This is a genomic window from Paenibacillus caseinilyticus (assembly GCF_027533645.1).
GTDB lineage: Bacteria > Bacillota > Bacilli > Paenibacillales > NBRC-103111 > Paenibacillus_G > Paenibacillus_G caseinilyticus.
Map to the genome: position 1 here is coordinate 1 of NZ_JAQAGY010000003.1, position 57,671 is coordinate 57,671.

Sequence of the window (57,671 nt, forward strand, 5' to 3'; positions counted from 1 at the left end):
TAACGGATGGGTTCGCAACACCATAGCTTAACGACCTTCCTCACCAGCCGTAAGAATAGTATAGAACGTCTCAGTAAAATTTTCATTATTCTGTGGTGCCCCGGCAGGGGCATGGATGGCTAACAGGCTGCCTTTCCTTTCCTTTTTGTAAATAAGCAGCTTTTTTACATACTTGTACACCTAAACACTACAAGGTAATCTACTCACGCTTCAGAGCCCTTTTACATATCTCTATTAAATCCTTAGTTTGTTCCAGGTCAATTATTAGATCTGGATCTCCTCCATAAGTCAATGAAACAACTAGAACAATATAATCCCTAATTATATTTATGATAACCGTACCTTGTCTTTTAGGTTTGGAATCCGTTAGATAAATTATATCAACCATATGCCTCTCTTGATGAAATACTCCTTCGAAAATCATTTTGTATGCAGTTTCAAAAGCACCAACTAATCTACTGAACTCTGCTGAATTCAACTCGATTTCGGCAATCATTCCATATTTATGACTTTGAGCTACCTTCATTTGATAATAGTTATTCTCACTTTTTGATAATATAATTACCCCAGAACCTTCTTCAAATTCTGATTCAATCTTTATAAATCCAATCTGTTTACATTCATTCACACTTATTTACTCCTTATCGTAAGGGTGCTTTTCAAGAGTTATTCGTAAGAAAGCCGCTATCCCGCAGGACAACGGCTCCCTTACTCTCCTCTTTGCATTAATGTACCTTGGCGATCTCCTGCTGCATCTTTACAACGAGCCCGAAGCCTGCCCTACCCATGCCCCTAACTGCGCCGGGTCAACCGAGTCCCCTTTGCGCAGCTTCAGCGTTTTTCTCTCGGGCGGCCCCTCGAACATGCCTTCCGGAAGTTCCAGCCCGGCGGCGTTGAAGATCGTAAAGCTAACCGCGTCCTTCGAAGTGGAGATCACTGCGGCGTATTTGCCGTTCTTCAAAAAATGGGGCTTCTTGTATTGGATACGCTCCTGCACTTCCGGGATCGCTCCATGGACGACTTCACGCAGGGCAGCGGACAGTTCCCCCTGCCACGGTTCCTTAATAGCTTCAATAAAATCGGTGACTTCCTGACTCATTCCCGAACACTCCTTTTGGAATTATATTCGTTGTAACATGTGGAGTTGATCCTGAAGATCGGCCTCCAACGCTTCGATTCTCGGGTCCCGCCAAGCATCCGTCGGCTCAGCCAGCCTCCGCAGCTCGATCCGCCATTCGGCCCCGCCCCGGCCCATGCCGGCTGGAATCGGCATCCGGAGCGCCCACTGCAGCGCCTCGTCCTCCGTCATCACATCGATCAAGGCGAATCCCGCAAGGAGCCCGGCATCTGCCGGAAAAGGGCCGGCCTGCACCTCAGGCTCTCCGTCATACGGCCGAACCCGTATCCGGATCCCTGCCGAGCTCGGCAGCAGCTCCTCTGCCGCAAGAAGCACACCCGCCTGGGCCAAAGACTGCCAGTACGCAGCCACTGCAGCGTCGTATTCCCGGCCGTGCTGTACTCCAGCTTCCGAATACCCTGTCCCCTTGACCATCAACATGTACCGCATAACCGCTTCCCTCCTGGTGGGAAGAAGATTTATAGGCGCTGCCAGCCCGCCTTACTGCTTCCCCTGCTATAACGACGAAGGGGAGACCCGGTAATCGACATGCCGCCGAAAAAAAATCATTCGGAGGCTCCGGTGATACATTCCGCGGCCCGGTTCAGCAAAAGCGCCCTCTCCCGTTCATTGCGGGTCAAGCCTGCAGCACGTTCAAATTCCGTACGCGCATCACTGTACCGCCCCAGCTTCACCAGGAGATCGCCGCGGACGCTCGGCAGCAGGTGATAGCCCTGCAATGAAGGCTCCGCCTTCAGCTCGTCGATCATCTGCAGGCCGAAGGAGGGGCCGAACGCCATCGAGATGGCAACCGCCCGATTCAATTCGACGATCGGCGATGGCGACACTCTCGACAGCGCTTCGTATAGAGCGGCGATGCGGATCCAGTCCGTCTCCGCCGCCGTCGGCGCCTGCGCATGACAGGCCGCAATGGAAGCCTGCAGCGCATAGGGCCCGAGGGCCCGCCCCAGCTTCCGGCTGCGCTCCAGAGCCGCCAAGCCGCGGCGGATCAGCAGACGGTCCCACTGCGCCCGGTTCTGATCCAGGAGCAGAACGGGCTCCCCTCTGGAGTTCACCCGCGTCTTGAGCCGCGAAGATTGAATCTCCATCAGGGCCGCCAGGCCATGAACCTCCGGTTCCCCGGGCGCGGTCTCAGCAAGCACGCGGCCGAGCCGCAGCGCCTCCTGACACAGCAGCGGGCGGACCCAGTCATCCCCGGATGTGGCCGAATATCCCTCATTGAACATGAGATACACCACCTCAAGTACCGCAGACAGGCGGCCTTCGAGTTCCTCCTCCGACGGAAGTTCGAAGGGAACCTTCTTGGTGCTCAGGGTACGCTTCGCCCGGACGATGCGCTGGGCGATCGTGGATTCGGCCGCGAGGAAGGAGCGTGCGATCTCATCCGTAGTCAGCCCGCATAGCAAGCGGAGCGTCAGGGCGACTCTGGCCTCCTGCGATAATACAGGATGGCAGGTCATGAAGATGAGACGAAGAAGATCGTCGCCGATCTCCCCGTCCACCGCCTTGTCGATGTCGTCCTCCGTATATAGATCCGTACGGCGAGCGAGTTCGGCATACTTCTGCTCCCGCAGCTTGGACCGGCGGAGCAGGTCGATCGCGCGCTGCTTCGCCGCCGTCATCAGCCAGGCCCCCGGATTGTCGGGGATACCGGTCTCCGGCCACCGTTCCAGGGCAATGACCAGAGAGTCATGAGCCAGATCCTCTGCGAGACCCACGTCCCGCACCATTCTTGTTAATCCCGCGATCAGCTTGGCCGACTCGATCCGCCACACCGCATCTATGGTTCGATGGGCAACAGAGCGGCTCAAGCTCTTTTCTGCTCCTCTACTTGTTGGCGGAGCGCCGCTTCTCTTGCCAGCGTCTCGGAATTCTCCATGAGGTCCTCCGCCTCGAACACCTGCCTGAGCTCAATCTCGCCCTGTCCGAATCCATGGGGATCCGGCATACGCATCGCCCATTCCACCGCTTCCTCCCGGGACTTCACTTCAATTAACGTATACCCGGCGATCATTTCTTTGGCCTCCGTGAACGGGCCGTCCACCACCTTCGGTTGGCCTCCCGGTTCCGGATACGAGATGCGGATCCCGCCCGAGCTGGGCTGCAGCCCATCGGCAGCGAGCAGCACACCGGCCTTCACCAGTTCCTCATTGTACTTCTGCATGGCCTCGATGAGCTCCTGGCTGGGCATGACCCCGGCCTCCGAATCGGTTGTAGCTTTCACAATCATCATGAATCTCATTTTTATACACCTCCCATAATATGGTCAAAATTCAGATGGCCGCAGCCCAATCTCAAACTACGCCGTAGATGTTCTTGTATTTATAAGGTCATGACGTTACTTCGAGCGGTATCGCTAAGAAAGAATGCCGCAAGCTCCGGAGCAATACGCCTGGTATCGAGCTTCTTCGTATGACCAAGCCCCTTCCGGCTCAGCAGCTGCGCATTCGGCAGCACCCTGGCCAGCGCCTGGGCGCTATGCCGCAGTACGGCCGGGCTCTCCGTACCTTCGAGTACCAGCACGGGCATCGTAACGGCACTCCACCGTTTGGCGGGAAGCGGCTTCCCCTCCATATAGCCGTGGAGCAGGGCCGCATCGTACGGAAGCGTGTGCGCCACATCCATGAGCTTCGACCACACGCCGGGCATGATGCGCATCATGCCGACAATGAGAGAAGGCGCCCCCATGCCCTGGGTCATAAAATACTTGATGGCGTCAGCCCGGCAGTTCGCGGCAATCAGCGCCGTCACATGCGCCAGGAAATCGTCCGGCGCCCTGCGATCTGCAGCATCGACCACAAAGGGAGGCTCATGCAGGGCCAGCTTCGTGATGCCGGCTCCCGCCGCCGCCGCTTGGAGGGCAAGAACCGCTCCGGAGGAGAGTCCCCACACATAGGCCGAACCGCCGGCGGCCTCTATCACGGCCTGAAGATCTTCGATCTCGCGCTCGATGGCATACGGCTGTGTATCCCCGCTGTCCCCGCGGCCGCGGCGGTCGTAATTGTAGACCGTGAAGCGGTCTGCGAGCAGATCCGCCAGCTGCACCAGGCCCGGGAATTTGCGGTAGCTGAACGCTCCCCCTATCAGGACGAGCGCCGGCCCTTTACCGACTTTGTCATAAGCGATCTTCGTGCCGTCTTTGGAAGTTACGGTGTACATAGGAATGCCCCCTTGGGTTGTTGTTATTAAGACGACGAACCGCCGGCGGATAAATCGACACACCCCCCAAAATATTTTTAAAAAAAATCGGAAGCGTACCCACCACTAAGAACAACCCCTGATCTAACCGGGCAAACTGAGAATCCGGCCATCCCCATCGTGAGACTGGCACCACTCTCAAATATGGCATAGTATCCCATATCTATCATCTATCGGAAGTATATCATAATTCACAATCGGCCAGGTTAAGATCCTTAAGCTTCAGGGCATCCGTGCTTCTGGGCATGCGCACAAAAAAACAAGGGGCTGCCGCGACAGCTCCTTGTTTCCCATCGAGGATAAGATCCTCGGTTTCTCTTCATACTGTTAATCTATTTAAGATGCTCAACTGCCGCTCTCTCGATAGCCAGTCCGCTCTTGTACCGCCCCATGAATACTTCAAAGCCTTCGACATCCTTAGGATCCGGCGACAGGGTTACACCCGTTTCTCCTGCGAACACTTTCTGGCTCAGATACGCCTCCAGCGTTTCATTCTCCGACTTGTTGATCATATAGGAGGCCAGCAGGGCAATGCCCCAGGCTCCGCCTTCCCCAGCCGTTTCCATAACCGAGACCGGTACGTTGAGGGCACCAGCCATGATCTGCTGTCCTACCCCCTTGGTCTTGAACAAGCCGCCGTGGCCTAAGATTTCATCCAGCTGGACAGCCTCTTGCTTGAGAAGGATGTCCATGCCGATCTTCAGGGCGCCGAGGGCCGTGAACAAATGGACACGCATGAAGTTAGCCAGGTTGAAGTTGCTGTCGGAGGAGCGCACGAACAGCGGACGCCCTTCTTCGAAGTGGGTCATATGTTCACCGGAGAGATATCCATAAGCCAATAAGCCGCCGCAATCCGGATCCCCCTGCAGGGCAAGGTTATACAACGTGCCATACAGCTTATTCATATCCGATTCCAGACCCATGACCCTGCCGAATTCTTCGAACAAACCAACCCACGCATTGAGGTCGGAAGAACAGTTATTGGAATGAGCCATGGCGACCAGGTTACCGGTTGGCGTGGTCACGAGATCGATCTCGCCGTAAGCCTTGGATAACTCTTTCTCCAGGACAACCATAGCGAATACGGAGGTCCCGGCCGATACATTACCGGTGCGCTTCGCTACGCTGTTGGTTGCGACCATTCCCGTCCCGGCATCCCCTTCCGGCGGACACAGCGGAATGCCGGCCTGCAGCTCTCCGGTAACGTCCAGCAGCCTTACGCCTTCTTCCGTAAGAATGCCAGCGTTTTCACCTGCAGTCAGCACCTTCGGCAGGATCTCCTCAAGCTTCCAAGGAAGGTTGCGGGATGCTGTCAATTCGTTGAACTGATTCATCATGACAGCGTTATAGTTTTTTGTGGCGATATCGATAGGGAATACACCGGAAGCCTCGCCAACGCCCAGAACCTTCTGTCCGGTCAGTTTCCAGTGGATGTATCCGGCCAGGGTCGTCTGGAAGCCGATACGGGCTACATGCTCTTCCTGATTCAAGATCGCTTGATACAAATGGGCGATGCTCCAGCGCTGCGGGATGTGAAAGTTGAACAATTCGGTCAGCGTCTCGGAAGCTTGTCCGGTGATATTATTCCTCCATGTGCGGAAAGGAACCAAGAGCTCTCCCGCTTGGTCGAAAGCCATGTAGCCATGCATCATGCCGCTGAACCCGATCGCTCCGATGGTTTGCAGCGTGACTCCATACTGCCGCTTCACATCGCCAGCCATCGCTTGATAGCTGTTCTGAATGCCCTTCCAAATCTCCTCTATGCTGTAAGTCCAGACATTATTCACATAGCTGTTCTCCCAGTCATGGCTGCCGGATGCGATAGCCTTATGATCTTCGCCAATGAGAACTGCTTTAATCCGGGTTGAACCAAGCTCGATACCAAGTACTGTTTTGCCGTTCTGGATGGCATGTTTCACATCAAAACTCATGAATGTTCCTCCATCATACAATGTAATAGTATTCAATGCAGTGAACTAATTTATATAAAAATAAAACAAACTATAGCCCCTACTATACCATAGAATAAAAGACAGGAGTATTTAAAAATATACGATTTACTTGTATTATTTTACGGTCGCCACATTATCCCTTAGCGAAGGCGCGTCAGGGCGCGCACGTCCCGGTTTATCGATCCTGAGGAGCGGTGAAGCCGCGTCCGGCACGGTGGTCATCGTTCGCCTCCTTTACTACCTGCCCGCCGCCCGCTTTCATAAACTCCTCCACGAAAACATCAAAATAATCGAGGGGCATGTCCCCCGTAATGATGGAAATATAGGCCTTGTTCCGAAGCTTAATCAGTTCCGGGCTGTTTTGTATTAAGGAGGGGAAGGCAACCTTCAAAGCATTGTAAACGCCGTGCTCGTCAAGCCCCAGGGTGGCCGCCCACTTGTCCCTCCGGTCTGCAGGCGTACCTGGGACGGCCATGCCAATATTAGCGCCAATACGATTGGTATAATTCACCTGCTTATCAAACGGCGGCAGGATGACGACATCCTCCTTCGCATTGCCCGCCCATGCCCAGTGCTTTCCTTGTACCCCGTATTTCATCTTCATATGTTCTTCCAGATCCGGGTTCGCGCTGACATAATCGAGAATCTCCAGAATTTTGGCCAGTTTTCCCGGCTCTTTGGCTGCATGGGCACCTATCGCGGTATAACTCATCAGCATATCATAGGCCTTGGAGCCGCTCTTTCCGCCTGGTCCGGTAACGGGGGGGCCGAACACGATCCTTGCCTCGCTGTTCTTGCGGGATAGCTCCAGCGCATTGAATGACGCTTCTACCGGAACCTCTTCGCCTAGTTCGTTGAACACCTGGTAATCGCCGGCTTGAATCCAGTGATAGTAGTTGCCCATCGAGGTCATGCCGATCCTGCCTTGAATGAAGGCATGGGACAGGTGCTTATAGCCGCCCTTGTTCTCCCCGGTCACGAACTCCGGATCGATCACTCCGTCCTTATACCACTTCTGCAAATACCGGAGCGCTTCCTTCATCTCCGGCTCCAGCGCCCCGATGACCAGACGGTGATCCTTCTCCGCAAAATAAAGCTGTTCGGTGAAGACCATCTGACCGAATGCACCGAATATGACATTCATTCCTTCGCTGGAGAGACCATACGTATCATTCTTGCCGTTGCGGTCCGGGTCATTGCGGGTGAACGCATAGATCACCTTCTCGAACTCCTCGAGCGTTGCGGGGGGCTGGAGACCCAGCGTATGAAGCCAGTCCTCCCTGTACACGACCGGAACCCGGTACCTGTTCATCGGATTGACTACAGGGATGCCATATTGGCTGCCTTCAATCTGTCCATATTCCATGTACCCTGGCGCGTTCGCTTGGATTAAGCGGGTCAGGTTCGGCGCTTGGGCAGCCAGCATCCCCTCCGGGATCTCGGCAAGCACGTGCTGGTTCCGGTACTTCAAGAGATCTTGCGGCTGCCGGATCCGGAACAGGTCGGGGATCTCACCCTGCGCAAGCCTCAGATTCAGAAGCGCTTCGTAATTGTTGTTCTCGAGATTCCAAATATCCAGATCCACATGAAATTTGTCCTCCAGATAACGGATCATCTCCGCATCCCCCGGAACGGCCTCGTTCAGGTGCATCGTCCAGGAAATGGTATACCGCTGGTCTTGGGAGAGTGCCTTGGAATCCGGAGAGGCTTCCGCACCCCCAGCCTGGTCGGTTGGTGCCCCGCAAGCGCCCAGGGCGAGGAGCACCGGAAGAAGGAGAAGCAAGAGCAGGCGGCTCCGATAACGTTCCATTCGCATGACCTTCCTCCGTACATGGATGTCTATCCCTGTTTCAGCTGGCTCCGGACATAATTCTTCGGCGTGCAGCCATGGAGTTCCTTGAACTTTTTGATAAAGTAAGCGGGTGTTCCATAGCCAACGGCGCCGGAGATCTGTTCTATGGTCATGCTGTGATTCTGCATGAGCTCTAATGCGTGTTCCATCCGCTTCTGCGTTACATATTCGGTATAACCGATTCCCGTTTCTTCCTTGAACATCCTGCTAAGGTATTTCGGGCTCAAGAACACTTTCGCCGCAAGGGCATCCAGCGAAAGATCTTCCGACAGGTGCGAGCCAATATGGGCTTTGACGGCTTCAATGCTTTCCATGGCCCGTTCGTCACTGCGCTTCTCCATATGGCCGTAGCACTCGGCAATGGACTGAACCAGCCATTCCCTGAACCGGTGGATGTCACTGATGGCATGGTACTGCTTGTGGAGATCGATCCGGAATTGGCCGGATGGCTTGAACCTCACGTTTTTTAGAAAATCGGAGTACATCGAGATCATATTCATGAGGATAAACCGGCAGTAATCCGCCGCATACGGGCCTTCCTTCATCTCGCTCAAGAGGTTGTCGATGGCCGCGGTCACCCCATCCAGGCTCCTTGCTTGGAGCTTCTCCTTATACTTCAACAGCAAGGATTGCGGGATTTCCTGATGGCTTTGTTCCCGGTTCAGCAGGCTGAAATCCTGAATCATCGCGGTTTCGGGGTAGAAATAGCCGTATTTGATCAGCGTCTCCGCCGCCGCAAAGCTCTTATGAACTTCGATGCATCCATTCACCCATAAGCCTACGGAAATGGTAAGCTCCAGGCCAAACTGAGTTCGCACTTCGGACAAAACCAGATCGCCTATATACGCCAGCAAGGCATCGTCCGGATGGTGGGTGAGCACCATGACGACAATCTTGTGATCCGGCAGTTCTTCCGCAATCACGTAGGCGTCTTCGAAGACGGCTGCCTCCAACTGATTGATCAGCTTGTAAATGACATACTGGCTCGTCTTGGAGCCCAGCGCCTTGAAGTCTTGGTTCACCGGGTCGATCACCATGCAGCAGCTCTGGGAGAAGTCCAACGGAATGTCAAGCGACAGCAGCTGCTCTTCCAGCTCGTCAGCTTGGCAGCTGTTCCGGAGCATCGTAAGCACCACATTGTGCTTGATCACCGGTTTATTGGCCTGGAGCGTCTCCTCCAAGCTGTTCACCTTGCTCGTCAGCTGATGGATGGCCGTATCGATCAGCTTGTACTCATTGTGCCTGGCCTCGGCGGGAGAGTCGAACAGACCCTTAATCTTGTTCATTAACCGCTTAATCGGATGATAGCTGACAACCGTGAATATACCGGAGAGCACCAGTCCTACCAGGAGAGTGCACACGCAGATCGCCAGGATCACCTGCTGCAGCACAATCGACTTCTGATAGAAGGTATGTTCCTGAATCCGATTGTAGAGGGTCCAGCCGCTCGATGAGAGCTTCCGGCCGGATACGACATAGGAGGTATGTTGGAGAGTCTCGATGAAGCTTTGCGCTTCCGCCGGAGATGCGAGCCATCTCTCGATATCGTCCGTTTGAGGGGGCTTGCTCCCCAGCATGGTTTTATCCGCTGCCGAGATGATGATTCCGTTCGAATCCATGAGGTAGGTGCTGCTATAGTCAGAGGGCATCATTTGCCCGATGAGGGCAGAGATCGCGGATTCTTTGAGATCTATGCCAATAATAAGGCTGCTTGCTTCGCCGGTCGAACCGAAAGGATAGCTGTGGGCATAGGTAATGAGCGGCTGCGCCGGGTTATTGCCGGATACGCCCGCATAGATATCTTTGGGCACCATGCGCGCAGCGGTCCACAGGAAGGGGGTATCGCTATGCCGCATCCTGTCGATCCAGTCCATCGTCTGGAGTGCTTCATCGCGAACATCCACATCGTAGTTCAGTCCGTAGAGGGATGAGATCATCACGCCCGGCCCCGGATAGAACAAATGAATGGCGTGAACGAGATCCGAATGCTGGATTACCTCCTGCTTTAGCAGGTCTTGCATATCGATAATTGTACTGCTGCGTCCCTCCAAGGAACCCCTCGTATTCAAATCGGCAATCGCCGTTTTCTCCAGCGTCAGGTCCAAGTAGATCTGATTGACCCGATCGACAACGTCCGATTCAATGGCATGGGCCGTATTCTCCAGTATCATCCCATTCTTGCTCCGGATTTCTTCATTATAATTCCGTGGCAATACCCTATAGAAAATGGAGCACAGCAAAAGAACGATAACGACGACTATCGTTACATAAGAAATCGCCAGGTTGGCAAAAACAGAGTTCAGCCTTCTCATCGTTCTCCCCCCTCCTTCCAATTCCACATTATACAACATAGGCCGCGGCTGTTTTCGCCTTAACCGAAACTTAACACTCCACATGAACGGCGTCGGAATACAGCCGATTCCTCTCGTTTCTTACCTGCCGGCTTGGCCTGATGCGCCCCAAAACCCGCCCGCTCCAATCCGCGTGCGTCTCCATAGACCGTACGATTGTGATATCAAGCGGAAATTGTTCTATTGAGGCGAAGAGGCCCGGATGCTAGATTGATGTCGTAGTCAAAAATGGCATGCAGAAGGGTGATGGAAGAGAATGCGGAAACGAAGTAGAATGATGGTCTTTACGCTGGCTGTTACGCTCCTGGCTCCCCTGGGGATAACGGGCGGCTACCAACCGGCGAGCGCGGCAGCGGGCAGCTTCGACGTCCTATCCTATAACGTAGGAGGGCTGCCGTCGGTCCTATCGAGCAGCGCGGACCCCGAAACCTACACGCCCTTGATCGGCGCTAAGCTTGCGCCTTACGAATTGGTGAATGTGCAGGAGGATTTCAATTACCATGCCTCGCTTTATGCCAGCGATACCCATCCTTACCGCACGCCGACCTCTGGCGGCGCCGGCATTGGCAGCGGCCTGAACACGCTGTCCCAATACCCGGTGAACGATCTGCTTAGAGTGACCTGGAACAAAAGGTACGGACTCTTCGATAACGGCTCGGATGAACTCACGCCCAAAGGGTTCACTTATACGCAAGTCAAGATTGCCGGCGGGACTTATGTCGACGTCTATAACCTCCATGCCGACGCGAACACCGACACGCTGTCGAATGAGGCCAGACGCGATAACTTGAGCCAGTTGGCCGCCTACATCGAGGCGAACTCGCAGGGCCACGCGGTGCTCGTATTCGGCGACACCAACTGCAGGTACACAAGGTCGGAGGACAACCTGAAGGCACTGTTCGTAGACAGGCTGGGACTGAAAGACGCATGGATCGAAAAGATCCGGGGCGGCAGCTACCCGAAAATGGGGGATGCCGCATTGCTGGGCACACCGGGAGAGACCGGCCCGAGCAACGAGGTGGTGGACAAAATCTTCTATAGAAGCGGCGCCGCCGTATCGCTGCAAGCGAACGCCTACAAGGTGGAAGATACCTATTTTACCGATTCAACCGGCCACCAGCTTTCCGACCACTTTGCCATCAGCACGAATTTCTCCTTCTCGACTAGTGCAGACGTGTCCTACAGCGACCTGGTCGGCGGAGACGGAGGAACGGCCTTCAACTTCCTAAGAAGCGCAGCGCCGGCGGCAAGCAAGCCTGTCTCAGTCACCTTAAGAGGCGCAAGCCGATTGGACGCGGTGTCGATATCCTATGCCGACGGATCTACGCTGACCAACGGCGGAGCCGGCGGCAGCACGGCCTCACTTACGCTCGGCAGCGGTGAATATTTCACCAAGGCGCTCCTGTACCAGAATACGTATAACGGAAGCAGCCGGGTGTTCTATCTGGAGTTGACCACGAATCAAGGCCGCACCATCGCTGCCGGAACGAAGAGCGGAACCCCGTACACGTTAACCGCCCCTGCTGGCAGCTCCATCGCAGGCTTTATCGGACGTGCCGGCGATAACATAGACAAGCTGGGGCTGATCTACCGGACCTTGCAGCCTGCAAAGTAGACACAAACCGAGACAACAATCAGAACTACAATCAGAGAGGAAGACATCCGAACATGAATGTTAGAAGAAACTTTACAACCGCCACAGGCGTGCTCCTTCTGCTGAATACGATGCTCGGAAGTTATGCCAGTGCAAGTGCGCCATCCATCCCATCCACTGAAACCCTGCCTGCAGGCTCACCAGCCGCAGATCTGCCATCAGCGCCGGCTTGGGGACACTTCGTAGACCAATACAAAGGCAACACGTCCGTGAATCTGGCTGTTTATTCCAATCCTTCGATCGGAGTGCTCTCCCAATTCCTCGAACTCTGGACACCCGGAAGCTCCTGGGATAACGGGACCCCACTGAACAGCTCCGTGCTCGATGCCAACATTCAGAAGGTCGTTGACATCGCGGCCCGCCGTACGGCCGCTGAAGCCGATGCCGCCTACCTCGACGATCGCCGCAAGCAGAGCTACTCCGTCATCGACGGCCTGGGTCCGCTGACCGATGTGTACCGGACGAACGCGGGCGCCACGACGACCATTAACGAGGTCCCGGCCGATGCCACGACCAAAAAATACGATGACGGGGGAACCGATGCCGGCGACCCGAACTCGGAACTCGGGCGGATCGTCACCCTGGTCAAAACCCTGCGCGGCAATTATTCGTCCACGAATCCGGCGAAGATCTTCTACAGCTACAAACGCCCGTTCCGCTGGGCCGACACGTCGGTCATCGTCCCTGCGCTGGTTCCTGCCATGAGTACGACGCCGGCCACCGATGGCGGATTCCCGAGCGGACACACCAACGCCTCGTATCTCAGCGCGCTGGCTATGGCCTATGCCATTCCCGAGCGGTTCCAGGAGCTGCTGACGCGGGGGTCGGAGCTGGGGCATAACCGGGTGGTAGCCGGGATGCACTCCCCTATGGATGTCATGGGCGGAAGGGTCATGGCGACGGCGCTGTCGGCTGCGATCCTCGCGGATCCGGACAATACCACCGTGAAGCAGGCGGCTTATGAGGAAGCGCATGCGAAGCTGCTTACGCAAACCGGTACAGCGGAAGACCGGTTCAGCGACTATGAGAAGAATAAAGCCCAATTTACCGAGCGTCTGACCTACGGGTTCAGCCAGATGAATTCCACTGCAGAACCCATGGTGGTTCCGAAGGGGGCTGAGGTGCTGCTCGAAACCCGGCTGCCTTACCTGGATGCCACGCAGCGCCGCGAGGTTCTCGCCACAACCGGCCTTCCTTCCGGCTATCCGCTGCTCGATGACCCCGAGGGCTGGGGACGGCTGAATCTCTTTGCCGCCGCGGACGGATACGGCGCATTCGACCATGACGTTACCGTGACCATGGATGCGTACCAAGGCGGCTTCCATGCGCTGGATCGCTGGCGGAACGAGATCTCCGGCACAGGCAAGCTGACCAAAGAAGGATCGGGTACGCTCACGCTGCAGGGCAGCAATACGTATTCCGGCGGCACACAGATCCATGGCGGCACACTCAAGGGCGAGTCGGCGACAGCACTAGGCAGCGGCGGTGTTACAGTGAACGGAGGCACCTTGGTTGAACAGGTTGCCGGCAAAATGACCATCGGCGGGAATTATGCGCAGGAAGCTGGCGGTACGCTGGAGCTGAACCTTGGCGGTACGAATGATCTGCTGGAGATCAAGGGTGCGGTCCATGCAGACGGTACACTGCGTCTGAACTTCACGGACTCCTATATGCCGGGCAGCAGCGTCATCACCCTCATGACCCATGGCAAGGATCAACGCACCGGACAATTCAGTTCCGTCGAAACGACAGGCTTACCCAGCCAGTACGACGTGAATGTCCTCTATCAATCCGATCGGATCGAGCTGGCGGTGAATCGCACTTCGTCGGACTCGTCGTCATCCGGCCATTCCTCTTCCGGTGCAGGTACACCTGCTGTGAATACGCCTGCAGCAGACAAGCCAGCTCCAGCGAAGGACGCTGAACCGGCCGCGGGCAACCAGCACAAACAGAGCATCTCGGTCACGGCGGCGGTTGACGCAAGCGGCAGGGCAGCCGCAGAAATAACAGACAGCCAGTTAAGTGATCTGCTGAGCAAGGTTAACGCCTTGGCGGGAGACAGCATGGTGGCGGAGCTGAAAGTAGAAACCGCCCAGCAGGCGAAGGCTGTAGGGCTCACGCTTACCAGAGCTGCGATGGGCAAGCTGTCAGACAGCAAAGCGAAGGAAGTGGAGATCACAACCCCATTGGGCAGCATGACGCTCGATAAGGCCGTATTGAAGTCCTTGACGGGCTCTGCGGGAGAGCAGATCCGTATGGGGATGGCCGCAGCCGATACAGCCGCTTTCGATTCCGAAGCCAAGCGCCTGACCGGCACGAGGCCTGCAGTGGAATACACAATCCAATCCGGAGATTCTGAGGTAACGAGCTTGGGCGGAGGCAGCCTCAAGGTCCGCATCCCTTACCAACCGGAGCAGGTGGAAGACATCCATGCGCTGGTTATCAGCGGCATCGACCGGAACGGCAAGCCTCATCTTCTGCCGCAATCGGGATTCAGACAGCGTGACGGACAGATGTCCTTCCGGACTGACCATCTGGGCACTTATGCCATAAGCTATAACCAAGTCAGCTTCAGCGACACATCCGCCCATTGGGCCGGCAGCCCTATCACCTTCTTGGCTGCACATGGGATCGTATCCGGCTCCGGCGGCGGCCTATTCTCCCCCGATGCGGACATTACGCGGGCCGAATTCGCCAAATTGCTGGCGGGCCTCGCCCCTGCCGATGGTTCCCAATATCCGCTCCCCGCGTTTACGGACGTCCAAGCAGGCGAATGGTATACGCCTTATGCCGCATGGGCCGCGGAGAAGCATATTGTCCAAGGGAACGAGTATAGGCAGTTCCGGCCGAATGACCGGATCAGCCGCGAGGAAATGTGCGTCATGCTCAAGAGGTTTGCCGAGGTGACAGGCTACTCCTTGCCTGCCCATACCGAAGCCGCAAGCTTCGCCGACCAGCGCCTCATCAGCGCATGGGCGGCCGATGCAGTCAGCGCCCTGTATCAAGCGGGCTTCCTTGCCGGCAAAGGCAATGGGCAGTTCGACCCGCAGGGCAGTGCCACGAGAGCGGAAGCCGCGAAGCTGCTGACGGTACTCCTTCAGGACATGATGGAGTAGCCCCCCTCTTCGAGCTTCAACGAATAAGATCGGAAGGATAGGACATTCGCCAGGCAGGCCACCCTGCCCGCCGGATGTCCTTCTTCCTGCTGCCGTATGTCCTTGTTCTTGTCGCCAAGCGCCCGGCCTCAGTCCAATTCGTTGTCGAACGGGAATAGCAGCTTCTGGTTCTCCTTCGAAAACATGCTGCTTCGGGTAATGCTTACGGCGCCCGTATCGATCCATGGGGCGACAGCCGCTCCGGAAGAAGCTTCGACGGCCGTCTTGACGGCCAAATACCCCATGTTGAACGGCTTCTGCACGACGATGGCCTGCAGGACGCCTTCCTCCAGGAAGGCGACTTCCCTCATCGAACTGTCGAACCCGACCATCGGCACCCTCGTGCCTTCCGGCTGCCCTTCCTTCAAGGCTCTTGCGGCCCCGACGGTTGAGGGCTCGTTCAGACCGATGAAGCCGTCCAGTGTCTTGGCATCCGGACGCTGCAGCAGCTCCGCGGTCATCCGGTAGGCGAGCTCCTCCTCGGCGTTCGTATAGATGAGTTGCGCAATGGTCATGCCCCTCTCCTCCAAGCTGTCCCTCACTCCTCTCTCCCGCTCCACCGCAGGGGTGGAGCCCTTCACGAAGCTGACCACCACCTTGGCCCCCGGCTTCAGCAGAGCCCGCATGGCATCGCCGACCTGCCTCCCGGCGGCATAATTGTCCGTGGTGATTAAGCTTGCAGCCGCCGTTCCATTCACTCCCGAGTCGACCGAGATAAGCGGAATGCCGGCTTCCTTAATCCTTCTGCTCACGGGAGCCAGCCGGTTATAATCCGTAGCAGCCAGGATGATGGCTCTGGGCTTGCGCAGGATCGCCTCCTCCAGCAGACGGATCTGCTCTTCGACCTCGGTCTCCGCTGCCGTACCGGCCATCTGCACCTCCACACCATACTCCTTGGCGGCTGCCGCAGCCCCTTGGTTCATCGCCTGCCAGAAGGAGATCCCGGGATCCGTAGTCTTCGGAATAAACAGAATCGGCCTGCTCCCCGCATCGGGGCCTGGCATCCGGCCGTAATACCCCAGTGCGGCAGAGAGCAGCAGCATGGCGGCCAGCACCACTCTCCATCCTTTATTCAACCGCCTGCCCTCCCTTGTCCACCAGCTCCGGTATCCGTATCGTCACGACGGTCCCTTCCTCCAGTTCGCTCTGAAATTGAAGGCCATAGCCGGAACCGAAAGCAAGCCGGATCCGTTGATTCACGTTATGGACGCCTACGCCGGAGCCCGCGGAAGCATCCGCAGTCCGCTGAAGCCCGCCCAGCATCGTCTTCATCTTGCCCTCAGGCATGCCGGCCCCATCGTCCGACACCGTCAGCTCGATCCCGCTGCCCTCCCGCCGGCCAGAGATCCCGATATGACCCGGTTCGGCCTTATGCTTGATGCCGTGATAGATGGCGTTCTCCACGATCGGCTGCAGAACAAGCTTTAATATTTTGCAGGAGAGCAGTTCCTCCGGCACTTCAATGGAGTAGGTGAACTTGCGTCGGTACCGGATCTGCTGGATCGTCAGATAATGACGGATCTGCTCGAGCTCTACGGCAAGGGAGACCAGCTCCTCCCCTTTGTTGATGCTGGAGCGGAGCAGCTTGGCGAGTGCGGAGGTCATGCTGACGACCTCGTCCATTTTCCTTGTTTCGGCCATCCAGATGATCGAGTCGAGGGTATTGTATAGAAAGTGGGGCTTGATTTGGGCCTGAAGCGCTTTCAATTCACTAATCCGCTTTTTCTCCTGCTCCTGAACAATCTGCTCCATCAGATCTTGAATCCGGCCGATCATCACATTGAAGCTTCTCGCCAGCTTGCCGATCTCATTGGTGCTCTCGATATCGACACGCTGCCCGAAGCTTCCCTTCTCCGCCAGCTTCATGTGGGCTTCCAGCGCCTTGAGCGGCCTCGTCAGCGTGAAGGACAGGATCACCGATATCGATAAGGCAATGGCAAGACAGAGGCTTCCCCAGAAGGCGGCGGACCACTGCATGGCATGCTTGTTCCGGGTGAGATCCTCCGGGAAGACGACGCCCACGATCTTCCAGCCGAACCGGGTTGTCGATACGGTGTAGATCTTCGAGTCCGTCCCGGTTCCGAAGGTCATCGTCCCGTCCTTGGACTCCAGGATCTCCGATATTCGCTCCGTCTTCAGCTGTGTATTCAAGATCTGCTGCTGCGGATGATATACAAGGTCGCCTGAAGGAGCCAGAATATATACATACCCCCGCTTACCGAGCTGAATCTGCTTGCACAGATTGTCGATCACGCTGTAATTCAGATCCACCAGCAGCACGCCCCCGTCCGCTCCTTCTCCCGAAGACTTCGCTTGGGTGGAAGGTATCGTTGTGCTGATCGAAACGACCCACCGGTACTCTCCCCTGAATAAGTTCTGAACATGCGAGGAAGTGATCGCCGTACCTCCCTCCAGCCGCCGCGCACTCCCATACCACTCTTGCTCCTGCACTTCGGAATAAGGCTTGAGGCTCCCCCCGATCCGGTCCGAGACCATCCCCCCCTGCCCGCCGACGAAGAGAATGGAAGCAATGTCCTTACGGGAGGCAAGGATCGTACGAAAATAGGCGCTGAGGTTCCGTCCCAGCTCCTCCCCTTCCGCGCTGTCGTGGCGCGGCCAGGAAGCGTACCGCTTCAATTCCCCGCTGCTGAGCGCAAGGGACGCGATGCTCTCCATGTTGTAGATGTAGGTCTCGACATTGGTATGCACCTGCTTGACCAATTCCTTCGTATATTCGAGCGAGGTGCCGGTTACCGCATCCGCGGAGAGCCGGTAAGCGGTAAAGCTGAGGATCGCCGTGGTGCAGAGGATGAGGGCGGAGAAAGCCAGCGCGATCTGCGTGTGGATGCTCTGGACTTGGAAGAGCCGGACTCCTCTCATACCGTCTCCCCGGCTGCAGCGCGGCTGCGGAATTCCTTGGGTGTCCTTCCGGTATGCCGTTTGAAGATGACACTGAAATACTGCGGGTCGGGGTATCCCACACGGGATGCGATGTCGTATGCCTTCAGACCTGTAGCCGCCAGAAGCTCCTTCGCCTTATCGATCCGCAGCCGGGTCAAATATTCCACGAAGGTCAGTCCGGTATGCTGTTTGAAGCATACGCTGAAATAACTGGTGCTCATATAAATGTGATCGCACACGTGCTGGAGAGCCAGGTTCTCGTCGACATAATGCTCTTTGATATAGGCTTCGGCAAGGCGCATTTGAGACTGGGTCTCGATACTCCGCTTCTCTCCCAGATAACAGACCACCCGGTGACATAGCCCTTCGAGCCACAGCTTCAGCTGATCCAATGTCCGGACCGCTCTCATCTCCTTGAACGGATCTCCGCCGAACACCTCCGCTTCCTCGCAGCCGGTCTCCGCCACCCAGTTCATGAGAGCCACCAGAAACTTATACAGCATGCTGTAACATTTCTCCACCGGAAGGCCCGCCGACCTCCATTCCTCGAGCCAGGCGGAGAGGACGCTGCTGACCTGATTCCCCTTGCCCATCTTCAGCGCCGACAGCAGCTTCTTCTCCCATTCCAGGTATTCCATGGAATGGATGCTCGTCCCCTGCTCCACATCGCTGATGCACAGAATGCGGTTGCTCCCAAGCAGCAGCCGGTACTCCAGCGCCGAGCAGGCTTCCCGGAACGACTGGGGAATCTGCGCCGGGGCCGAACAGGCCCGCCCGATGCCAATGGACAAGGTAAGTTTAAGATACTTCTCGACGCTGTAAGCGGTATGGCTCGCCAGCGCCTGGGCCAGCGGCCCGACTTCTTCCGGAGTGCCGCAGAGCAGAACGCCGATCCGGTCGTCCCTTGTCCGGAAGACCGCCCCGCCGCTCTCCTTCTCGAAGATCTCCTGAAAAATATTAAACACGGCGAAATGCAGCAGCTCGATATCCGAGCCTGCGGCGTCCACCGCCCCCGCGGGCTGGGCGGTCTGCCAAGAGTCGATATCCGCGGCCATCGACAGGAAGGCCGGTCCGGGCAGCGGCAGTTGAAAATAGTCCAGCTTCCGGCTCATCTCTTCCTTCTTCAGGACCGAGGTCGACAACCGTTCCAGGAAACGCTCCTTGAGGAGGGGCAGGCTCTGGTTCAGCTGCTGCCGGATGACACTGAGGTTCTCCCTCGCCGCCCTCTGTTCATCCAACTCCGTCTTCAGCCTGCCCAGGAACTCCATGAATTCCCTGGAGTTGATCGGCTTCAGCAGATACTCATTCACCTTCAGCTTGATCGCCTCTTTGGCATAGTCGAATTCTTCATAGCCGGTGATGATCACGATCTTCGTATCCCGGCACTGTTCTGCCGCATAACGGCTGAGCTCCAGCCCATCCATGAAGGGCATGCAGATGTCGGTAATGAGCACATCGGGGCGGAGCCACTCCAGCGCTTCGGCCGCGTCCCTGCCGTTATCGTAAGCTCCGAGCAGCCGGAAGCCGCAGGCGGCCCAGTCGGTCTTCTCCATGATGCCTTCCCTGACCTCATCTTCGTCATCTACCAGCAGGAGTGAATACATTCGGGTCCACCTCTCCGATTTCCAGAATGAAAGACCGCCATTTCCAGATGAACCGCCGCAGTCATGTAACCGCTTTATTCATTGTACATCGAATGCCCAAAGAGACAACCCCTTGCGGGACTGCCTCTGCCGGTTTTCGCTGCCCGGCCCTAATTATAGAGCAGCGGCTTGATCGTATCGGAATCCATATTGCTCTTATCGTACCAGTGGAACCCCGTATCGATAGTCTTCGGCACGCTCTCGCCTTTGACCGCCATGGCCGCCGCCTTGACGGACCAATAGCCGATCCCGATCGGATCCTGCGTGATGGCTCCCGCCATCCTGCCGCTTCGGATCGCCTCGATCTGCTGCTTGCCGGAGTCGAAGCCGATGATCACGAGCTTCTCCTTCTTAAGCTCGGCAGCCGCGTTGAGCACGCCGATCGCGGAGCCTTCATTGGCGCCGAAGAAGCCCTTTACACCTGGATGCGCCTGAAGGATCGCCTTGGCCAGGTCCGTCGACTTCAGATGGTCGCCTCCGCCGTATTGAACGTCCACGATGCTGATCTTCGGATACTTCTCCTTGATCCGGTTCACGAAGCCGTCGCGGCGGTCGACGCCCGTGCGGCTGGTCTGATCATGGACGATCAGCGCAATCTCGCCCTCCTGACCGATCAGCTCCGCCATCTTGTCGGCAGCCAGAGCGGCGGCCGCCTTGTTATCCGTCGCTGCCGTGGTGACCGGCACGTCGCTTTCGACGCCGGAGTCGAAGCCGACGACCGGAATGTTCTGGGCTTTGGCCTTCTGCAGCAGCGGAGCCACGGCTTTGCTGTCCAACGCGGCGAGGGCGACCGCCTGCGGCTTCTTGCCGAGCGCGGCCTGCAGCATCTCGATCTGCTTATCCACCTGCGTCTCGGACTCCGGGCCTTCGAATGTAATCTCGACTTGGAACTCCTTCGCCGCTTTCTCGGCCCCCTGCTTGACGGCCTGCCAGAACTGATGCTGGAAGCCCTTCGAGATCACGGGAATATACACTTTGCCAGCGGCTGCCTTCGCGTCTTCCGACTTTGGCGCTTCGGCGGCTGCAGGCGCATTCGCCTGCTGCGATCCGCCCCCGTTTCCTCCGCAAGCGCCCAGCATGACCGCCGCCATCACCGTTACTCCCGCAAGCGCAAACCAAGATTTCCTTTGTGCCATCGTCGTCTCCCCCTTGTTTCCTACTGATCGATTCCCACAGATCCATTCCCGCTACTCCACTGATCCATTCCACTGAGCTATGCTCACTCCAGCCCGGAGGCCCTGCCCGCTTCCCTTCAGCTCGCTTACTTCTTCTTGCGCCGCAGAATATCCGCGTATACCGCCAGGATAACGACGAGCCCGACGATCACCGTCTGCCATTCCTGCGGAACGGACAGGATGCGCAGTCCATTCGTTAGGACGCTCATGATCAATGCGCCGATCACGGTGCCGAGGATCGAGCCCTGCCCTCCGCTCAGCGAAGTGCCGCCGATGACGACCGCTGCGATGGCTTCGAGCTCATAACCCGCTCCCAGTGCAGGCTGCGCGGAGTTGAGGCGGGATGCCATCATGATGCCGGCGATCCCGCTGAACGCCCCGGTGATCGTGTAGATGATGATTTTCCACTGATCCACATTGACGCCGGACAATCTCGTCGCTTCCTCATTGCTGCCGAGCGCGAAGGTGAAGCGCCCGATGATCGTCTTGGAGAGGATGATGCTGGCGATGACCGCAAGTCCGAAGAAGATCAGCACCGCGTTCGGAATGTCAAAGCCCGGCAGGATGGCGCCGAGCACAGAGCCCATGGAGATATCCATAAACTGAGGCGTATCGTTGAAGTAGATCGGCTTCGTTCCCGAAATGACCAGCGACAGTCCCTTCGTGACCATCATCATCGCCAAGGTCGCGATAAAGGGCGGGATCTTCATCTTGGCCACGGCCAGCCCGCTGATCAGACCGCATACGGCCCCTGTAAGGATGCCGCCGAAGATACCGAGCGGCATAGGAAGCTGCCAGGTGGCGATGATCACCCCGGTCATCACGGAGGAGAACGTCATGACCGTGCCCACCGATAGATCGATGCCGGAAGTGATAATCACAAAGGTGGAGCCCAGCGCCAAGACACCGATGACGGCCGTGGATAAGATGATCGCGACCAGGTTGTCGAAGCGGAAGAAGTTGCTCGAAGCCAAAGAAAAGACCACGACCAGCAGGATTAAACTCGCGAAGGCAAGCACTTTCTGCATCGCCCCGGTTCGGATCGAAGGCTGGCGGTTTAGTGAAGCGACTTTCATGGGTACATCCTCCTTACGTTCGCATCGTTGCCAATCTCATGATTTGTTCCTGTGTCGCATCCTTGCTGTGCAGCTCGCCGGTAATCCGCCCCTCGCACATCACCAGAATCCGGTGGCTCAGCCGCAGAATTTCGGGCAGCTCCGAGGAAATCATGATGATCGATTTCCCATCGCCGGCCAGCTGCTCCAGCAGCGCGTAGATCTCGCTTTTGGCTCCCACATCGATCCCCCGGGTCGGCTCGTCGAAGATCAGAATATCGCAATCCCGCGTGAGCCATTTGCCCATGACGACCTTCTGCTGGTTGCCTCCGGACAGGAACTTGACGAGCTGCCCGGTGCCCGGGGTCTTGATCTTGAGCGATTCGACATACCGCTCCGCCGTCTCGGCGATCCCCCTGTCATCCATCCAACCCCATCGTCTATAGCTGGCATAGCTGGCCACCGCGATATTCGTCTTCACGTCCATCTCGGTCAGAAGCCCGAACTGCTTGCGGTCCTCCGACAAATAGCCGAGGCCTTGGGCTACCGCATCATGAGGCTGCCGGATCCGCACCGGCTTGCCATGAATACGGATCTCCCCCTGGTCGATCGGGTCCGCGCCGAAGATGGCCCTTGCCACCTCGGTGCGCCCGGCCCCCATCAGCCCCGCGAACCCTAGGATTTCACCCCGGCGCAGGTGGAAGCTGATATCCTTCAGCTGCGATCCGCGGCTTAGGCCCTCCACCGCCAGTACGACCGGACTCCGGTTCTCCGCTACGGCGGGCTTCGAGATATGCTGGATCTGCCGGCCCACCATCATCGCAATAATCTGATCGATGGTGATGGACTCCGTCCGCACGGTATCGATATAGCTCCCGTCCCGCATGACCGTAATCCGGTCTGTGATGCGCTTCAGCTCCTCCATCCGGTGGGAGATATAAACGATGCCGACGCCCTGGCTGCGCAGCTGCCCGATGATCCGGAACAGCTCCTCGATCTCCGATTGGGTGAGCGCGGCGGTCGGCTCGTCCATGATCAGCACCTTGGATTCGAAAGAGAGCGCTTTCGCAATCTCCACCATTTGCTGCTTCGCTACCGTCAGCCCGGAGACCGGGCTGCCCGGGTCAAGCTCGAGATGGAGCCGTTCGAACAGCTCCTCCGTCCTGCTGTGCAGTGCCTTCTCATCGAGAAACCATCCCCTGCGCGGCTCGCGTCCGATGAAGATGTTCTGGGCCACCGTCAAATGCGGCATCATGTTCAGCTCCTGGTGGATGATGCTGATGCCCATCTCCTGTGCCGCTTTCGTATTCGGGATCTCGACCTCCTGTCCTTCGTACCGAATCCGGCCCTCGTCCTTGGCGTATACTCCGGTCAGGATCTTCATCATGGTCGATTTGCCGGCGCCGTTCTCCCCTACCAGAGCATGCACCTCGCCGGACTGCAGTTCGAAGCGGCACCCATCCAGTGCAAGCACGCCGGGGAACCGCTTCACGATTCCCTCCATGGATACCAAGGGTCCACGCATGGCCTTCCCCCATTCCTGTCTGTGATTTGCTGCCTGTGTGTTTCATTGTAGAGCCTGCCCCGGCATAGGGGAGTCGAGGAATCTATGGAAAAAGTTTCATTTTTATACGAAGGCAGGTTAAGATCCTTCCCCAGAGATCACGTATTAAGGTATAAGGAAAACCGTCCGGATGCCCGGACGGTCCTTCCGCGTGCTTGCCCATACGAGCGATGGGTATGGGATTCCAGTCGCTGTTAAAGTCCTGTGGACTTCCACCCCATCCCCATTCCATCTCTACTCTCTTCTTGGCTCCTACCTTACCCAGAACCAAACAAGGCGGACAACAAGCTCCACCCCGAAATTTTAATTCTACAGATAAAAACCAGGCGTCCCTGATGGGCAACGCCTGGTATGGGGAATGCCTAGTCATGTCTAAGTCTCCAGCCTCGTGCCGATCTGCCGGGAAGGACTTTCCTCCCCGCTCATTCACCTAGCATCTTCCACTGGCCCATGAAGATCCTCCCGTGCCGTCACGACCCGGAACCGGTCTCCCGTGTCCTTCATGTCATACAGCTTGCACCGGGAATCCGGCATTTGGAACGGTTGATGGAGGATGAGCATCGGGGCCCCCTCGAAGGTGCGGAACAGCATGCCGTGCCCGCTGTCTCCCCGGACGAGTGGCTCCAGCTGCTCCCAGGGCCCTTCCAGCCGGCCGGATACGGAACGGGCCTGGGTCTGCACATACTGCCCTTGATCATAGCTGGACCACAGCATTACGAGGTGGCCGTCCCGGGTCCGATAGAGCTGGCAGCCGTCCGTAACATAGATGCTCCCCTCTACGCCGGGTGTCTGTTCCGCCGTATCCCAGGGCGCTTCCGACGCGCTGAAGAGGTGGACCGGCTCCCCGGCCGCCCGAGACAGATCCTCTTCGAGGGGAACCGCTTCGACCGTGCCGTCCCTCACCTGGATCCACTCGTGACAGTAGACCATCCACGGGCTGCCGTCCGTCTCATCGATATACAGCGTCCCATCGAGTGTCATGAGCGAGGACGGTACGGTTGGCCCTTCCGATTGGAGCAGTTCGAACGGCCCTTCGAGCGAGGAGCTCACCGCCACCGCCGTTCCGCGCCAATGATTCGGCATGGGGATCAGCGGGGAATCCTCGAGCTTCCTGTCGTTGTTGTGCAGCGTAACAAAAAGGTAGTACCTTCCCTTATATGCATGAACCTCCGGCGCCCAGGTTCCGTGCTGGGGATTCGCCCAGATTCCGTCCGGCACCGTGAAGACGACATAGGGCCCCTCCCAGTGCCGAAGATCCGCACTCCGGTAGGTCACCACCCCGTATCTCTCCATCCCGTGGATCTGCGGTCCGCCGCTCGTGTACAAATAATACATGCCGCTCTCCTCATCCGCCACCACGAAGGGATCGTGGGCCGGGATGTCGGACAGCCGCAGGCCCGGCTTCGGTTGGGCGGCGTCAGAAGCTTCGTTAAATATGCTCATAAACCATCCTCCTGCTTAACGGGAGCATACAGCTCCTTTAAAAATCAGTCTTCCATGTAAACCCCCGAAGCTCCGCATCTTCACCTATGCCTTCTACGAGCAGGGACAGCCGGTTGTCTCCCGCTTGGTACCAAGGCTCCGGCAAATAGATCACATCCTGCCCGCCCCCGGTCATATGCGGCCGTACGCCGCCGCCCTCTAGCCACAGCCTCCCCACCAAATGTCCGTTAAAAAAGGCGGTCAGCTTCACATCTCTGCCCTCACACCGCACCTTGCGGCACTTCGCAGCCAAATCCGCCGGCAGGTCGGTCTGCAGCCAGGCCAATTCCCCGGGCAATAACTGCACGGGCAGCTCGCTCACTGCTGCTCTGCCGGCGGCATCCTCCGACGCCTGCCAGAGCTGCTCCTCCTGGCAGCCTGCGACACGCCACTGTACGGCATCGCTGCCTTCGTACAGCATCACCCTGCCTGCCGTCTGGTGGTAGCTACGCTGCATATAGAGGGCCATTTCCGCTTCCTCTCCGGGTTCCACATATGGGGTCAAATCGACAAACGGCAGGCCTGGCACAACCTCACCTGCATACTGCCGGTTGACATACACCCGAACCACACACTCGGCCCCCGGCACGTGAAGCATCCATCGGTCCGCGTCTGCGGAGGCCGTGAAGCTCTTCCAGTAGATTCCCGACTCGGGCAGGCGCGTCGTCATCCAGCCGCCCCAGCTTTGGATCGAGCAGGACTCGCTATCCAGGTCTCCGGCGGAAAGAGGCTCCCCATCCTGCTTGGGAGCGCAGGTCTGAAAGTTCCAATGGGACGCCAGGCTGAGCTGCCTCGTGACGGTGACAGCGTGCCTTAAGCCCTTAAGGGAGTTCAGTCTCAGCCCCGGCAGCACACTGTCGTCGAAGTTGGTATGGCCCCATATTTCGGCGCGGATCAGCAAATCCGAGACCTCGGCCGGTTGTTCCAGCGGGAGGTACGCATGGCCTCCGCCGGGAATGACGGTGCCGGCGTATGTCCCTTCCGCATACACGCTCAGAATATCGCCTGCATCCTGGAGCAGGACCCCGAGGATCGGCTTCGATACCGAATCGGCACGCTTGGCTTCGTACCACGCCATCCCCCTGTAGATGCCTGCTTCCTCCAGAGGCTTGGCCTGATCCCCAAGCTCCAGCCACTGCTGCGGGAGACCGGCGCCTCCCGAGGGAAGCCCCGCCTTCTTCCAGCTCAGGCTCAGGGGCACCGGCTCTGAGGCCGGCCCGGCTTCCTCACCTTGGCCAGCCGCAGCCGCTTCCGTTTCGGCCCCCGCTTCGAACAGCAGCTCCCCGTCTGACGTGATTTCCAGAAGCCTCGACGCCCGGTGTCTATCCAGCACATGGATTGCAAGGATACTTCCGTCCTGGCAGCGAATAACAGCTGCGCCCTGCACTCCTTGCCTATAGCACAGCACGAGCTCCTGTCCATTCCCATACACCTCAGCACCGCCTTCGACCACCTCAGCCGCATCCGGCACGGTCCATGCGATCTCCGACTCGGAATCCCTCTCCGCCGTGAAGACGAGGGTCAGCTTCCGCTCCGTCGACCGGACGGCCGTCACCTCAGCGGTTGAATAGCGGATGCTTCCCTTGCCGCCCCACTGCGCCAAGGGGAAGTCATAGAGCAGCAGCGGGCAGCGGTCGGCAGCCAGCTTCAACTCGGTATGCTGCGGAATCACCTGCTCACCGTGATGAAGCCTTATGCTCCCGTCCCTTTGATCCACGTTCGGCAGGGCGATCACGTACCCTCCCCCATCCAGCTCCAACACATAGCGCATCCCGCTGCTCACCGTCAGCTCCGTCTCCACACGGAAGAAGCTTGGGACAGGTGCAGCCTTGGCCAGACTGCTCCCCATGGAGCGCAGAAGGCCTCCGAGCAGCCTGCCTTCATAGAACTCCTCGCGTCTTCCCCCCTCAGGGGTGATCATGCCGTGAAAATCATAGTCGGAGGTCAGGAAAGCGAGCGGCTTCCCCCAATTGTTAATCGCGTTCGTGAAGCCGAAGTCCGTACCCGACGTCTGGAGGTAGGGGCCTAACAGCTTGGCTCCGCCCGAGAGCAGACGGCGCAGCAGGAAGTGGGAACGGTTCGTCTCCGTTACACACAGGGGATAGCCCCGGCCTCGGAGCACTCCGGCATAGCGGACCACCTTATCTTCGAATTCCGGATCTCTGTCGTTCGGATAGAAATTGCAGGTAGGCATGACGCCCTCCGCATGACCGCTTGCCTTATACAGATCTCCTTGGCCCGCGCAGGCAAAGAGCGGAACGTTCACCCCGTAAGTCAAGGCCATATCACGCAGCGCGGATATATAGCCCGCGGGATCCTCGCAGTCATAGAAGTCGAGCTCATTGTCCAGCTGTACGGCGATCACCGTCCCCTCCTTCCCCAGCTCGAAGCGGCTCAGGATGGGCATCATCCGGCCGAACCAGCGGTTCACTTCCTGCAGGAAGCCCGGGTCATTGTCCCGCAGCCGCATCTGCCGGTCCGTGAACAGATGGGCGGGCAGGGCGCCGCCATCCCACTCCGAGCAGATATAAGGTCCAGGACGGGCGACCACCCATAGGCCCTCTTCAGCCGCCAGCTTCAGGAAAGCTTCGACATCCCGCTCGCCGCTGAAATCCCATACCCCTGGCTCCCTCTCATGGTGATTCCACGGGAAGTACACATCGATGGCGTTATAGCCCGCTTCCTTCACCTTCCGCAGCCGGTCCCTCCATAAGCCCCTTGGGATTCGAAAGTAGAAGACGGAGCTGCACAGCAGGATGACCGGCGTGCCCTCGATATAGACCGCATCTCCGTCAAAGCGGACCTTCGATTCCAGGGTCCCCTTCGGTCCTGCCTCACGGGCCGTATTCCATTCATTCACCGCATTCGTCTCATTCATCGGTTTCATCCCAGCCCCCTGTTTCTGTTCTATTCCTGTTTCTATTCCTATATCTCTTCCTGCTTCCATACAAGAAGGGCCGTCCCCCAACAGCAAGACCAGCCCTTCTCCTCCGGCAATCTATCCGGTTATTTGCTTTCGACCAGCTTCTTGTATTCGTCGAGCTGTCTCTGTACCTCAGCCATTACCTTATCGTACCCCGCTGCTTTGAGCTTGCTGCGGAGCTCCTCCACCGCCTTCACCGGATCTCCCGCTTTGCCGTAGGCAATGGCCGGACCCATCTGGGAAGTAACCTGCGACATCGCCGTCAGCTGCGAGTCAATCTTCGACTTGTCGAGCACGAACCGGCCGTACGGGTAAGGCTTCTTGATCCCGTCATATTTCTTGTAGACCTCTGTGATGCCGGACCAGGTCGTCGCGCTCGGAATCTCGAAGCGGTCCACCCGGCCGCCCCAGAAGTTCGACGAGAAACTGTCACGCGTCGCATCGTAGCCTTCCGGCTGGGCACGCTTGCCGTCCTTAATGACGTACTGCACCCCTTCGATGCCGTAGTTCATCAGGTAATACACTTCCTTGTTCTGGCGGATGAGCTCATAGGCCATCAGGGCGCGTTCCGGATGCTTGCTCTTCGCCCCGACCGCGGTAGCGCCGTGAGTAATCGGCTGCGAAATCAGGTTATTGCGCGTATCGGACCAGGCGAACATCTGCAGCTCGGAGCCCGGCTGCTTCGTATCCATCTCCACGCGCAGCCCGCTGAACGTCTGGGTGTGGTGCTGGTCCGCGCCCGTTTGGCCGGCCTTCAGCTCATCCCTCACGTTGCCCTTGTAGTTCAGCACGTCCTCCCGCCAGTAGCCCCGGTCCGCCCAATCTTTCATCATCTTCGCGTAGTCCACGAAGGTATCGTCGAAGATCGGGCTGTGCGCGGTGTATCTTTCGTCGTACGATTTGCCCCATACCACAGGGAAATAGCCTGTCGGCACCGCCAATTCGATCGCATCCGTCTTGGATTGAATGAAGCCTTTGGCATGCTCGCCGTTCGTTCCGTTGGAATCCCATGGAATGACATCCGGCTTTTTGTCCTTGATGCCCTGGAAATACTTGCCCAAGGTTTCAAAATCTTTGATCGGCTCCGTAATCCCGAACTCCTTGGCCCAATCCCCACGGTAGAAGAACCCGTGATTGACCCACTGGGTATAACTGTTCTCCGGGATCATATAGATCTTATCCTTGTACTTCGTTTGATCCCATTCCTCCGGTTTGATTTCCTTCCATGTCTCCGGCGCATACTTGGGCAGCAGCTGATCGAGCGGCAGGAAGGCGCCCTTCTGCGCGTTCGGCCAAGCATCCAGCCAGTCTGTAGCCGTCGTGATCAGATCCACGGGCTCGCCGGAAGCCAGCAGGAGATTGTATTTGGTCTGCCAGTCGGCCCACTCTACCCATTTGAGCTCCAGCTTGGCATTGATCTTGTCCTTCATGATGGCATTGATCTTCTCCAGCACCTTCTCGACCTGGCCGTTCTTCGGTTTATCGCCAAGCATGACGTAGGTAATCGTCTCGAACTTCGAGGTGTCGGACCCGTTATCCGCTGCCCCCCCGGTGCCCGGTGCCGCCTTGCCGGAATCGGAGCCGCCGCCTCCGGAACAAGCCGTCAGGCTGACTGCCATCACTGCCGCAAGCAGAGTTTTGCCGATGGTTCTAGTTACCATGTTATTGCCTCCCCTTTGATATCGAGCTTGTGGATACAGGTGCTTGGCGAAACCGCTGCCCTCCCGGATGGGACCAGGACATGCGGATCGTTTATGTTTCAGCAGGCGCGGATATTCTTTTATCCTTTTACCGCCCCTACCGTGATGCCCTGGATGAAATACCGCTGAACGAACGGGTAGAACAGGATCACCGGCCCCGTAGCGACTACGGCCGTAGCCATCTTCATGGACTCCAGAGGCACATCCCGGAGAGGCACGTTGGAAGCAGCGGCGGAATTGCGTATGAAGTCCGCCGAGGTGACCACATTGTACAGGAACAGCTGCAGCGGCCTGTACTTCATATCCGGGGATAAGAACAGCATGGAGTTATACCATTCGTTCCAATACCCCAGGGCGATGAACAATCCGATCGTAGCGAGAGCCGGAGTCGACATCGGCAGAATCAAGCGCGTGAAGATGGTAAAATCGCCGGCCCCGTCGATCTTCGCCGATTCCGTAATCGCATGGGGGATCGATTGGGTGAAGCTCTTCATCATGATGATCAGGAAAGGGCTCAGCAGTCCCGGCAGCAGGACGGCAAGGTAATTGTCCTTGAGGTGCATATACTGGGTGATGAGCAGATAGAAAGGAACGATGCCCCCGGAGAACAGGGTCGTGAAGTAGATGAAGAAGGAGATCTTGTTCCGGAAGTGAAAGTCGGGCCTCTGCAGCGCATACCCTGTCATCGCGACCAGGAACAAACCTGCCGCCGTTCCGACCACCGTAATGCCCAGGGTGACGATATACGATCCGATGATGAGGTCCGGATTCTCGAAGACGATCTTATAAGCGTAGGTGCTGAATTCATTGGGCCACAGATTGAATCCGTTCTTGATGATGGAGGCTTCCGAGGTAAGCGAGGTGGCCACGATCAGCACGAAGGGGAGCAGACAGCATACCGCCAGCAGGGCGATAAGCACATAGGAGATGACCCGGATGATCAGGGATGAACGGTCCGTATGCCTGACATTCATGGAAGCTTGCACGGCTGAACCTCCTTTTAGAATAAGGAATTATCGGGCGAGAACTTCTTCACCAGCCAGTTGGCGGTCAGCACGAAGGCGAAGCCGAACAAGGACTGGTACAAGCTTACGGCACTGCCCATGGAGAAGTTGAAATTGTTCATCAAGGAGCGGAAGACGAAGGTCTCGATAATATCCGTCGTGCTGTACAGCATGGTGTTATTGGCCCCGACGAGGTTATAGAACAAGCCGAAGTTGCCTCTAAGCACTCCGCCCAGGGAGAACAGCAGCAGGATAATGAAGGTCGGCTTCAGCCACGGGAGAATGATGTACCGGATCCGCTGAAAGCCGTTCGCCCCGTCGATCTCCGCCGCTTCCACGATCTCGGAGTCGAGTCCCATGATGGCGGCAAAATACACGATGGAACCGTATCCTGTGGACTGCCACAGATAGGTAAGAATGATGATGTAAGGCCAAATGCCCGGGTTCGAGTAGGTCTTGAGCGGTTCCATCCCGACCGACTTCAGCATGCTGTTGAGCAGACCGTAGTCATAGCTCAATATGTTATAAGCGATCAGACCGATCAGGACCGCCGAAATAAAATGAGGAAGAAACATAAGGGTCTGGGAAACCTTCTTGAAATATTTGTTCCGCAGCTCATTAAGCATGATGGCCACGAAGATCTGAAGGCCGTTCCCGAGCAGGATAAAGGCGAGATTGTAGGCCACGGTATTGAAGGTTAGCCTCCACAGGTCCCCCGACGAAACCAGAAACTTGAAATTGTCGAGGCCGATGAATTCACTGCCGAAGATGCCTTCGGAATAATTGTAGTTAATGAATGCCAGATACAGGCCCGGCATCGGCAGATAGGAGAACAGAATGAAGAACAGGATGGCCGGTACGCACATGATGAGCAGCGTCCGGTTATTCCGCAGCTTCCTCCAAAATGAGAATTGATTCTGTCTGGTCAGAGCGGGCGGCACCGACTGCTCCGCAAACGCACGATTCATTAGGTTTCCCCCTTCGACATAATTTTTGAAACCGATTTCATGAAATGGGTTTCATAATCCATAAAAAAAGAGATGGTCTATCGTTATGGGCACGAAATTCCGCTGCTATCACCGCCTGCATCAAAAGGTATCGGAAAACTGCGACTGCGTTGGAACCAGTCCATCTGAAATACGGACCTATAATGAAAGGGGTTTCATTGGAGTAAATTTTACCCTCGCCCCCCTCATATTGTCAAGAGGCTTATTGAAACCGCTTTTATGAAAATTTAAAGGGACCCACGCAGCAGCTTGGCCTGCTCTACCATCGATTACTACGAACTATTCTATAGGATCAACTGCCTCTCGGCCCATCCTTGGGAACAGAAAAGAAGACAGGCGCACGCTGTCCGGGACGCCTGCCTGCCTCTCACCGTTATCGATTGGTCAACCTCAGGATGCAGCCTCATCCGCGCACGCTTCACGATCCTTGACCCGGGACCGCTCCGGATTCCGAAGCTGCTTGATTTCGTTGTACGCCATGAGCAGCGGCGCCACGCCGTGGCCGTTATTGTCCACGATCTTCTCGCCATGAAGATAATAATCCACGCTGCCGTCCCGGACGACTCCAGTATCGGGATGGGTGCCGAGCCCCGCGCTCCGGCAGATCCCGCCGAGCAGCACTTCACCCTCCTCCTCCCGCAAGTAACGGCTGACCGTACCGTCGAATGCCTTCTTCCCCTGCACGCCGTATTCACCCGGCAAACAACCGAGGCGCACCCCTTTGAGGATCGCGTAAGCCATCATCAGCGTGCCGCTGCTCTCGAGATAGTTATCCGGGTGATCGGCCCGGTCGACCACCTGATACCACATCCCTTCGCTGTGCTGATGCGGCAGCATGCCGTCTACGGTTTCCTGCAGGAGCTGCTGCAGGAATCGGGCGTCGGCCTCCTCGCCCTCCAGCAGCTCCAGCACGTCCACGAGGGCCATCACATACCAGCCGACCGCACGCCCCCATACATTCGGAGACTGGCCGGTGTCCGGGTCGCTCCAGAACATCTGCCTGCTCTCATCGTAGGCATGGCTGTACAGCTTCTTCTTGTCGTTATAAATATTCTTCCGGACGCCCCTGAACTGGGCGAGCGTGTCGGAGTAATCTTTACTCTCGGCATATTGCTTCGTATATTGAACATAGAACGGCTGCCCCATATACAGCCCGTCTAACCATACTTGATACGGGTAATTGGACTTGTGCCAGAATGCCCTCGAGTCCGTTCTGGGATATTCCGACAGTTGCCGGTACAGCAGGTCCATCACCCGCTTATATTTGGGATCCCGCTCCCGCTCGTATAAGGGGAACAGAACGCAAGCCATTCGAAGCTGATCGATATTGTAATAACCGGGATCAATAGCGGGAATATTCCCCTGCTCATCATACAGCCCATCGATGAATTCCTTGGCGAACCGATAGTCGTCTTCACTGCCGGTCTGCGCCCAGCTGTCCAGATACGCCTTCAGAATGCAGCTTTCGATATAGTGCCACCGGACGGAATACCACTTCGGCTGCGCCCTGTACTGCATCTTCAACTTTTCCACCCTAGGGTATGCCACTGCCACTGGATATTCGCTTCCCTTCCGCTTGTATTCACTTGTGTATGCTGACGACGTGTGCTCGCTCAGGTTATCCGTTCGGGCGGCTGTCCCGGTACTGCCCTGGGGTCATGCCGGTCAGCTTTCGGAATGTGCGGATAAAGCCCGTCGAATTCGTATAATTGAGACGCCCGGCGATTTCGGTAATCTTGAGGTCCGTGTTCTCCAGCCACGACTTCGCCATCTTCATCCGGTAGTCCGTCAGATAGTCGATGAACGTGACACCGATCTCCTTCTTGAACACGCGGCTTACATAAACAGGGTGGTACTGGAGCCGCTCGGCGCATGCTTCCAGCGTAATGTCCCGGTCGTACTCTTCGTGGATGAGCTGAACCATCTCATGGGCGATGTTGATATATTGGTTATCAACGCGTTCCTTCATATAAGCAAGCGTTGGCGGCAGAAACTCCTGCTTGAACCAGTCCCTGATCTCCGCCACGGTGTGCAGCTTGACGAACCGGTTCAGAATCGATTGGTTGCGCACGAGACTGTGCACCGAACCCTCCTGCTCGTTCACCAGCCGGCCTACCCGGTTGATGAGCTGAAGCATGACCAGCTGAAAATCATTGAAGCCGATTTCTTTCTCCATGAGCATCTCGATATAACGGTCCAATTGGGTTTCCGTAGAGACGGTATCGCCGGTTTTCATCGCGTGAATGACAGCATCCTCAAAATGCTCCAAGGGCACAAACGCGTTATCCCGCTGTCCAGAGCCCAGTTTCATATCCTCATAATGCAGGATGATGTCGTTACCGAGACGGATTCTTCGTTTCAACGCCTCCAAGGCCTCCATGTACGCATGGTTCGCGCCTGTATACCGGGTGAAGCTCCGGCTGATGCCGATGCTGACTTTCAGTTGCAGCAGTTCGAATACTTTTATTTTGATCAAAGCGGCGGTCTCATAAAAGAGGGCTTTGCACGCATCCGGGTCATCGGAATCGCTGATCAAGATCGAGATCTGGGACTGGTCCAGGAGCAGGTGGCCCAGCATTCGCGAAGAAGGAATGAGCTCGCCAACCATGTTATGGATGGCGAACAGCAGGAGCTCCTTATCGTTCTCCGTAAACCGGGTTTCATGAAGCGAGTCGATTTGCAGGGTCAGCACCCCCATCGATTTTCCTTTTTCCGCGAATCCGTACGATTCACTCTTGTAGGTAAATTCACTTTCAGTCATCTGCCCCATGAGCAGCTTTAGCAGAAAAAACTCCTTCATCTGCCCCCGCTGGCCCTGAAGCTGGCTCTGCAGCTGCTTGCGCGTACTAAAGAGCGAATTGAACCGGTCTTCGATATAGGCGAACTCATCCTGCTTCCGGGGTCCCCCCGCCTCGCCGCTGTATCGTTCCATCATGATCAGCAGACGGCGGAACGGAGAGTACATCCGCCTGGATCCATAGTAAGCGCCGGCCGCAATAATAACAAAAATGACCAGGCAGGCGTTGAGCGTAATGACGGCAATTTTCCTCGATTCCTTCGTTATCGATTCGATCGAGTTGATGGATGTATACGTCCACTGGTTATAAGGAGATACCCGGTAATTCACCGCCATGCCATCCATTTCGAAATAACCTCCGGTATCCGTAAGCGTTTTCAAGTGCAGTAAAGCCTTGTCCGTCAGATTCACCGAGCCCGGATTCGTCAGGAACGGCAGCCCTTCGCGGTTCAGCACAACCATGTTGCCCCACTGCTCGTTCGGCGTCATATCGCTCTCCAGCTTCTGAACATCCATGTCGATGATGAGCAGCGCTCTCGGTTGGCTCGAGGGCGCGATCATGGGCAGCTTGACGACCATACGGACGGATTCCCGTTCAGGAACTCCCTCCTCCATGCTCCCGCCCTTCCTCCCGGTGCCGCCGGCCAGCCAATACAGATTTGGGGGATTATTGCTGTACTTCCTCAGCACCTCCGGGTCCAGATAATCCCGCACCCCCGTGAAGCCGAGATTGCTGATCATCCAGTCATGCTCCAGGTTCACCAGGTGCGTATCCGCTACACCGGACAGCGAGTGGAGATTATACAAGCCCTTGGCCAGACTTGTGATCGTAACGAAATCGTCAGGCGTCAACTCATCATACAAATGATCGGTGACCAGAGAGGAATTCAAATATTGGACGGCACCCATCTCCACATTCTTCAATACTTGCTCGATTCTCATCTGATTCTGAAGCAGCATATGCGTATTGCCTTCGTTAACCTTCTTCTCGGTATCCTTGGAGGCGATATAGTAAGAAATCATCCCAATGGAAATGACCGGTGCAGCGACTAACAATAAGGTGAACACGACCAATCGATACAAGTATCTGGGCAATGGATAACCTCCTCCCCTCTGACTTCATGCGGATCATCGAATGCGGATCATCCAAACAAAGGAACCGGGAAGGACCGAAACAGGGGCTCCCCGGTTATCATTATATCAAATCGTTCGAAAGATTACGCTTTCGTTTGGGCCGTACGATCCTGAAGCTGATGCACCGAAATCGTCCCCCAGCTGAGATCATCCACCTGGTACTTCCCGATCCGCTCCCAGTCGAGCTCCACGCCCAATCCCGATTGGCCGCGGCCCGGCACAAGCAGGTATCCGTCCTGATACTGAACCGGGTGCTTCACGATATCCCCGACATATAATTCCGGTCCGGTCGGATCCGAGGTGTAGTTCAGGTTAACCAGCGTGCTGCCCAGATGTGCCATGGAGGCCGTCCCGACCGACAGCTCCTGCGTCGTTCCGATCAGGCAGGATTTCCCCGCGATCTCCGCAGCCGCCGCGGCCTTCCTCGCGCTGGTCAACCCTCCGATGAAGATCGGCGAAATGTTGAAGATGTCGACGGAGTCCTGCCGGATCATCTCGTACTGCTGCCGGAAGCTCCACACATGCTCGCTGACCGGATGATCGGCCTTCAACCGGAAATGGCAGAGCCCTTCGAAGTCGTTCTGGACGGCCGGACTCTCGATGAGCTGAAAATCGTACTGGCGAAACCGCTTGGCGGCCTGCAGCGCCAGCTTCCATTCGAGCAGATGGCTGAAATCCAGCGATTTGATCGTAACCCGGCTGCCGAACTCCGTCCGTACCCGGTCCATGAACGCCTCATCGGCATCCAGATTCTTGCCGACATACAGCCGGAACGTATCGAAGCCCTGCGCCAGCCGGCTGCGGACGACAGCCACATTCTCCTCGACCTCTTCCATGAAGCGGTGCCGGAAGATCGGGAAGCAGACCTTGATCTTCTCCCGGATTCGGCCGCCCAGCAGCTCGGACACCGAGATGCCGAGCGCTTTGGCGCAGAGGTCATGAAGCGCGGTATCGATCCCGTTCCGGATGAAGTTGCCCTTCTCGTAATAAAACATCGCCTCAGGGTAATAGCTCCCGAGCACTTTGTTGCTAAGCGAAATATCAAACGGACTCGTCCCGAGCAGGGCGGACTTCAGTACCGTAAGCAGGTCATGGATATCAAGCGAGTAATAAGGCAGATGGGAGAAATCGGACATCTCTCCGATCCCGGTCAATCCGTTATCGGCGTCGATCTCGACGATCACGTGCTTGCTCACAAATCCGGTATGCCGGGGCATGCCGACTACCGTCAGCCTAATGTCTGTGATTTTCATTGAACAGCCTCCTCTTGTGCCTTCAGCAGTCCCCACTGCGCCAGCAGGGCCGTGACTTCCTTCTTATCCGATTCGCTGAGCGGATCGACAGGCTCGCGCGTGACCCCCGCCCGCAGCCCCAGCTGCTCCATCGCTTCCTTGACGATCACCACGTTGTTCCCGGCGTTGTACTTGGCCCGCAGGTTCTCGAAGGGCAGAATATCCTCCCACAGCCGCCATACGGTCGTCCAGTCGTCCTCCCGCAGCGCTTTCAGCATGGCATGGGACTTGCCCGGAACGACATTGACAAGACCGGAGGTGAAACCCTTGGCTCCGGCATTGAAGAAATAAGGCGCCCACTTCTCCGCTGTGCCGCAGATCCAGGCGATCCCGTACTCCTCCGGTATGCGCCGAACCGTATGCGTAAAGCGGGGCAGATCGTTAATCGCATACTTCACGCCGACACACTCAGGGAGCGCAGCCAAGGTGAGCAGAATTTCGTCGGAGACCGCAGCATCCTTCAGATACAGCGTCGACGGGATGTCGAGGCTCTCCATAATCTTCCGAAAGTAAGAGACCGCCCCATCCGTCGTAATATAGGGATGAATGGGCTGATGGATCATGACGCAATCGGCCCCGGCCTGCTGGGCATGCCTGCCGAGCTCAATAGCGGTGTCCGCCGAGTAACCGATCCCGGCCATGACGATCGCCCGCCCCTTCACCTGCGCGACGACCCGCTCTGTTACTTCCTTCGCCTCCTCCAGCGTCAGCGCGTAGAATTCGCCTGTATTGCCGCATGTCACAATGACCTCGGAGCCGCTGGCGAGCAGAAATTCGATGTTGGCCTCCAGGCCTTTCCAATCGATCTCACCGGTAACTTCGTCGAACGGTGTGATATGAATGGCTGAGATCGTTTCCAAGCGTTTGCTGAAATCACCATAGTTCATTCCCCATCCCTGCCCTTCTCCAGAATTCTGCCGGCATATCCTTAAGGTGTCACAACCACGGTCTTGACCTGCGTAAAAAATTCAATGGCCGCTCTTCCCTGCTCCCGGGAATAGGAGCTCGACAGCTTCATGCCGCCGAACGGCGCCTGCGGCTCCACACCCGCTGTCTCCCCGTTGATCTTGATCAAGCCCGCTTCGATCCCGTTCACAAAGCGGTGGATGCTCTTCTGGCTCTGGGTGAATAGAGCCGCTGCGAGGCCGTACCGGACCTGGTTGGCGAGCCCGATCGCATGCTCCAGATCGTCCGCTTCCAGAATGACCAGCACCGGGCCGAAGATTTCCTCCTGTGCGAGCAGGCTGTCCGGGTCCACTCCATCCAAGATCGTCGGCTCGATATAATAGCCCTTCCCGAAGTCTCCTTCCGTTCTCGCACTGCCCCCGGCCAGCAGCCTTGCCCCTTCCCGGATCCCCTGCTGCACCATGCCAAGGATGCTGTCATACTGGCGCTTCGAGATCACCGGGCCGAGATAGCAATCGCCCTCCCGCGGATCGGACAGCTTGATGCGCTGGGCACGTTCGACAAGCAGGGCCGTAAGCTCCGCCTTGACCGATTTCTCCACGATCACGCGGCTGGTGGCCGTGCACTTCTGGCCTGCCGAGCGCATGGCCGCGCTGATGATCGTGTCCGCCGCCCTGCCGAGATCCGCATCGGCCAGCACAACGCTGGCATTCTTCCCGCCCATCTCCAGCTGAACCTTGGCGTGGCGGGCCGAAGCCGCCTGTGCCACCGTCTTCCCTACCGCGTCCGAGCCGGTGAAGGAGATGCCGGTAATGCCCGGATGCTCCAGCATGCGCTGCCCGACGACGGAGCCCGAACCGCTCACCAGCTGCACGGTCCCGCTCGGCAGCCCGCTTTCTTCGAGCAGCTTCATCAGATACGATGCGGTGATCGTTGCATGCTCCGCCGGCTTCCAGATCACGGTGTTGCCGAAGATGAGCGCCGGCGCCATCTTCCAGACCGGGATGGCTGCCGGGAAGTTCCACGGTGTAATCAGACCGACAACCCCTAGCGGCACACGGGTGGTATACAGATGGGATACGCCGTCGGTCGCCGGCAGCACTTCCCCGATGCTGCGGAGCCCTTCTCCCGCATAGTAACGCAGCAGCACCACCGCCCGGTTGACTTCGCCTCGGGCCTCGCCGATCGGCTTCCCCATCTCCAGGGTCAGCAGATCCGCAAGCGCCTCCGCATGCTCTTCGACCTTCTGCGCAGCCTTGAACAGATACGCCCCCCTCTCCGCGCCCGAAAGGCCGGCCCATCCGGGAAGCGCGCGCCCCGCGGCCTGAACCGCCAGGTCGACATCCGCCGCGGTCAGCTGCAAGCTGCGTCCTACGAGAATCCCGCTGTCCAGCGGACTGTAATGCTCCTTCAATACACGGCCCTCGGGGTCTACCCAGCCCCCATCCACAAATGCGGTTCGTTCGATCATCGTTGTCATTCGATTCATCCTCCTATTTTTTCAGCTTCGCGTATTCTGCCGTGAACTCTTCGATGACCTTGTCTCCGCCCATGTTCCTCCACGCCTCGAGCTCTGCCTGGAAGCCGGCCTCGTCGAGTTTGCCCATAATGTATTTGGTCTGGGCGTCGCGAATGTGCGTGTCCAGCTCGGAGCCATTCTCCACGTAGGTCTTGGAGTTTAGCGTGAGCGCCACATTCGGAACGGCATTCTTCAGGTTGTCCGAGACGACCTTCCAGCCTTTCTCCTGCAGTTCATCCAGCTTCAGAGGCAGCCCTTTGCCCGTCACCTCGAACGACGGCAGGCTGTCGCGGAACGGCTTCACCTCCAAGTTGAAGAGATTCAGATCGAGGAACTGCGCTTTCCCGTCGTCCGTTTTCTTGAAATGCTTGCCTTCCATTCCGCGGGTGAGCAGCGTAGACATCTCCGGCTCCAGCAGCTTGTCGAAGAAGGCCAGCAGACGCTTCAGCTCCTCCTCCGACTTCACGCTCGATTTGGGGAAGACGAAGAACCCGTTGTTCCCCGGCTCCGCCGGTACCCGGTTGCCGCCAGGGCCTGCGAACGGAACAATGTCCACTACCGCATCCGGCACAGCCTTCTTCAGGTTATTGGCGGATGTAGCCGCGGCGGAGGCCACGGTATTGACCCGAATCGCCACTTTGCCGGCATTCCACTTGTTGTCGGCATCCGCCGCTTGGACGACGGAGAAGTCCTGGTTGATGAGCTTCTCCGCATATAACCGCCTCAGCAGGTTAAGCGAGTCCTGGTAAGGCCCCGTCATGAACTCCGGGATGACCTTGCCGTCCACTACCCCCCATTTGTTCGGAGCTCCTTGAGCGACCGCGAACCGGGTAAGGAACGCGCTGCTGGACACCGGGTCATTATACGATTTGTCGAGAAACATCCCGTACGTGTCGGCTTGGCCGTTCTTATCGGGATCCTTTTCCGCGACGGTTTTCATCATGCTGTACCATTCGTCGATCGTCACCGGAGTCTTCAGCCCCAGCCCGTCGAACCAGTCTTTGCGGTGCGTCAGGCCGGCCCTCCCGATGTCCCGGTACAGCGGGAGTCCGTAGAGCTTGCCATCCACCTTGATGTTGTCGTAATGCATCGGGTTCGGCTCGGCCAGATTCTTGTAATCCTTCAGATACGGACCGATCTCCCAGAACAAGCCGGATTGGATCGCGCTGAGCGTGGTCGCATTGAAGGTCAGCTTGAACGCTTTGGGCATATCGCCGGAGGCGATCATGACGTTCTTTTTGTCCTCGAACGCCGCGGTCGGAATCCATTGAATCTCTAGTTTGGTGTTCGTGTATTTCTCGATGGCCCGTTCCACTTCGCTATCCGCTTTGGGTGCCTCGCCGACCTGCGGCGTCCCGATCGTAATCTCCAGCGGCCCCTCGCCTGCTTCCCCCTTGGACAGGCTGCCCGAATCTTTAGCTGCCGTCTGATCGCTGCTGCAGCCGGCGAGTGATCCTGCGGCCAGCGCCACGGAAAGAACCAGAGCTGCGCCATGGCCATAACGTTTTCTCTCCATATCAAACCTCTCCTTCTCCCTTTGATTGTAACGAATGAGAGCCGGTACCGGCTAACCTTTGACCGATCCCAGCATAACGCCCTTCGCAAAGTGCTTCTGGAGAAACGGATACACGAGCAAGATCGGCACCGTCGCAATGACGATCGAAGCCATCCGTATCGTCTGCGGCAAATAATCCTCTGGATCCTGCTGCGTGGTGGAGTCCCCGATCTGATCCTGTGAGAGCAGCACAATCTGCCGGAGGACAATCTGAACCGGAAATTTCACGGAATCGTTGATGTACATGACGGCGTTGAAGTACGTGTTCCAGTGACCCACCGCATAGAACAAGCCGAAAGTCGCCATAGCCGGCAGGGATAAGGGCAGTACGATACGAAACAGGATCCCGAGATCGCTGCAGCCGTCGATTCTCGCCGCGTCCTCCAGCCCATCCGGAATCTGCTGGAAGAAGTTCTTCAGTACGATCAGATTGAAGGCGCTGATCGCCGTGGGGATCATCAGCGACCAATACGTATTGATCATGCCGAACGCCTTCACGACAAAGTAAGTCGGAATCATCCCCCCGCTGAACAGCATCGTGATCAGAACCAGTAGCAGGATCGTGCGCCTGCCCTTCAGGGTGCTGCGTGCCAGCGGGTATGCCGTGATCGAGGTGAAGAACAGATTGATGGCTGTTCCGAACACCGTAATGTATACCGAAATCAGGATCGCTCTCAGCATCGTATCCGTCGAGAAAATATATCGATAGGCAGCCAGTGTGAACTCCTTCGGGAACAGCATCAAGCCTCCCTTGACCACCTCCGCCGGAGAGGTCAGCGATACGGCAAGGATGTACAGGAACGGAATGACCGTAATCAGCGAAAAGAGCAGCAGCAGGGAGGTATTGACCGCCTGAAACACCTTGCTGCCCATCGTCCGGTTCTCTATTGACACTTCATTCTCCCCCTCTCGTTAGTAGACGCCCTCTTCACCGAATTTCTTAGCAAGCCAATTGGCGCCGAGTACCAGGACAAGACCCACCGCCGATTTGAACAATCCTACCGCCGCACTGTAGCTGTACTGCGCTTGCGTTAACCCTTTGAGGTAGACGTAGGTATCGAATACTTCCCCGACTTCCCTGTTCACGGAATTCAGCATGAGGAAGATATGCTCGAAGCCGGTATCCAGGAAGCTGCCCAGACGCAGAATGAACAGGATGACGATCGTGCTCCGGATCGCGGGAAGCGTCACGTGCCAGAGCTGCCGCCAGCGGCCTGCCCCATCGATGCGTGCCGCCTCGTAGAGCTGCAGATCGACGCCGGACAGAGCCGCCAGGAAAATGATCGTTCCCCATCCGGCTTCCTTCCAGATGGATTGGCTGATGATCATCGTCCGGAACCATTCCTCGCTGAGCAGGAAGGGAATCTTCTCCATGCCAAGCCGGGCGATGATCTCGTTGACGATGCCTCCTTCGGTCGTAAGCAGCACATAGAAAATCCCGACGGCGACCACCCACGAAACGAAATGCGGCAGGTACAGCATTGTCTGAACGAAGCCCTTGAACCTTTCCCTGCGCACCTCATTCAACATCAAGGCCAGGATGATCGGCAGCGGAAAGAAGAACACCAGGTTATACATCGCAAGAACAAACGTATTCCGGAACAGCATCCAGAACTGCGGCTCGGTGAAGAACCGTTCGAAATGCTTCAACCCTACCCAGGGACTGTCCAAAAAGCCGATATGCGGCTTGTAGTCCTGGAAGGCAATGGCTAATCCGAACATGGGCACGTACTTGAATAATAGAAAGTACAGCATGCCCGGGACCAGAAGGATATACAACCATTTGTCTCTTAGGATCTGTCGTCCCGCCGGGAAGCGTTTTGTCTTTATGGCAGAAACCGCAGCCAGCTGAACATCATAATGCCGCTTCATCCATTCCCCTCCTTTTGTTGTTGTTCGCCGCACCCGGGATAGCGCTTACAAAATCGATCATAAAAGACAAGGGCCTGACAGGCAATAGTACGCGCGCAACCAATCGCACAGCATCGCCGAGGCCTGATGCCATGGGCTTTCTCCGCCAGGATGATCATCTTTTGCATCGGCATCGTACTCGTTTAACCTCGGCAAGCTGCCCCTTGGATGGGGTCTTCGTCTACTATAGGTGCAGCTATCCCGTACCTGAAGGCGGTTATGGGAGAATCCCGTTCCAGACAAAAAAGACCGCCTAAAGACTAGGCGCTCCGTATGCTGTACGTTCACTGACTTGACCCCAACAAATAGTAAAAAAAAGCCGCGATTTACGCGGCCGTTCATGGCAAGAACTTGATGATTTCCTATCAGCGGCATGTTGCTTCAAAATATGCTATCGGGAACGTAATAAATCTTCTGCGTATTTTGTTTATTTACCGGGTCTGTAACGATCGTAAAATAAACGTTATCGTCTTTCGTCTGTACTCCCTCGATTTCATGAGTTCCCACATTTGTAATTTTCACCAGCGTTTTGTAGGCTCCTGTGCTTGTCATCTTAGCAATCTGCGGAACTTGGCCTTCCGCACCGCCTGACGTATAGATGTCCGTTTTACCAAGCAGATCAAGCCCCTGGAAAGATCCGTTCGGTCTAATGATATCACTGCCTGACTGTGTAAAGCTGGTAACGGCTGCGTTGACCGCCGCCGCGCTGTCCAGTCGTACCTGATCATTGCTGTCGAGAAGTTTATTTAATGCCACCGTGTCGTAAATGGTCCAGGTTACCGATCCTTCTGCGGTCTGTACGCGAAATAGAGTATAGGTACTGTTGCCGCCGCCATCCACACGGTAGGTTTCACCTAATCTTGTACCGCCCGTATTGGCGTAATTCATATAAGTGAGCCGATGCAGGTCGGTATAATCAACCGTCTTGCCTGGAGAATATTGAAGTCTTGCTACCTGAAGCGACCAACGATAGGTGGTTGAAGGGTCCGCCTTGGAACTAAAATAAAAATAATTGATTCCATTGTAAGTATACATGTCGAGGGTTTGGCAATGTCCTGTATTGGTGAGGGTCATTTCATCCACGTACGTTGCGTTATTTCCGTTTATGAGCAATCGGGATAGATAGCATGTTCCCCCAGACCGCTGCGTAACATAAACATACTTCGAAGCGATGTAAGCTTTCTGGACCGCCACGTTGTGTTTAAGTCCTTTGAGATTGAAGGCGAGTGTTGCTGCAGCGTTTACCGTTTTTGCAGGAGCTGCGGCGGATGCAGGCATAACAGACATGCCAAGCATAAGAATCGCAAGCGCAAAAGATGTAAGGAGTTTGAGCCTCCTTTGAATAAGGCTCAAAGCTTGAATTTTGAACATACGGGTACCTCCCTTGTTGGGTGTTATAGATTTATCAGCATGCGTACAACCTGCGCGTACAGATCACTACTCCACATCCTTCCTTTATAATATGTTCTCATGTTATCTTTCCCTTGCCCGGAGCGTCAAGGTCAGCACGGCTATGGGTCTGACGATCGGCAAGTTGTCCGACAACAGCAAACAATAAAACCTCCTTTAAATTCCCTGCTCGATAATCAGGGTTATTAAAGAAGGTTCTGTTCTTTAGCATGCATCATCCCAGTACAGTCTGTAACCTAATCCCCCTTACCGCTTCGCCTTATAAAATTCGTGATACAGCTTCATCAGCGCCCGCTTCTCGATCCGCGACACATAGCTCCGCGAAATCCCGAGCTCCTTGGCGATCTCCCGCTGCGTCCTCTCTTCCCCGCCCGCTTCGAGGCCGAAGCGGCCGACGACCACTTCCCGCTCCCGCTCGTCAAGGATGTCGAGGTTTTTGTAGATCTTGCTCTTCTCGATCTTGAGCTGCACCTTCTCCAGGACATCGTCATGATCCGAGCCGAGGATATCGATCAGCGTGATCTCGTTGCCTTCCTTATCCGTCCCGATCGGATCATGCAGCGACACGTCCTTGCGCGTCTTCTTCAGCGAGCGCAGATGCATCAGAATTTCGTTCTCGATACAGCGCGCCGCGAAGGTAGCAAGCTTCGTGCCTTTGTCCGGGGAGAACGATTCGATCGCCTTGATCAGTCCGATGGTGCCGATGGATATGAGATCCTCCAGGTCCTCTCCAGTGTTGTCGAATTTCTTCACGATATGCGCGACCAGCCGAAGGTTGTGTTCGATAAGCAGGTTGCGGGAATGCTGATTGCCCTGGGCCATGAGCCGCAGGTGCTTTTCCTCATCATCCTCCGCCAGGGGCTGGGGGAAAGCATTGTTTTTGACATAGGAGACGAGCAGCATCAATTCTTTGATGAACAAAGCAACAGCAGTAAAAAATCCAGGCACTTCAGGCACCCCCTCAAGGTTTTGCAAGCACTGCGGGGCAAAACGGATGCGGCAGCCTCCGCTAGAGATTAGTACCATTTTATGTGGGTGAATGCCCAGAAGTGCCTGTACGCCGGCAGCCTCCTCTTATTTTTCTTCATTATGCGACGCGGGCGGCCGTCCCGCTGGGTAAGCAAGCAGAGCAGAAGAAGGCGGTATAGGAATACGAAAAAGCGCCAAACCAGATGAAGGGTTTCATCCAGTTTGGCGCTTGCAGAGAGGGGAAAGCGGGGCGTCCGGCATCTTATCGCAGCCCTTCCGATCCGCTGCCGTACACGGCGGGAGAGCCCTCTGGAAGGTCGGCCGGCGGAACCTGCTCCGCATGGGAAGGATCTTCCATAGCCCGAAGTTCCCCTGCCGTCAAGGCACCGCCCGGTGCAGCCATCTCCGGTATGCTGTAAGTCCGCACGGACTTTGCCGGCTCGCTATTGATCTTGCTTTTAAAATAACTGATAATCAGGGAAGCGAGCGCAATGGATCCGATAGAATACACCGCCTTCGTTAATCCCACAGCCGACAGGGAGATGAGGACGACCATCCCGTCGAACAAGAAATTGACGAGGCCCGGATCCCAGTTATACTTCCGGCGGAGATAGAAGGCCAGAATATTCGCCCCCCCGAGCGACGAGTTGTTCGCGAACAGAATGCTGACCCCGAGGCCAATGCCCATCCCCCCCATGATCGCTCCGGTCAGATTCGACGGCTCGAAAGCCGGAAGAAGCGTATCGAAGCCCGTAAACAAGGTAAGGATGAGAACCGAACCGATCGAAGACAGGGTGAACGAACGGCCCATCGTCAGAGCCGAGAAGAGAAAGAAGGGAATATTGATCGCGAGGAACAAAGAGGTAAAGGAAACCCCCGTCAAGTAAGTCAGATTGAGCGACAGCCCTGCTGTCCCTCCGGTTACGGCATGCGTATGTTTGAGGAATAACAAGCCCATAGCCGTCACCATGCAACCGAACACAATATAGGCAAATCTACGCATAGGCTTCTCACTCCACCAGGATTTTTAGCGACACGTTATCTTTCCTTACATGATATACTAAGCGTAAAGCTTGTTATATAAAGAAACGAACCCTTTTGGTGGAGCTTACCGAAACATTGAAGGATTTTCATGAAAATAAACTTCACATTGAAAGTTGGTTGTATAGAGTGGATGCCATCGATATCGCCCTGCTCAAATGGCTGCAGGAAGACGGGCGGATGACGGTAAGCGAGCTGTCCAAAAAGCTGGCGCTCAGCCGTCCCAGCATCTCCGAACGCCTGCTCCGCCTCCAGGAAAAAGGGGTTATTCAGGGATTCAGCGCCAAAGTGTCGCCCGCCGCGGTCGGCAGGAACACCATGCTCATGATCCAAATGAGCGAACTGAAGCTGTCCTACCATGATTTTGAACAAAAAATGAAGGCAGACCCCGACATCATCGAATGCCACCGCGTCACGGGAACGGTGGATTATATCATGAAGGCCGCGGTCGGCGGCGTAGATGGCTTGAGTCTGCTCGTCGAGCGGCTTATGCTGTACGGCAGCCCGCATACGTCGGTCATCATCGGCTCCCCTGTCGCCGGACGGCCGATCCTGCCGCCGGAGCACAGGTAGCCCCGGTACCTGGAGCCCGGCCCGGCCGTACATAACATAGAGCAAGCCCAGCCCGCCTGCCGTAATGCAGGCGGGCTGGCTTTTGTGCTGCCGCGGCCAAGCCGGCGCATGGCAGATTCTTTGCGCTGCGCGGCTGCGGGCAGGCTGCTGGGAGCAACGCGAATTCACACCGGGTTGCCATGCCGCGGCCAAACCAGCGCCATGGCAGATTCTTTGCGCTGCGGGCTGCGGGCAGGCTGCTGGAGCGTTTCGCGCAGGGGTGCCCTGCATCAGACCGCCGCCAGCGATGCTCCACACTCGCACACGCGGTTTTTCGCGCAGCCGGTAACCCGCCACCGCCGCCGCGCGCCTGGTCCCTCACATTCGTCGCCTTTGGGCACCTGTATTGCACACGCTTAGGGCTTGCGTGTCCCTTGCCTCCTCCGCAACGGCCTCTCTTTCTCGCTCCCTCCTATGTCGGCAGCCCCCTCCACGCTTCGCCTCTCTTCTCTCTTTTTTTCTGACCACTGGCGAAATATGGGGTTCCCGTTCCATCTTTTTCCTTTATAATAGAAAGAGATTTAGCCCAGCAGCTTCATGGTTTTGTGGACTTCACAGGACAAGGGAGGATGACATGAGCGACATACCAAGAGAAGATAAACGTCCACAGGAGGGGGCCCCTCCAGACCATTCCGAATGGCCCGTCTGGGCCATGGAGTCCGTGACCCTTACGGAACCCGATCCGCTCTGGCTTGTCCAAGGCGAACAGCTGCGGCAGGAGCTCGCTTCCCTGCTGCTTCCCTTCGGCATTGCGGAGATCGAACATATCGGCTCCACCTCGGTCCCGGGCCTGCCCGCCAAGCCCATCCTTGACCTGATGGCGGCGGTGCGCGGCTGGGAGGATATACCCGATATCGCCCGCGTGCTTGCTCCGCACCACTGGCACTTCGTACCGCCGGAGCTCGACGAACGGCCATGGCGCCGCTTCTTCGTACAGGCTCCGCAAGAGCGCCGGACCGCCCACCTTCACCTGCTGCTGGAGGATGATCCCCACGGGGATGACCTGATTCGTTTCCGGAACCGCCTTCGGTCTGACCCTGCTCTTCGGGACGCTTATGCCCGGCTGAAGCAACAGCTGGCCGCACAATTCCGCGAGGACCGGGAGGCCTATACGGCAGCGAAGTCCGGCTTTATCCGCAGTGCACTTGAGACCTAATTCGCAATACCATTTGATCCCGCCCTGCATCCGCCCACGGGTCTATCGTAACGAGTTTCATCCGTATTTTCACGGATTCCACGCTTGCGTCACCCTTTTTTCACGGATCCCCACGCTTGTTTCACTATTTTTCATAAAAGTCCAGATTCTCTTTACATTCCTTTAACAAGCCCCGAACACAGAACTGATAAGATGCTTCATGAGTCGACAAATTTTTCATGAGACGCGGCTCCATCATACGGGAGGTAGAGACATGAAACATCAAGCTTTCAAACTGGCGCTGGCCGTGCTGCTCACCGGCAGCACCCTTGCACCATCGGCATCGTATGCGTCTTCCGATACATACCGTATCCCCGCTGCGGACAGCGATACGGCAGCGGTACTCTCGTCCGTATACGCACAGGACGGCAGCGGCGGTTCCGAGTCTACGGTACAGCAGGCCGCCTACGGGCCTGTATCCGTACAGCTTCTCGCTATCAACGACCTGCACGGTAAGGTGGATCAGACTTATCCCGTAGATCTCAACGGAGATAAGGTGAACGAGAACCTCGGCCGCATGGATTACGTGGCGGCCTATCTCAAGCAGCGCGAAGCGGGGAACCCGAACACTCTGATCCTGCATGCCGGCGATACGATCGGCGGCAGCTCGCCTGTAACCGCCCTGCTGCAGGACGAGCCTACAGTCGAAATGCTCGAGTCCATCGGCTTTGACGGCGGAACCGTGGGCAACCACGAGTTCGACGAAGGCACCGCCGAGATGCTCCGCATGGTGAAGGGCGGTACGCACCCATCGGGCACGGAGAACTACGACGGCATGAACTTCCCGGTCGTGGCGGCGAATGTCGAATACAAAGCCGACGGCAGCCCTGTGCTTCCTCCTTACTTCATCCGCGAAATCGGCGGCGTGAAGATCGGCTTCATCGGCGTCGTGACCCAGTCGACCGCTTCCATCGTGATGCCCGGCGGCATCGCCGACATCCGGTTCACCGACGAGACGGCAGCCGTGAACAAAGCCGCAGCCGAGCTGAAGGCCCAAGGCATCCGGTCTATCGTGGTGCTCTCGCACATGGATGCCGTGCAGAGCGGCACATCGGTCACCGGCGCAGCAGCGGACCTGGCGGGCAGCGTCGACGACGAGGTGGATGTGATTTTTGCGGCGCATAATCATACGGTCGTGAACGGCACTGTCGACAACAAGCTGATCGTCCAGGCATGGGAGTACGGCAAAGCCTTCTCTGATGTGGACCTGCAGATCGACCCGGCTACCGGGGACATCGTGCAGAAGAGCGCGGAGATCGTCTACGTGAATCAGGCCGGGATTACGCCGGACCCGGCCGTAGGCGCCATTCTCCAGAAGTATGTGGACCGCGTCGCCCCTACGATCAATGAAGTGGTCGGCGTCACCTCCTCCGAGATGACCGGCGGCTACGGCGTCCGCGGACCGGTAGGCGACAACGCGCTCGGCAACTTCATTGCGGACGGCATGCGCTATGCGATGCAGAGCGACTTCGCCCTCATGAACGGCGGCGGCATCCGCGATAACCTGAACCAGGGCGAGGTCACCTGGGGCGAGCTCTACAACATTCAGCCGTTCAACAACCAGCTCGTGAAGGTGGAGATCACCGGAGCGGATCTGGAGACGATCCTGAACGCCCAGCTCTCTTCGCTCTATGGGCCGGACTACAGCATCGGCGGCTTCTCTTACACATGGAACGGCAGCACGAACAAGGTCATCGACATCTTCCTGCCGGACGGCTCGAAGATCGACAAGACGAAGACGTACTCCGTCACCGTGAACAACTTCATGCAGACAGCCACCTCTTCGAAGTACAAGCCGATTGGGACGCTCGGCAAGAATCCGGTCTACGGTCCGGAAGATCTCGAAGCTTCCGTTGCGTTCACGCGCAGCTTCGGCGCAGCGCCGATCAGCTACAAGGCCGAAGGCCGGATCAAGGAAGTATCCGGCGTGCCGACCGATCCCGCGCTCTTGACCGTTGCCCAGTTCCGTGCGCTGGCCGACGGCACGGCAGGCAAAGCTCAAGGCGTGATCACTACGGCGCCGCTCGGGAACCGAAGCTTCTATATGCAGGACAGCACGGGAGGCATCTACGTCTACTCGCCTTCCTCCACCGACACGCTGGCCATCGGCGATAAAGTAACCGTGAGCGGCATCAAGAAGACGTTCAACGGCGAGCTCGAATTCGATTCCGGCGCTTCCGTGGCCAAGCTCGGCACAGAGCCTGTTCCCGCTCCTGTCGTCGTTACGCCGGACCAGGTCGGCGACCAACAAGGCAAGCTGGTCACCCTGAAGAAGGTGACGGTATCGGACGTGCGTGCGAGCGACTTCAACGTGACGGCCGGCGGCTCCACCGTCATGGTCTACACCGGCGCTTACGGTGTCGGCACCTCCCAGGTGAAGCAGGGCGATATCATCGACCTGACGGGCATCGCGGCTTACTATAACAAGAACCAGATCAAACCGCGCACCGCTGCCGATATCGTCGTGACCGGCGGACTCAGCGATGCCGAGGTTACCGCTGCCGACGCCAAGGCGCTGACGCTCGGGAACACGACCGCCGTGACCCTGAACCTGTCCCTGCCGACGAGCGGCGCGAAGGGATCCGCGATCACATGGAGCTCCTCCAACCCGGCGGTTGTCGGGGCGGACGGCACCGTCACCCGGCCCGAGAAGGGCCAACCTGCGGTCACGGCAGTCCTGACGGCCACGATCACCAAGGGCACTTCCACATTGACCAAAAAGTTCACGGTCACGGTACCGCCGAAGCGCCTGACGGACCAGGAAGCGGTAGCGAATGCGAAAGCAGCCCTCTTCCTCACCTATGACGGCGTATCCGAGAAGCTCAAGCTGATCACCGCCGGAGCGGACACCACTACGATTTCCTGGAAGCTGACGAATCCCGAGCTCTCCCGGATCGTCGACGTCACTACCGGACTCGTGGACCGTACCAAGGTTGTCGGCAGCTCCGAGAAGGTGACGCTCGTGGCCACGATTACCCGGGGCACCTATTCCGACACCGACGTATTCACGATTCTCGTGCGCGCCCTTCCGGCTCCTGCGGCCGTGAGTGCCGTCAGCGAGAAAGACACCGCCGTGACCGGCACGGCCAAAGCCGGCTCCACGGTCACCGTCCGTATCGGCGACACAGTACTCGGAAGCGCGGCAGCCCACGCAACCAGCGGCGCCTTCCAGGTCGCCATCCCGGCCCAGCCGGCCGGCACCGTGCTCGAAGTCATCGCAACAGCCACCGGCTATGCGAGCACGCCCGCTTACGTGCTGGTGACGGCAGCGGTGCTGGATGACGCCGGAGCGGTAGCGGAGACGAAGAACGCGCTCACAAGCAGCCTCATCCTGAACGGCAATCCGTCGCCCGATGCGGTCACTACGGCGCTGAACCTGCCGGCCTCCGGCGAGAACGGGACGGTAATCTCCTGGCAGTCGAGCCAGCCGTCCGTCATCGGCACGAACGGTGCCGTCGTACGCCCGGCCGCTTCGGCGGATAACGCGGCCGTGACCTTGACGGCCACGATCTCCCGCGGAAGCGCCAGCGATACGCTCAGCTTCACCGTTACCGTATTGAAGCAGTCCGCCCCCAGCGGCGATACGCTGACCGTCAGCCAGGCCAAAGCCTTGGCCGTAGGAACGACCGTCAAGGTACGCGGTTATCTGACCTCGAAGACGGCGGCCAGCAACAGCAATATCGTCTTCGTCCTCGCGGAGCAGGAAGGCGTGACCGACTTCACGGGGAACGCCGGGGCGATCCAAATCCCGCAGTCGAACTCTTACTACACAGACCCGGCCGCCAAACTTGCCCTGCTCGATGCGCCGGTCGGTTCGGTCATCGTCGTCGAAGGCAAGATCGATACGTATAACTCCAAACCGTCCATTGAATCTGTCCGTTCCGCTGCCGTGCAGGGGACGGAGAACAGCGCGCCGACGGTGACGAACGTGACCTACAGCGGCATGCCGCAGGTAGGCGCGACGCTGACCGGTCTGTACACCTACAGCGACGCCGAGAACGATGCCGAAGGCGCATCCGTCTACGCCTGGTACCGCGCCGATGCAGCGGACGGCACAGGCCTGACAGCCATCGCCGGCGCGGCAGGCAAGTCCTATACGGTCACTGAAGCGGACCTCGGCAAGCACCTCGTCTTCGAGGTTACGCCGGCGGCCGCCACCGGTACCGCCGCAGGGCAGCCGGTGAAGAGCGCTCCGACAGCCAAGGTCACGGGACAGACCGGGCCGGGCCCCGTGGGCGCCGACCTGATCTTCTCCGAATACGTCGAAGGCACATCCAATAACAAGGCCATCGAAATCTTCAATCCTTCCGGCGCGCCTATCGAACTCAGCGGATATTCCGTAGAACTCTATGCCAACGGGGCGACGGCACCGACCAACAAGCTCGACCTTAGCGGTACGCTCGCAGCCGGCGACGTCTATGTCATCGCGAACAGCTCGGCCAGCGCAGCCATCCTGGCGGCTGCCGATATCACCAGCACCGTCACGTTCTTCAACGGCGACGATGCCCTTGTACTCAAGAAGAACGGCGTTGTGATCGACGTGATCGGTCAAGTAGGCGCAGACCCGGGCTCCGAGTGGGGCAGCGGTCTGACCTCGACGCAGGACAACACCATCCGCCGTTCTCCAGGAACCCTCACCGGCGACACGAATGCGTCTGACGCCTTCGATCCGGCTGCGGGCTGGAACGGTTATCCGGTCGATACGTTCGACGGTCTCGGCCAGCATACGAACTAACGGACATCCACTTAAACGAGGAGGCTCTCCCATGAAGATTTCCCATACACGATTCACCCGTGCGCTGCTCAGCCTTACCCTCACCCTCTCGGTAGCCGCTGCTGCAGCCCCGGCCGTTCTGGCCGAGGGACCCGCAGATCCGGCTCCTTATCTCAATCCGGCGGGTACGGCCAATGGCAAGAAGGTGCTCTTCGACAATACGCACGGCCAGACGGCAGGGGCTGCGGACTGGGTGATCAACGGCGCCTTCTCCGACTTTGCCGAAGGCATCGCGGGCGCGGGCTATTCTGTGCAGGAGCTGCGCAAGACGACGCCGATTACCCTCGATGATCTCAAAGCGTACGACGTCTTCATCGTCCCCGAGTCCAACGTGCCTTACAAGACGACCGAACAAGCGGCCATGCTGCAGTATGTGCAGGGAGGCGGCAGCATCTTCTTCATCGCCGACCACTATAACGCCGACCGCAACAAGAATCGCTGGGATTCCTCCGAGGTGTTCAACGGCTACCGGCGCGGAGCCTGGACCGATCCGGCGAAGGGCATGTCGGCGGAAGAGCGCGCCTCCGCGGCCATGCAGGGCGTGGCCAGCACCGACTGGCTCGCGCAGAACTTCGGCGTGCGGTTCCGCTACAACGCGCTCGGCGACATCAACGCCAGCGTCATCGTCTCGCCGGAACAGTCGCTCGGCATCACGCGCGGCGTGAAGTCGGTCGCTATGCACGCCGGCAGCACACTGGCGATTATCGATCCGTCGAAGGCCAAGGGGATCGTATACCTGCCTTCGACGAACCAAGCCTGGGGCAATGCCGTGGACAAAGGGGTATACGCCGGCGGCGGCATCCCCGAAGGCCCCTTTGCCGCGATCTCCAAGGTGGGCAAAGGCAAGGCCGCCTTCATCGGCGATTCGTCCCCGGTAGAAGACGCCACGCCGCGCTACCTGCGCGAGGAGAACGGCGCCAAGAAGACGACGTATGACGGCTTCAAGGAACAGAACGACGCCGCTCTGCTCATCAACACAGTGAACTGGCTGGCGAAGAAAGAGTCGTACCAGAAGCTCTCGCAGATCAGCGGCCTTCAGCTCGATTCCCCCACCCCTCTCCTGACCTCCGGTCCAGAGAACGAGATTCCGCAGGGGACGGTGGAACCGCAGGCCGAGCCTTGGGCCGCACCGGCCGCAGGCTACAAGTGGTGGGACCGCACCACCTTCGCCGCGGGCTCTTACGGCAAATAAGCTCCGGCCGTACGGTGAACGGGAGGCAAGGGTACCCCGTGCCGATGTACTTACGGAACGGAACAGGAAGCGGTGGATCGATCCAGGCCAGGCGATGTGAAACTTATGCTTGCTTGAATGCCACAACAAAGAACCGGCCGAAACGGGGACTCCCCCTGTTTCGGCCGGTTCTTTTGGTATAGCTTCATCATTGGCACTCATAGCTTCATTGTCGCTTATAGCCCCATCTTGGCACTTACAGCGCAATCTTGGTAATTATAGCTTCATCTTGGCACCTATAGCTTCATCTTGGCACGGCTTCGTTGGATACCGCTTTGGGTGCAGGCAGGCGGCAGACCGGTGCAGCGAAGCGGCTCCCGTCGCCGCCTTTCCTGCTCTCCCCCAATCAAGCCCTCCCCCCGCTGCAGGCGGACAAGCCCACCTGGAGAAAGAGTCAATCAGGAGCCCATCAGCTTCTTGATCAGCTCCTTGCGGTTGCGCACGCCGGTCTTCTCGAAGATGTGGCTGAGATGCTTCTTCACTGTAATCTCCGCTACGATGAGCGTCTGCGCAATCTCGGCGGTGGTGCGGCAGTCCAGCACCATCCGGGCTACCTCCTCCTCCCGGGCGGTCAGCCCGTAAGGATTGGCGTCCAACAGCTGTACGCTTCTCTTGGCGAGGCGTTCATGCAGCGCCGGGCGGCTGCGGCGCAGTTCGCTTGCGAGCAGTCTGCGCAGCACCGGATGAACCGCCCAGCCTCCCTCTGCTGCAGGGCGGACGAACGACAAGGCGCACAGCCGGTCAAAGTCGGCGGAGGCCACGCTCTCCTCGAGCAGCCCGGCAAGCAGCTCCTGCTCGAACGAGGGCAGCAAGGCGGCCGCATCGAGCAGAGGCCGGAGCCCTTCTTCCTTCTCTTCGCCGAGCCAGCGTCCGAGCAGGTAAGTCCGCAGCTCGGACGCAGCGTCCAGGCCTGTGTCCCCTGCGAGGTCCGCTCCCGCCTCCCCTGCCATGACAAGGCAGGACAGCGTCAACGGGTGGCCCTGTGTGAGCGACCACAACCGCTGGCTGTCATCGGCGGCGATCTCCCGGCCGGCGGCGGCCGCATAAGCCTCCACTTCCCCTCGCGAGAAGTCCCCGAGGGTCAGGACTTCCACGGCCGCAGGCTCTGCCGCGCAGACGCCCGGCGCGAGGCCAGGCCCCTTCCGTCCTGCGGTCACCAGCAGGACGGCGGGAGGCAGCTGGGGCACCAGCGTCTCCAGGAGCCAGCGCTGCGCGTCACCTGCCGTCTCATAAGCATCCACCACCAGCAGCACGGGGACCCCGGCCGCAGCCGAGGCCAGCCGGTCCTGGCACAAGGCGGCATAGGATGGCAGAACCGCCCATGGATCGGGCGCTGCCCCTTCTGGATCCGCCGGCAGCACGGCCAGGATCGCCGCAGCCAAGGATTCCCCGTGCCCTGCGGCGTCCCGGGCATCCACCTGCAGCGTCAGCCAGCCTCTCGCCTCGGCCCGGCGCCGCAGCTCGGCCAGCAGGTAACTTTTGCCTGAACCCGGCATGCCTTCCACATGCAGACGGAGCGTCACGGCCTCGGGACCGCGCGTCTCCACTTCCTGCAGTACCTCCTCCAGACGATGCAGCTCTTCTCTTCTTCCGATGAACAACGGAACGCGCTCGGTACTGCCGTACGGTACGCCGGCCTCTGTGCGGTTCACGATTCTTAGCATAGATACATCCAACCTTTGACTTAGGGTTTCTTCTGTGAATTGGGATTAGGTTATCCCCATTGTAAACAAATCGTATCATTGCGGCAATGAGAAGATAGCTCGGTTCCGGTGAGATTCCACACATTCCGCGCAAGAGTATACTTTCGGATACTATCAGGCCTCAAGTGCGGGGTGCTATGCTTAACAGCGTCGGAGAGAACGACAACCACATGTTCGAACGAACGAAAGGAGGTGACACTTCATGACAAAACAACGCACCCTGATGGTCCTCGCCGCGGCTGCTGTCGTACTGCTTGGCACAGGAGATTTTGCCTCCCCGGCAAGCGCCATGTACAAAGGCTATGTGCCAGGCTCGATTATGGAGACCATCGAGATGGGTTACTGGTACTGGTTCCTTACCTAATCTAGATGGGTTACTGGTACTGGTTCCTTACCTAATCTAGATGGGTCACTGTACTGGTTCCTTACCTAATCTAGATGGGTCACTGTACTGGTTCCTTACCTAATCTAGATGGGTCACTGTACTGGTTCCTTACCTGATCCAAGGGAAGCCTGCCGCAGAACCCTGCCCCCGAGCTCAGTAAAAATATACCTGCCCCACACGGCCCTGACCGGAGGCTTGTTCATAGCTGCTTATTCATAGCGGCTTGTTCTCGGCGCATCCCCTTCTACCAATATTCGGGCTCGCGCCCGGTGCTCCCCCCGCAGTACCACCTAACCTATGAACTGGAGGTCATTCCCCCATGACAAAACGTATCCACACCCTTGCCATGATCAGTGCCTGCACGGCCATTGCCGCGATCGGACTCGGCGACTTCGCCACGGAAGCCGGCGCGATGCCCCGCAATGTAATGGAGTCTATCGAGTACGCCTACTGGTATTACTTCCTCCGCTAGACGACCGCGACCAAGGCGCAAGCGCAAATACGCCGGCTTCAGCTGCGCGGGCATCGCCTGGGCGACCCGCCGTGCTGCTGCCGGCGTATTTGGCTTTACTTCCGAAAGGAGATCCCATGCTCACCGTCAACTTCCCGACTTCCCTTCCCTCCGCGTATGCCAGGGGGTCCGGCATGGCCCTGCTGCTCGGGGGCATCTTAGGTGCGGCCGCACATCTGCTTCACCCCGGCGTCCCCGGGACGCCGCAGGAAACCGCCGTGTATACGGCACGGACCGTCCCTGTGCACACCGCCCTGCTGCTCGCTTCTATGCTCGTTCTCTTCGGCCTGCCGGCCTGGTATATGCGCCGCAGCGGCGGGCTTACCCGGATGGGCTGGCTCTCCCTCCCGCTGCTTTTCTTCGGCATCCTCCTTACCGAGACGCTGCACTGCCTCCTCGAGATCAGCGTCCTGCCGGGCATGTATGCCGGAGTCACGACCCCCGAGGAGATCCGCGCCGTGAACGCGGCGATCGGCCGGATGTACGCCGGAGGTCCGGGTCCCTTCCTGTTCATCCCCGGCACCTTGATGGCCATAGCCGGTGCGCTGACCGCCTTCCTTGCGATCCGCCGGATACCCCGCTTCCCCCAGACGGCTGCCGTCCTGCTCTTGCTCTATCCGGTATGCGGCCTGCTCCGCACGGTATTCCACGCTTCGTCGCTGTACGGGTTCCCGGCACTGCTGTACGCCGCGCTCGCCTTCCTAGGATGGTCCCTGCTGAAGCCCGGCTCCGCTTACCCGTAGGATTTGAGCACTTCCTGCAGCCGGAAGGCCACCGTCAGCTTCCCTTCCATCTTCAGCTTCCCTTCCATATATGCCGCTGCGGCGTTCAGCCTGCGGCTCATCAGTCTGCGCATCGTGTCCTCCGTCAGGATCAGCTTGCAGTCGGGGGGATACGGGGTGCCGTCCACGAGTTCCGCCTGCCCCCCTTTGAACCTCACCTGAAGCGTGTTCTCTCCCCCAAAATCGAATT

Annotated in this window: 42 protein-coding genes (1 of these 42 running past the window's edge); 9 read left to right on the forward strand and 33 right to left on the reverse strand. The window is 57.6% G+C overall.

What is annotated here, in order from left to right:
* Positions 1–199: 199 nt before the first annotated feature.
* The 9 genes from O9H32_RS05575 to O9H32_RS05615 form a co-directional block, all read right to left on the reverse strand.
* The gene (locus O9H32_RS05575; protein ID WP_269864901.1) at positions 200–628 is read right to left on the reverse strand and encodes a hypothetical protein; all 429 of its coding nucleotides are present in this window, start codon (positions 626–628) and stop codon (positions 200–202) included.
* Between the two features lie 129 nt (positions 629–757).
* Positions 758–1,099, reverse strand: a complete 342-nt coding sequence (locus tag O9H32_RS05580; RefSeq protein ID WP_269864902.1) for a DUF1801 domain-containing protein — start codon at positions 1,097–1,099, stop codon at positions 758–760.
* Positions 1,100–1,120: 21 nt separating this feature from the next.
* Positions 1,121–1,567 (reverse strand): YciI family protein, encoded by a 447-nt coding sequence (locus O9H32_RS05585; protein ID WP_269864903.1) that lies wholly within the window; start codon positions 1,565–1,567, stop codon positions 1,121–1,123.
* 116 nt (positions 1,568–1,683) lie between these two features.
* A complete protein-coding gene (locus tag O9H32_RS05590) occupies positions 1,684–2,949 on the reverse strand; it encodes an RNA polymerase sigma factor (RefSeq protein WP_269864904.1) in 1,266 nt (421 codons plus the stop codon).
* Positions 2,946–3,380 carry a YciI family protein gene (locus O9H32_RS05595; protein ID WP_269864905.1) on the reverse strand — a complete coding sequence of 145 codons (435 nt, stop codon included), beginning with the start codon at positions 3,378–3,380 and terminating at the stop codon, positions 2,946–2,948. Before O9H32_RS05595 ends, O9H32_RS05590 begins: the two co-directional genes overlap by 4 nt.
* 80 nt (positions 3,381–3,460) lie before the next feature.
* Positions 3,461–4,297 (reverse strand): alpha/beta fold hydrolase, encoded by an 837-nt coding sequence (locus O9H32_RS05600; RefSeq protein ID WP_269864906.1) that lies wholly within the window; start codon positions 4,295–4,297, stop codon positions 3,461–3,463.
* A gap of 371 nt (positions 4,298–4,668) precedes the next feature.
* Complete coding sequence (locus tag O9H32_RS05605; protein WP_269864907.1) at positions 4,669–6,267, reverse strand: xylulokinase; 1,599 nt, start codon at positions 6,265–6,267, stop codon at positions 4,669–4,671.
* A 196-nt stretch (positions 6,268–6,463) separates the two neighbouring features.
* The gene (locus tag O9H32_RS05610) at positions 6,464–8,104 is read right to left on the reverse strand and encodes an extracellular solute-binding protein (RefSeq protein ID WP_269864908.1); all 1,641 of its coding nucleotides are present in this window, start codon (positions 8,102–8,104) and stop codon (positions 6,464–6,466) included.
* 23 nt (positions 8,105–8,127) lie between these two features.
* The gene (locus tag O9H32_RS05615; protein WP_269864909.1) at positions 8,128–10,452 is read right to left on the reverse strand and encodes an AraC family transcriptional regulator; all 2,325 of its coding nucleotides are present in this window, start codon (positions 10,450–10,452) and stop codon (positions 8,128–8,130) included.
* A 295-nt stretch (positions 10,453–10,747) separates the two neighbouring features.
* Between O9H32_RS05615 and O9H32_RS05620 the strand changes: the two genes are divergently transcribed.
* The gene (locus O9H32_RS05620) at positions 10,748–12,106 is read left to right on the forward strand and encodes a jacalin-like lectin (RefSeq protein ID WP_269864910.1); all 1,359 of its coding nucleotides are present in this window, start codon (positions 10,748–10,750) and stop codon (positions 12,104–12,106) included.
* A 53-nt stretch (positions 12,107–12,159) separates the two neighbouring features.
* On the forward strand, positions 12,160–15,261 hold the full coding sequence (locus tag O9H32_RS32765; protein ID WP_319946925.1) for an S-layer homology domain-containing protein: 3,102 nt from the start codon (positions 12,160–12,162) through the stop codon (positions 15,259–15,261).
* A gap of 128 nt (positions 15,262–15,389) precedes the next feature.
* Here the strand turns inward: O9H32_RS32765 and O9H32_RS05635 are convergent, their stop codons facing one another.
* The 22 genes from O9H32_RS05635 to O9H32_RS05740 form a co-directional block, all read right to left on the reverse strand.
* On the reverse strand, positions 15,390–16,376 hold the full coding sequence (locus O9H32_RS05635; protein ID WP_269864911.1) for a substrate-binding domain-containing protein: 987 nt from the start codon (positions 16,374–16,376) through the stop codon (positions 15,390–15,392).
* Positions 16,369–18,180: a cache domain-containing sensor histidine kinase gene (locus O9H32_RS05640; RefSeq protein ID WP_269864912.1), complete on the reverse strand. Its 1,812-nt coding sequence runs from the start codon at positions 18,178–18,180 to the stop codon at positions 16,369–16,371. The genes O9H32_RS05635 and O9H32_RS05640 overlap by 8 nt, the downstream gene beginning before the upstream one ends.
* Positions 18,177–19,805 (reverse strand): helix-turn-helix domain-containing protein, encoded by a 1,629-nt coding sequence (locus O9H32_RS05645; RefSeq protein ID WP_269864913.1) that lies wholly within the window; start codon positions 19,803–19,805, stop codon positions 18,177–18,179. Before O9H32_RS05645 ends, O9H32_RS05640 begins: the two co-directional genes overlap by 4 nt.
* Positions 19,806–19,954: 149 nt before the next feature.
* The gene (locus tag O9H32_RS05650) at positions 19,955–20,980 is read right to left on the reverse strand and encodes an ABC transporter substrate-binding protein (RefSeq protein ID WP_269864914.1); all 1,026 of its coding nucleotides are present in this window, start codon (positions 20,978–20,980) and stop codon (positions 19,955–19,957) included.
* Between the two features lie 125 nt (positions 20,981–21,105).
* On the reverse strand, positions 21,106–22,095 hold the full coding sequence (locus O9H32_RS05655) for an ABC transporter permease (RefSeq protein ID WP_269864915.1): 990 nt from the start codon (positions 22,093–22,095) through the stop codon (positions 21,106–21,108).
* 13 nt (positions 22,096–22,108) lie between these two features.
* Positions 22,109–23,599 carry a sugar ABC transporter ATP-binding protein gene (locus O9H32_RS05660; protein ID WP_269864916.1) on the reverse strand — a complete coding sequence of 497 codons (1,491 nt, stop codon included), beginning with the start codon at positions 23,597–23,599 and terminating at the stop codon, positions 22,109–22,111.
* 465 nt (positions 23,600–24,064) lie between these two features.
* Positions 24,065–25,081, reverse strand: coding sequence for a glycoside hydrolase family 43 protein (locus O9H32_RS05665; RefSeq protein ID WP_269864917.1), 1,017 nt, complete (start codon positions 25,079–25,081; stop codon positions 24,065–24,067).
* Between the two features lie 37 nt (positions 25,082–25,118).
* On the reverse strand, positions 25,119–28,007 hold the full coding sequence (locus O9H32_RS05670; protein ID WP_269864918.1) for a beta-galactosidase: 2,889 nt from the start codon (positions 28,005–28,007) through the stop codon (positions 25,119–25,121).
* Positions 28,008–28,126: 119 nt separating this feature from the next.
* A complete protein-coding gene (locus tag O9H32_RS05675; protein WP_269864919.1) occupies positions 28,127–29,704 on the reverse strand; it encodes an ABC transporter substrate-binding protein in 1,578 nt (525 codons plus the stop codon).
* A 119-nt stretch (positions 29,705–29,823) separates the two neighbouring features.
* On the reverse strand, positions 29,824–30,729 hold the full coding sequence (locus O9H32_RS05680; RefSeq protein ID WP_269864920.1) for a carbohydrate ABC transporter permease: 906 nt from the start codon (positions 30,727–30,729) through the stop codon (positions 29,824–29,826).
* Between the two features lie 14 nt (positions 30,730–30,743).
* Positions 30,744–31,715, reverse strand: a complete 972-nt coding sequence (locus O9H32_RS05685; RefSeq protein ID WP_269864922.1) for an ABC transporter permease — start codon at positions 31,713–31,715, stop codon at positions 30,744–30,746.
* Between the two features lie 429 nt (positions 31,716–32,144).
* Complete coding sequence (locus O9H32_RS05690; protein WP_269864923.1) at positions 32,145–33,287, reverse strand: glycoside hydrolase family 88/105 protein; 1,143 nt, start codon at positions 33,285–33,287, stop codon at positions 32,145–32,147.
* Positions 33,288–33,372: 85 nt separating this feature from the next.
* Complete coding sequence (locus O9H32_RS05695; protein ID WP_269864924.1) at positions 33,373–35,646, reverse strand: helix-turn-helix domain-containing protein; 2,274 nt, start codon at positions 35,644–35,646, stop codon at positions 33,373–33,375.
* 122 nt (positions 35,647–35,768) lie between these two features.
* A complete protein-coding gene (locus O9H32_RS05700; protein ID WP_269864925.1) occupies positions 35,769–36,938 on the reverse strand; it encodes a mandelate racemase/muconate lactonizing enzyme family protein in 1,170 nt (389 codons plus the stop codon).
* Positions 36,935–37,864: a dihydrodipicolinate synthase family protein gene (locus tag O9H32_RS05705; RefSeq protein ID WP_269864926.1), complete on the reverse strand. Its 930-nt coding sequence runs from the start codon at positions 37,862–37,864 to the stop codon at positions 36,935–36,937. The genes O9H32_RS05700 and O9H32_RS05705 overlap by 4 nt, the downstream gene beginning before the upstream one ends.
* A gap of 41 nt (positions 37,865–37,905) precedes the next feature.
* Positions 37,906–39,363, reverse strand: a complete 1,458-nt coding sequence (locus O9H32_RS05710) for an aldehyde dehydrogenase family protein (RefSeq protein ID WP_269864927.1) — start codon at positions 39,361–39,363, stop codon at positions 37,906–37,908.
* A gap of 13 nt (positions 39,364–39,376) precedes the next feature.
* The gene (locus tag O9H32_RS05715; protein WP_269864928.1) at positions 39,377–40,918 is read right to left on the reverse strand and encodes an extracellular solute-binding protein; all 1,542 of its coding nucleotides are present in this window, start codon (positions 40,916–40,918) and stop codon (positions 39,377–39,379) included.
* Between the two features lie 51 nt (positions 40,919–40,969).
* Positions 40,970–41,830, reverse strand: coding sequence for a carbohydrate ABC transporter permease (locus O9H32_RS05720; protein ID WP_406627268.1), 861 nt, complete (start codon positions 41,828–41,830; stop codon positions 40,970–40,972).
* 39 nt (positions 41,831–41,869) lie between these two features.
* A complete protein-coding gene (locus O9H32_RS05725) occupies positions 41,870–42,829 on the reverse strand; it encodes an ABC transporter permease (RefSeq protein WP_269864930.1) in 960 nt (319 codons plus the stop codon).
* 420 nt (positions 42,830–43,249) lie between these two features.
* Complete coding sequence (locus tag O9H32_RS05730) at positions 43,250–44,239, reverse strand: helveticin J family class III bacteriocin (protein WP_269864931.1); 990 nt, start codon at positions 44,237–44,239, stop codon at positions 43,250–43,252.
* A 285-nt stretch (positions 44,240–44,524) separates the two neighbouring features.
* Positions 44,525–45,226 (reverse strand): RNA polymerase sporulation sigma factor SigK, encoded by a 702-nt coding sequence (gene sigK / locus O9H32_RS05735; protein ID WP_269865385.1) that lies wholly within the window; start codon positions 45,224–45,226, stop codon positions 44,525–44,527.
* Between the two features lie 283 nt (positions 45,227–45,509).
* On the reverse strand, positions 45,510–46,250 hold the full coding sequence (locus O9H32_RS05740; RefSeq protein WP_269864932.1) for a YitT family protein: 741 nt from the start codon (positions 46,248–46,250) through the stop codon (positions 45,510–45,512).
* Between the two features lie 167 nt (positions 46,251–46,417).
* On the opposite strand from O9H32_RS05740, the gene O9H32_RS05745 reads away from it, so the two are divergent.
* The 4 genes from O9H32_RS05745 (at position 46,418) to O9H32_RS05765 (ending at position 54,061) form a co-directional block, all read left to right on the forward strand.
* Positions 46,418–46,861: an Lrp/AsnC family transcriptional regulator gene (locus tag O9H32_RS05745; RefSeq protein ID WP_269865386.1), complete on the forward strand. Its 444-nt coding sequence runs from the start codon at positions 46,418–46,420 to the stop codon at positions 46,859–46,861.
* Between the two features lie 613 nt (positions 46,862–47,474).
* Positions 47,475–48,056, forward strand: a complete 582-nt coding sequence (locus tag O9H32_RS05750; protein ID WP_269864933.1) for a GrpB family protein — start codon at positions 47,475–47,477, stop codon at positions 48,054–48,056.
* A gap of 253 nt (positions 48,057–48,309) precedes the next feature.
* Positions 48,310–52,830: an immunoglobulin-like domain-containing protein gene (locus O9H32_RS32770; RefSeq protein ID WP_319946926.1), complete on the forward strand. Its 4,521-nt coding sequence runs from the start codon at positions 48,310–48,312 to the stop codon at positions 52,828–52,830.
* Between the two features lie 31 nt (positions 52,831–52,861).
* The gene (locus tag O9H32_RS05765) at positions 52,862–54,061 is read left to right on the forward strand and encodes a DNA-binding protein (protein WP_269864934.1); all 1,200 of its coding nucleotides are present in this window, start codon (positions 52,862–52,864) and stop codon (positions 54,059–54,061) included.
* A gap of 437 nt (positions 54,062–54,498) precedes the next feature.
* Here the strand turns inward: O9H32_RS05765 and O9H32_RS05770 are convergent, their stop codons facing one another.
* Positions 54,499–55,764: a helix-turn-helix transcriptional regulator gene (locus O9H32_RS05770; protein WP_269864935.1), complete on the reverse strand. Its 1,266-nt coding sequence runs from the start codon at positions 55,762–55,764 to the stop codon at positions 54,499–54,501.
* A gap of 241 nt (positions 55,765–56,005) precedes the next feature.
* Between O9H32_RS05770 and O9H32_RS05775 the strand changes: the two genes are divergently transcribed.
* The 3 genes from O9H32_RS05775 to O9H32_RS05785 all read left to right on the forward strand — a co-directional run bounded on the left by O9H32_RS05775 (position 56,006) and on the right by O9H32_RS05785 (position 57,442).
* Positions 56,006–56,167: a hypothetical protein gene (locus O9H32_RS05775; protein WP_269864936.1), complete on the forward strand. Its 162-nt coding sequence runs from the start codon at positions 56,006–56,008 to the stop codon at positions 56,165–56,167.
* Between the two features lie 340 nt (positions 56,168–56,507).
* Complete coding sequence (locus O9H32_RS05780; RefSeq protein WP_269864937.1) at positions 56,508–56,660, forward strand: hypothetical protein; 153 nt, start codon at positions 56,508–56,510, stop codon at positions 56,658–56,660.
* Between the two features lie 116 nt (positions 56,661–56,776).
* Positions 56,777–57,442, forward strand: coding sequence for a hypothetical protein (locus O9H32_RS05785; RefSeq protein ID WP_269864938.1), 666 nt, complete (start codon positions 56,777–56,779; stop codon positions 57,440–57,442).
* Here the strand turns inward: O9H32_RS05785 and O9H32_RS05790 are convergent.
* On the reverse strand, positions 57,433–57,671 hold the 3' portion of the coding sequence (locus O9H32_RS05790) for an SCP2 sterol-binding domain-containing protein (protein WP_269864939.1). The gene runs 85 nt beyond the window's last position; 239 of the gene's 324 nt are visible here — the last part of the coding sequence; the start codon falls outside the window, past its right edge; the stop codon is at positions 57,433–57,435. The genes O9H32_RS05785 and O9H32_RS05790 overlap by 10 nt on opposite strands.

Excerpts from the sequence above, each read along its gene's own strand:
- O9H32_RS05650 (WP_269864914.1), bottom strand. The coding sequence starts at position 20,980 with ATGGCACAAAGGAAATCTTGGTTTGCGCTTGCGGGAGTAACGGTGATG.
- O9H32_RS32770 (WP_319946926.1), top strand. The coding sequence starts at position 48,310 with ATGAAACATCAAGCTTTCAAACTGGCGCTGGCCGTGCTGCTCACCGGC.
- O9H32_RS05670 (WP_269864918.1), bottom strand. The coding sequence starts at position 28,007 with ATGAAACCGATGAATGAGACGAATGCGGTGAATGAATGGAATACGGCC.
- O9H32_RS05725 (WP_269864930.1), bottom strand. The coding sequence starts at position 42,829 with ATGAAGCGGCATTATGATGTTCAGCTGGCTGCGGTTTCTGCCATAAAG.
- O9H32_RS05780 (WP_269864937.1), top strand. The coding sequence starts at position 56,508 with ATGACAAAACGTATCCACACCCTTGCCATGATCAGTGCCTGCACGGCC.
- O9H32_RS05600 (WP_269864906.1), bottom strand. The coding sequence starts at position 4,297 with ATGTACACCGTAACTTCCAAAGACGGCACGAAGATCGCTTATGACAAA.
- O9H32_RS05720 (WP_406627268.1), bottom strand. The coding sequence starts at position 41,830 with ATGGGCAGCAAGGTGTTTCAGGCGGTCAATACCTCCCTGCTGCTGCTC.
- O9H32_RS05785 (WP_269864938.1), top strand. The coding sequence starts at position 56,777 with ATGCTCACCGTCAACTTCCCGACTTCCCTTCCCTCCGCGTATGCCAGG.
- O9H32_RS05580 (WP_269864902.1), bottom strand. The coding sequence starts at position 1,099 with ATGAGTCAGGAAGTCACCGATTTTATTGAAGCTATTAAGGAACCGTGG.
- O9H32_RS05640 (WP_269864912.1), bottom strand. The coding sequence starts at position 18,180 with ATGAGAGGAGTCCGGCTCTTCCAAGTCCAGAGCATCCACACGCAGATC.
- O9H32_RS05595 (WP_269864905.1), bottom strand. The coding sequence starts at position 3,380 with ATGAGATTCATGATGATTGTGAAAGCTACAACCGATTCGGAGGCCGGG.
- O9H32_RS05660 (WP_269864916.1), bottom strand. The coding sequence starts at position 23,599 with ATGCGTGGACCCTTGGTATCCATGGAGGGAATCGTGAAGCGGTTCCCC.
- O9H32_RS05685 (WP_269864922.1), bottom strand. The coding sequence starts at position 31,715 with ATGAATCGTGCGTTTGCGGAGCAGTCGGTGCCGCCCGCTCTGACCAGA.
- O9H32_RS05665 (WP_269864917.1), bottom strand. The coding sequence starts at position 25,081 with ATGAGCATATTTAACGAAGCTTCTGACGCCGCCCAACCGAAGCCGGGC.
- O9H32_RS05715 (WP_269864928.1), bottom strand. The coding sequence starts at position 40,918 with ATGGAGAGAAAACGTTATGGCCATGGCGCAGCTCTGGTTCTTTCCGTG.
- O9H32_RS05710 (WP_269864927.1), bottom strand. The coding sequence starts at position 39,363 with ATGACAACGATGATCGAACGAACCGCATTTGTGGATGGGGGCTGGGTA.
- O9H32_RS05730 (WP_269864931.1), bottom strand. The coding sequence starts at position 44,239 with ATGTTCAAAATTCAAGCTTTGAGCCTTATTCAAAGGAGGCTCAAACTC.
- O9H32_RS05620 (WP_269864910.1), top strand. The coding sequence starts at position 10,748 with ATGCGGAAACGAAGTAGAATGATGGTCTTTACGCTGGCTGTTACGCTC.
- O9H32_RS05605 (WP_269864907.1), bottom strand. The coding sequence starts at position 6,267 with ATGAGTTTTGATGTGAAACATGCCATCCAGAACGGCAAAACAGTACTT.
- O9H32_RS05770 (WP_269864935.1), bottom strand. The coding sequence starts at position 55,764 with ATGCTAAGAATCGTGAACCGCACAGAGGCCGGCGTACCGTACGGCAGT.
- O9H32_RS05765 (WP_269864934.1), top strand. The coding sequence starts at position 52,862 with ATGAAGATTTCCCATACACGATTCACCCGTGCGCTGCTCAGCCTTACC.
- O9H32_RS05700 (WP_269864925.1), bottom strand. The coding sequence starts at position 36,938 with ATGAAAATCACAGACATTAGGCTGACGGTAGTCGGCATGCCCCGGCAT.
- O9H32_RS05740 (WP_269864932.1), bottom strand. The coding sequence starts at position 46,250 with ATGCGTAGATTTGCCTATATTGTGTTCGGTTGCATGGTGACGGCTATG.
- O9H32_RS05675 (WP_269864919.1), bottom strand. The coding sequence starts at position 29,704 with ATGGTAACTAGAACCATCGGCAAAACTCTGCTTGCGGCAGTGATGGCA.
- O9H32_RS05655 (WP_269864915.1), bottom strand. The coding sequence starts at position 22,095 with ATGAAAGTCGCTTCACTAAACCGCCAGCCTTCGATCCGAACCGGGGCG.
- O9H32_RS05705 (WP_269864926.1), bottom strand. The coding sequence starts at position 37,864 with ATGAACTATGGTGATTTCAGCAAACGCTTGGAAACGATCTCAGCCATT.
- O9H32_RS05585 (WP_269864903.1), bottom strand. The coding sequence starts at position 1,567 with ATGCGGTACATGTTGATGGTCAAGGGGACAGGGTATTCGGAAGCTGGA.
- O9H32_RS05615 (WP_269864909.1), bottom strand. The coding sequence starts at position 10,452 with ATGAGAAGGCTGAACTCTGTTTTTGCCAACCTGGCGATTTCTTATGTA.
- O9H32_RS05750 (WP_269864933.1), top strand. The coding sequence starts at position 47,475 with ATGAGCGACATACCAAGAGAAGATAAACGTCCACAGGAGGGGGCCCCT.
- O9H32_RS05775 (WP_269864936.1), top strand. The coding sequence starts at position 56,006 with ATGACAAAACAACGCACCCTGATGGTCCTCGCCGCGGCTGCTGTCGTA.
- O9H32_RS32765 (WP_319946925.1), top strand. The coding sequence starts at position 12,160 with ATGAATGTTAGAAGAAACTTTACAACCGCCACAGGCGTGCTCCTTCTG.
- O9H32_RS05645 (WP_269864913.1), bottom strand. The coding sequence starts at position 19,805 with ATGTATTCACTCCTGCTGGTAGATGACGAAGATGAGGTCAGGGAAGGC.
- O9H32_RS05610 (WP_269864908.1), bottom strand. The coding sequence starts at position 8,104 with ATGCGAATGGAACGTTATCGGAGCCGCCTGCTCTTGCTTCTCCTTCTT.